The sequence below is a fragment of the Streptomyces sp. MK37H genome, assembly GCF_018035285.1.
Lineage (GTDB): Bacteria > Actinomycetota > Actinomycetes > Streptomycetales > Streptomycetaceae > Streptomyces > Streptomyces endocoffeicus.
Genome location: NZ_JAAAYH010000009.1, coordinates 1 through 56,719, shown reverse-complemented (window position 1 = coordinate 56,719; position 56,719 = coordinate 1). Strand labels below are relative to the sequence as shown.

The 56,719-nt window shown below is 70.7% G+C and carries 47 protein-coding genes and 7 pseudogenes (1 of these 54 cut by a window edge); 24 read left to right on the top strand and 30 right to left on the bottom strand.

All coding sequences use genetic code 11. The features are described from left to right. From GWI24_RS03090 to GWI24_RS03080, 3 genes are all read right to left on the bottom strand, one after another. Positions 1-357, bottom strand: the 5' portion of a protein-coding gene (locus tag GWI24_RS03090; RefSeq protein WP_210944338.1) for a hypothetical protein. The gene continues 111 nt to the left of window position 1, outside the view; 357 of the gene's 468 nt are visible here — the first part of the coding sequence; the start codon lies at positions 355-357; its stop codon lies off the left edge, out of view. 10 nt (positions 358-367) lie between these two features. After that, positions 368-2,320, bottom strand: a complete 1,953-nt coding sequence (locus GWI24_RS03085) for an alpha-L-arabinofuranosidase C-terminal domain-containing protein (RefSeq protein WP_210944337.1) — start codon at positions 2,318-2,320, stop codon at positions 368-370. Between the two features lie 116 nt (positions 2,321-2,436). Next, positions 2,437-3,882 (bottom strand): sulfatase-like hydrolase/transferase, encoded by a 1,446-nt coding sequence (locus GWI24_RS03080; RefSeq protein ID WP_210944336.1) that lies wholly within the window; start codon positions 3,880-3,882, stop codon positions 2,437-2,439. A gap of 246 nt (positions 3,883-4,128) precedes the next feature. Between GWI24_RS03080 and GWI24_RS03075 the strand changes: the two genes are divergently transcribed. The 4 genes from GWI24_RS03075 to GWI24_RS03060 all read left to right on the top strand — a co-directional run bounded on the left by GWI24_RS03075 (position 4,129) and on the right by GWI24_RS03060 (position 8,996). After that, a complete protein-coding gene (locus GWI24_RS03075; RefSeq protein WP_210944335.1) occupies positions 4,129-5,385 on the top strand; it encodes an ROK family transcriptional regulator in 1,257 nt (418 codons plus the stop codon). A 212-nt stretch (positions 5,386-5,597) separates the two neighbouring features. After that, positions 5,598-7,160, top strand: a complete 1,563-nt coding sequence (locus GWI24_RS03070; RefSeq protein ID WP_210944334.1) for an ABC transporter substrate-binding protein — start codon at positions 5,598-5,600, stop codon at positions 7,158-7,160. 10 nt (positions 7,161-7,170) lie between these two features. Further along, on the top strand, positions 7,171-8,115 hold the full coding sequence (locus GWI24_RS03065) for an ABC transporter permease (protein WP_210944333.1): 945 nt from the start codon (positions 7,171-7,173) through the stop codon (positions 8,113-8,115). 2 nt (positions 8,116-8,117) lie between these two features. Continuing rightward, positions 8,118-8,996 (top strand): ABC transporter permease, encoded by an 879-nt coding sequence (locus tag GWI24_RS03060; RefSeq protein ID WP_210944332.1) that lies wholly within the window; start codon positions 8,118-8,120, stop codon positions 8,994-8,996. Between the two features lie 74 nt (positions 8,997-9,070). Here GWI24_RS03060 and GWI24_RS03055 read toward each other — a convergent pair whose 3' ends face one another. Continuing rightward, positions 9,071-11,041: an alpha-L-arabinofuranosidase C-terminal domain-containing protein gene (locus GWI24_RS03055; protein ID WP_210944331.1), complete on the bottom strand. Its 1,971-nt coding sequence runs from the start codon at positions 11,039-11,041 to the stop codon at positions 9,071-9,073. A 332-nt stretch (positions 11,042-11,373) separates the two neighbouring features. Here GWI24_RS03055 and GWI24_RS03050 point away from each other — a divergent pair, with 332 nt between their 5' ends. The 4 genes from GWI24_RS03050 to GWI24_RS03035 all read left to right on the top strand — a co-directional run bounded on the left by GWI24_RS03050 (position 11,374) and on the right by GWI24_RS03035 (position 14,038). Further along, the gene (locus GWI24_RS03050; RefSeq protein ID WP_210944330.1) at positions 11,374-11,829 is read left to right on the top strand and encodes a MarR family winged helix-turn-helix transcriptional regulator; all 456 of its coding nucleotides are present in this window, start codon (positions 11,374-11,376) and stop codon (positions 11,827-11,829) included. Then, positions 11,826-12,680 (top strand): ABC transporter ATP-binding protein, encoded by an 855-nt coding sequence (locus tag GWI24_RS03045; RefSeq protein WP_210944329.1) that lies wholly within the window; start codon positions 11,826-11,828, stop codon positions 12,678-12,680. The genes GWI24_RS03050 and GWI24_RS03045 overlap by 4 nt, the downstream gene beginning before the upstream one ends. After that, positions 12,640-13,509, top strand: a complete 870-nt coding sequence (locus GWI24_RS03040) for an ABC transporter permease (protein ID WP_210944328.1) — start codon at positions 12,640-12,642, stop codon at positions 13,507-13,509. The genes GWI24_RS03045 and GWI24_RS03040 overlap by 41 nt, the downstream gene beginning before the upstream one ends. An 88-nt stretch (positions 13,510-13,597) precedes the next feature. Beyond that, positions 13,598-14,038 (top strand): hypothetical protein, encoded by a 441-nt coding sequence (locus tag GWI24_RS03035; protein WP_210944327.1) that lies wholly within the window; start codon positions 13,598-13,600, stop codon positions 14,036-14,038. A gap of 36 nt (positions 14,039-14,074) precedes the next feature. Here the strand turns inward: GWI24_RS03035 and GWI24_RS03030 are convergent, their stop codons facing one another. The 3 genes and pseudogenes from GWI24_RS03030 to GWI24_RS46755 all read right to left on the bottom strand — a co-directional run. Continuing rightward, entirely contained in the window at positions 14,075-15,085 is a 1,011-nt protein-coding gene (locus GWI24_RS03030; RefSeq protein ID WP_210944326.1) for a Glu/Leu/Phe/Val dehydrogenase, read from the bottom strand. An 86-nt stretch (positions 15,086-15,171) separates the two neighbouring features. Continuing rightward, a complete protein-coding gene (locus tag GWI24_RS03025) occupies positions 15,172-15,333 on the bottom strand; it encodes a hypothetical protein (RefSeq protein WP_210944325.1) in 162 nt (53 codons plus the stop codon). A 163-nt stretch (positions 15,334-15,496) separates the two neighbouring features. Then, positions 15,497-15,829, bottom strand: a pseudogene (locus tag GWI24_RS46755) (MFS transporter); the annotation flags it as partial. 643 nt (positions 15,830-16,472) lie between these two features. Between GWI24_RS46755 and GWI24_RS03020 the strand changes: the two are divergent. Further along, positions 16,473-17,003 (top strand): GNAT family N-acetyltransferase, encoded by a 531-nt coding sequence (locus GWI24_RS03020; RefSeq protein WP_210944324.1) that lies wholly within the window; start codon positions 16,473-16,475, stop codon positions 17,001-17,003. A 44-nt stretch (positions 17,004-17,047) separates the two neighbouring features. Here the strand turns inward: GWI24_RS03020 and GWI24_RS03015 are convergent, their stop codons facing one another. The 7 genes and pseudogenes from GWI24_RS03015 to GWI24_RS02980 form a co-directional block, all read right to left on the bottom strand. After that, positions 17,048-17,458, bottom strand: coding sequence for a VOC family protein (locus GWI24_RS03015; protein ID WP_247615794.1), 411 nt, complete (start codon positions 17,456-17,458; stop codon positions 17,048-17,050). A gap of 179 nt (positions 17,459-17,637) precedes the next feature. Further along, positions 17,638-18,183 carry a hypothetical protein gene (locus GWI24_RS03010; RefSeq protein WP_308343392.1) on the bottom strand — a complete coding sequence of 182 codons (546 nt, stop codon included), beginning with the start codon at positions 18,181-18,183 and terminating at the stop codon, positions 17,638-17,640. Between the two features lie 227 nt (positions 18,184-18,410). Beyond that, positions 18,411-18,734, bottom strand: a pseudogene (locus tag GWI24_RS03005) (DUF2690 domain-containing protein); the annotation flags it as partial. 75 nt (positions 18,735-18,809) lie between these two features. Further along, entirely contained in the window at positions 18,810-19,541 is a 732-nt protein-coding gene (locus GWI24_RS03000; protein ID WP_308343390.1) for a helix-turn-helix transcriptional regulator, read from the bottom strand. Between the two features lie 322 nt (positions 19,542-19,863). Beyond that, a complete protein-coding gene (locus GWI24_RS02990) occupies positions 19,864-21,393 on the bottom strand; it encodes an aldehyde dehydrogenase family protein (RefSeq protein WP_210944320.1) in 1,530 nt (509 codons plus the stop codon). A 22-nt stretch (positions 21,394-21,415) separates the two neighbouring features. Then, positions 21,416-22,813: a 2-oxoadipate dioxygenase/decarboxylase family protein gene (locus tag GWI24_RS02985; RefSeq protein WP_210944319.1), complete on the bottom strand. Its 1,398-nt coding sequence runs from the start codon at positions 22,811-22,813 to the stop codon at positions 21,416-21,418. 31 nt (positions 22,814-22,844) lie between these two features. Then, positions 22,845-23,952 (bottom strand): annotated as a pseudogene (locus GWI24_RS02980) (NAD(P)/FAD-dependent oxidoreductase). A gap of 239 nt (positions 23,953-24,191) precedes the next feature. Here GWI24_RS02980 and GWI24_RS02975 point away from each other — a divergent pair. The 3 genes and pseudogenes from GWI24_RS02975 to GWI24_RS02965 all read left to right on the top strand — a co-directional run bounded on the left by GWI24_RS02975 (position 24,192) and on the right by GWI24_RS02965 (position 25,825). After that, positions 24,192-25,181 (top strand): LysR family transcriptional regulator, encoded by a 990-nt coding sequence (locus GWI24_RS02975; RefSeq protein ID WP_210944318.1) that lies wholly within the window; start codon positions 24,192-24,194, stop codon positions 25,179-25,181. A 273-nt stretch (positions 25,182-25,454) separates the two neighbouring features. Continuing rightward, positions 25,455-25,625: pseudogene (locus GWI24_RS46750) on the top strand (amino acid permease); the annotation flags it as partial. An 11-nt stretch (positions 25,626-25,636) separates the two neighbouring features. Beyond that, entirely contained in the window at positions 25,637-25,825 is a 189-nt protein-coding gene (locus GWI24_RS02965; protein WP_247615793.1) for an amino acid permease C-terminal domain-containing protein, read from the top strand. Here the strand turns inward: GWI24_RS02965 and GWI24_RS02960 are convergent. The 4 genes from GWI24_RS02960 to GWI24_RS02945 form a co-directional block, all read right to left on the bottom strand. Continuing rightward, entirely contained in the window at positions 25,822-26,655 is an 834-nt protein-coding gene (locus tag GWI24_RS02960; RefSeq protein WP_210944317.1) for a thioesterase II family protein, read from the bottom strand. The genes GWI24_RS02965 and GWI24_RS02960 overlap by 4 nt on opposite strands. Further along, a complete protein-coding gene (locus GWI24_RS02955) occupies positions 26,652-33,926 on the bottom strand; it encodes a type I polyketide synthase (protein ID WP_210944316.1) in 7,275 nt (2,424 codons plus the stop codon). Before GWI24_RS02955 ends, GWI24_RS02960 begins: the two co-directional genes overlap by 4 nt. A gap of 195 nt (positions 33,927-34,121) precedes the next feature. Further along, a complete protein-coding gene (locus GWI24_RS02950) occupies positions 34,122-36,785 on the bottom strand; it encodes a hypothetical protein (RefSeq protein ID WP_210944315.1) in 2,664 nt (887 codons plus the stop codon). A 61-nt stretch (positions 36,786-36,846) separates the two neighbouring features. After that, complete coding sequence (locus GWI24_RS02945; protein WP_247615792.1) at positions 36,847-37,839, bottom strand: LysR family transcriptional regulator; 993 nt, start codon at positions 37,837-37,839, stop codon at positions 36,847-36,849. On the opposite strand from GWI24_RS02945, the pseudogene GWI24_RS02940 reads away from it, so the two are divergent. The 6 genes and pseudogenes from GWI24_RS02940 to GWI24_RS02920 all read left to right on the top strand — a co-directional run. After that, positions 37,763-38,110, top strand: a pseudogene (locus GWI24_RS02940) (FAD-binding oxidoreductase); the annotation flags it as partial. The gene GWI24_RS02945 and the pseudogene GWI24_RS02940 overlap by 77 nt on opposite strands. Further along, positions 38,097-39,103, top strand: a pseudogene (locus tag GWI24_RS02935) (Glu/Leu/Phe/Val dehydrogenase); the annotation flags it as partial. The pseudogenes GWI24_RS02940 and GWI24_RS02935, both read left to right, overlap by 14 nt. A gap of 69 nt (positions 39,104-39,172) precedes the next feature. Then, positions 39,173-39,328 carry a hypothetical protein gene (locus tag GWI24_RS46745; protein WP_374103263.1) on the top strand — a complete coding sequence of 52 codons (156 nt, stop codon included), beginning with the start codon at positions 39,173-39,175 and terminating at the stop codon, positions 39,326-39,328. Continuing rightward, positions 39,325-39,696, top strand: a complete 372-nt coding sequence (locus GWI24_RS02930) for a hypothetical protein (RefSeq protein WP_210944348.1) — start codon at positions 39,325-39,327, stop codon at positions 39,694-39,696. The genes GWI24_RS46745 and GWI24_RS02930 overlap by 4 nt, the downstream gene beginning before the upstream one ends. Further along, positions 39,624-39,881: pseudogene (locus GWI24_RS02925) on the top strand (aldo/keto reductase); the annotation flags it as partial. The gene GWI24_RS02930 and the pseudogene GWI24_RS02925, both read left to right, overlap by 73 nt. 101 nt (positions 39,882-39,982) lie before the next feature. Next, the gene (locus GWI24_RS02920) at positions 39,983-41,002 is read left to right on the top strand and encodes an NADPH:quinone reductase (protein WP_210944314.1); all 1,020 of its coding nucleotides are present in this window, start codon (positions 39,983-39,985) and stop codon (positions 41,000-41,002) included. Between the two features lie 78 nt (positions 41,003-41,080). Here the strand turns inward: GWI24_RS02920 and GWI24_RS02915 are convergent, their stop codons facing one another. Together GWI24_RS02915 and GWI24_RS02910 are read right to left on the bottom strand one after the other, a co-directional pair. Further along, positions 41,081-41,698 (bottom strand): TOPRIM nucleotidyl transferase/hydrolase domain-containing protein, encoded by a 618-nt coding sequence (locus GWI24_RS02915; protein ID WP_210944313.1) that lies wholly within the window; start codon positions 41,696-41,698, stop codon positions 41,081-41,083. Between the two features lie 42 nt (positions 41,699-41,740). After that, positions 41,741-43,153, bottom strand: coding sequence for a MalY/PatB family protein (locus tag GWI24_RS02910; RefSeq protein WP_247615791.1), 1,413 nt, complete (start codon positions 43,151-43,153; stop codon positions 41,741-41,743). Positions 43,154-43,316: 163 nt separating this feature from the next. Between GWI24_RS02910 and GWI24_RS02900 the strand changes: the two genes are divergently transcribed. Then, a complete protein-coding gene (locus GWI24_RS02900) occupies positions 43,317-44,483 on the top strand; it encodes a DSD1 family PLP-dependent enzyme (RefSeq protein ID WP_210944312.1) in 1,167 nt (388 codons plus the stop codon). Positions 44,484-44,519: 36 nt separating this feature from the next. On the opposite strand, the gene GWI24_RS02895 is transcribed toward GWI24_RS02900, so the two are convergent. Continuing rightward, on the bottom strand, positions 44,520-44,849 hold the full coding sequence (locus GWI24_RS02895) for an AraC family transcriptional regulator (protein WP_308343388.1): 330 nt from the start codon (positions 44,847-44,849) through the stop codon (positions 44,520-44,522). Between the two features lie 31 nt (positions 44,850-44,880). On the opposite strand from GWI24_RS02895, the gene GWI24_RS02890 reads away from it, so the two are divergent. Next, the gene (locus tag GWI24_RS02890; RefSeq protein WP_210944344.1) at positions 44,881-45,258 is read left to right on the top strand and encodes an ester cyclase; all 378 of its coding nucleotides are present in this window, start codon (positions 44,881-44,883) and stop codon (positions 45,256-45,258) included. Between the two features lie 17 nt (positions 45,259-45,275). On the opposite strand, the gene GWI24_RS02885 is transcribed toward GWI24_RS02890, so the two are convergent. The 3 genes from GWI24_RS02885 to GWI24_RS46740 form a co-directional block, all read right to left on the bottom strand. Continuing rightward, a complete protein-coding gene (locus GWI24_RS02885; RefSeq protein ID WP_210944310.1) occupies positions 45,276-45,962 on the bottom strand; it encodes a hypothetical protein in 687 nt (228 codons plus the stop codon). Positions 45,963-46,121: 159 nt separating this feature from the next. Then, entirely contained in the window at positions 46,122-46,778 is a 657-nt protein-coding gene (locus tag GWI24_RS02880; protein ID WP_210944309.1) for a hypothetical protein, read from the bottom strand. Positions 46,779-46,827: 49 nt separating this feature from the next. Next, entirely contained in the window at positions 46,828-47,256 is a 429-nt protein-coding gene (locus GWI24_RS46740; RefSeq protein ID WP_374103262.1) for a hypothetical protein, read from the bottom strand. Between the two features lie 452 nt (positions 47,257-47,708). Here GWI24_RS46740 and GWI24_RS02870 point away from each other — a divergent pair, with 452 nt between their 5' ends. Further along, positions 47,709-47,984 carry a response regulator transcription factor gene (locus tag GWI24_RS02870; RefSeq protein ID WP_210944343.1) on the top strand — a complete coding sequence of 92 codons (276 nt, stop codon included), beginning with the start codon at positions 47,709-47,711 and terminating at the stop codon, positions 47,982-47,984. Here the strand turns inward: GWI24_RS02870 and GWI24_RS02865 are convergent. Continuing rightward, a complete protein-coding gene (locus GWI24_RS02865; RefSeq protein WP_210944308.1) occupies positions 47,950-48,429 on the bottom strand; it encodes an Lrp/AsnC family transcriptional regulator in 480 nt (159 codons plus the stop codon). The two genes, GWI24_RS02870 and GWI24_RS02865, sit on opposite strands and share 35 nt — an antisense overlap. A gap of 153 nt (positions 48,430-48,582) precedes the next feature. Here GWI24_RS02865 and GWI24_RS02860 point away from each other — a divergent pair, with 153 nt between their 5' ends. Further along, entirely contained in the window at positions 48,583-50,934 is a 2,352-nt protein-coding gene (locus GWI24_RS02860; RefSeq protein ID WP_210944342.1) for a pyruvate dehydrogenase, read from the top strand. Between the two features lie 8 nt (positions 50,935-50,942). Here the strand turns inward: GWI24_RS02860 and GWI24_RS02855 are convergent, their stop codons facing one another. The 3 genes from GWI24_RS02855 to GWI24_RS02845 form a co-directional block, all read right to left on the bottom strand. Further along, a complete protein-coding gene (locus GWI24_RS02855) occupies positions 50,943-52,118 on the bottom strand; it encodes a YbfB/YjiJ family MFS transporter (RefSeq protein WP_210944341.1) in 1,176 nt (391 codons plus the stop codon). Positions 52,119-52,311: 193 nt separating this feature from the next. Further along, positions 52,312-52,614, bottom strand: a complete 303-nt coding sequence (locus GWI24_RS02850) for a muconolactone Delta-isomerase family protein (protein ID WP_210944307.1) — start codon at positions 52,612-52,614, stop codon at positions 52,312-52,314. A gap of 152 nt (positions 52,615-52,766) precedes the next feature. Further along, a complete protein-coding gene (locus tag GWI24_RS02845) occupies positions 52,767-53,147 on the bottom strand; it encodes an SgcJ/EcaC family oxidoreductase (RefSeq protein WP_210944306.1) in 381 nt (126 codons plus the stop codon). An 88-nt stretch (positions 53,148-53,235) separates the two neighbouring features. Here GWI24_RS02845 and GWI24_RS02840 point away from each other — a divergent pair, with 88 nt between their 5' ends. Further along, positions 53,236-53,853 carry a TetR/AcrR family transcriptional regulator gene (locus GWI24_RS02840; protein ID WP_210944305.1) on the top strand — a complete coding sequence of 206 codons (618 nt, stop codon included), beginning with the start codon at positions 53,236-53,238 and terminating at the stop codon, positions 53,851-53,853. 36 nt (positions 53,854-53,889) lie between these two features. Here GWI24_RS02840 and GWI24_RS02835 read toward each other — a convergent pair whose 3' ends face one another. Further along, positions 53,890-54,603: an SDR family NAD(P)-dependent oxidoreductase gene (locus tag GWI24_RS02835; protein ID WP_210944304.1), complete on the bottom strand. Its 714-nt coding sequence runs from the start codon at positions 54,601-54,603 to the stop codon at positions 53,890-53,892. A gap of 239 nt (positions 54,604-54,842) precedes the next feature. Here GWI24_RS02835 and GWI24_RS02830 point away from each other — a divergent pair, with 239 nt between their 5' ends. Continuing rightward, the gene (locus GWI24_RS02830) at positions 54,843-55,766 is read left to right on the top strand and encodes a LysR family transcriptional regulator (protein ID WP_210944303.1); all 924 of its coding nucleotides are present in this window, start codon (positions 54,843-54,845) and stop codon (positions 55,764-55,766) included. 36 nt (positions 55,767-55,802) lie between these two features. Here GWI24_RS02830 and GWI24_RS02825 read toward each other — a convergent pair. Continuing rightward, the coding region (locus tag GWI24_RS02825) for an SDR family NAD(P)-dependent oxidoreductase (RefSeq protein ID WP_210944302.1) at positions 55,803-56,719 on the bottom strand (917 nt) is incomplete at its 5' end.

Genomic DNA, 56,719 nt, shown 5'->3' with positions numbered 1-56,719 from the left:
CAGACGGAATTCGCGGGCGAGCTCTTTGTCTCCGTCCTCCAGCTCCTGGCTTCTGGTCGACACCGCGACCAGGGTGTGCTCGCCCGTCATGGTGGCGGCATCGGCCAAGAACACGACTTCGAGCCCTGGTTCGGCGGTGGCAGCGGAGAGCACGTCATCCGGACTCGCCCCGGTGAACGCACGGTTGTCGACCAGGTAGGTGCGCACCTCGAACCCGTTGTGGTCGGGCTGATTGAGCAGATCGACGACGGCCCGCCATGCTTCGTCGTCCGAATGGTCCGTGCGCACGACAAGGGCTTCGGATTCGAAATCGTGATGCGTGAAATCGATGGCCGGGAGCATGAAGGGATTGTGCATGGGAAATCCTCTAGTTACTTTCTGGCGGGAACCGCAGGAGTGTGACCGAGTGTGCTGGGAACGTCCAGTTCAGGGAGTCGCTCTGCGCCGTGGCGTGGGACTTTTTGATCGTGACGGCGTCGGGGTGTTCGTCGTTGTTGAAGTCGTCGTAGGTCCTGCCCGCCACCACGGACACCTCGACGGTGCCGGCGTGCCGAAAACCCCGTAGGTCCACCCGCGACTTGACGTCGTCGTCCGGTGAGCGGTTGACGACGAGGACGTTGAGCGTTCCATCCTTGTCGACGGTGGCGTTCGTCACCAGCGCCTCGTAGGACGAGCCCAGTGGCGTCTCCCGGGTGGAGACCTCGGCGTTGCTCTTCACTTCGCTGTCCACGACATGTCCGCCGCCGCGGAAGAAGTCGCTCAGCTGCTCGCGCACGATCGCTTCCGGAGTGCGCACGAAGCTGGGCGCGCCGCCGAAGAGTGTCCGTGACAGTCCCGGCTTCTCCCCGATCAGGCCGTTGCCGGTGGTCCAGTGGACGCCGAGGTCGGCGAACCGGGCCCACTGCGATGCCATGTAGAGCGCGTGCGACATGGCGTAGGAGTACTCGCGATATTCTTCGGCGCCCTGATTCTTCCCGAAGAAGAGGGCGCCGCACTCGGACACGGCGACGTAAGCGCCTTCCTTGCCGTGTTTCTGTACCAGTGCGGTGAGGTCGGAGACCATCTTGGCGGCGGCCGCGTCTCCGAGCATCTGGTAGTCGTGTCCGGCCCGTTTGTCCGGGAAGCGCGTGGCCTTCAGATCCCGCGAGAAGTTCGTGTAGGGGTGGATCGCCATGCCGTCGTACTTGTCGGCGTGGCCGTGCTCGTCCAGGAGCTCGGGGAAGCTCTTCCCGCCCGCGAGCTTTCCGGCCTCGATGGGCGCCCAGACAGCAAGGACCTCGATTGAGGGATCGACCGCCTTCATCTTCGTGTAGTAGTCGACGAACCCGTCGTGGGGACCGGAGTCATAGTCGGCGGTGATCTTCGACCCCTTTCGGGGGACCTCTCCGTGTCGGCCGTCGCCGAAGCGGATCCTGCCGTTGCTCGGGTCGAAGGTGTAGACGCGGTCGTCCGCCCCGGCCGAGGACAGATCGGTGACCTCGCGCCATGTGGTGTCACCTACGCGGACGATCTGGCTTTTGGGGACGGCGGGTGGGTACCAGACGGTGAAGGTCTGGTTCGGTTGGCCGTTGCTGACCGAGGCGGAGGGGCGGTGGTCGGTGGGCGTTCCGACGTGCTGGCGCTTCTGCCGCTGTGTGCCGCCGAAGGCGTACTGCCGCATGGCCTTGTCACCGTCGGTGCTCATCCAGTAGCGCTGGTTCGATCCGTGCAGTTCGTTGCCGATTTCCCAGTAGCGCACGCCGTAGGGCTCGGGGTGGCCGTTCCGCGCTCGGAGATCGCCCCACTTCGTCCCTTGTGGAGCGTTCATGTAGGCGACCCAGTCGGCGATTTCCTCCGGGGTCGAGTTGGCGAACGGCGCCATGATCTCCGGAGTGGCGCCGACCTCCCGGATGAAGGCCATGTACTCGTCCGGCCCGAACCGGCTGTCGACCGGCTCGCCCTTTTGCCCCTCCACCTGACGGGTCCGGTCCTCTTGCGGACCTATGGCTCCCTTCCAGTTGAAGAGGTTGGACGAGGTGCCGCCGGGATAGCGGATCATCCCGATCCCGGACTTCTTGATCTTTCCGACGATGCCGGGGGCCGGGCGGTTGTGCTCCGAGTCCCACATCCCGTAGGCGTCGTCGTACCACTTGGCCCCGTTCACCCCGGTCATGTACGGGCTCACCTTGAACGATCGCCGCTGGGCGTCGATGGCGATGACCGGCTCGCCACCCGAGCCGCTTGCCCCCTGCGCGTCCTCGGGGGTGCATCCGGTGCCCATGACACCGGCCGCCACCGCGGCCGCACCGTACAGGAAGTGGCGCCGACCTATCTCACTCATGTTCGCTCTCGCTCCTTACCGCGGATGTGTGACGCAACCTCCTGTGAGCTGTGGCGTCTCCGCCGATAGGAACTTAAAAGATGTTTTTGTGGGATTCTTGTGAGAGACGTGCCGGCCTAGACGGCGTCCTCGGACACGGCCTTCGGGGCGGGCTTGTGCGCGGTGATCGTGGGGCGTGGCTCACCGGAGTCCACGATGCGCCGCACCAGCCGCCGCCTCAGCTCCACCAGGACGTCCTCATAGGCCGGGTCGGCCACGAGGTTCATCAACTCGTCGGGGTCGGAGTGCAGGTCATAGAGGTAGGCGTCCTGATACCGCTCGGCGCGCGGGTCGTTCCAGGCGTCGGCGTCCGGCGCGGTCGCGGCGTACTTCCAGCGGTCCGTCCGCAGCCCTCGCCCGACTTCCGATTCGCTGATCTGGAAGAGCACTTCTTGTGGCCACTCGGCGTGCTCGGCGTCTCCGCCGTCTCCGCCGTGCCGGCCGTGCCCGCCGTCTCCGCCGTGGAGCAGCGGCAGCAGGGAACGTCCCTGCATCTCCTTTGGCACGGGTACGCCGGCCGCCCGCAACAGCGTGGGCGGCAGGTCGACATGGCTGACCAGCTCCGGCAGCCGCACACCGCCCCGCAGCCCCGGCCCGCGCAGCACGGTGGGTACGCGGAGGGAGGCATCGTGCACACTGCGCTTGTACTCGTCGTTGCGGGTCTTGAAGTGGCAGCCGTGGTCGGAGGTGAAGAGGATGACGGTCTCGTCCAGCTCCCCACGCCGCTCCAGCGCGGAGACGACACGCCCGAGCACCTCGTCCAGGCGGCGCACCATTCCGTAGTAACCGGGCAGGTGCTCCGCCCAGTTGCCGCCACCGAGGGCGGCGAGGTCGGATGGCACCCAGGGAGTGGCGTAGCGGTCGCGATAGCCCGTCGGGGCGGGGTAGTCGTCGCGGGAGTTCTGGTGGTGCGGCTCCAGGAACGACAGGAAGAGGAAGAACGGCCGGTCCCCGTCCCCGTCCCCGTCCCGGTCCCGGTCCCGGTCGATGAAGTCGATCGCGGCGGTGCCGAGCGCGTCGGCGCGGTAGCCCTCGAACCGGTGCGGGGCGCCGCTGCCGTCGTACAGCGTGGTCTCGTAGGCGTCCGAGGTGAATTCCAGCAGGTTGGCGGCGAGCCAGTGGTCGTATCCGGCCCGGTCCTCCTCCGGCACCGGCCCGGAGGTGTGGTCGCCCGCGAGATGCCACTTGCCGATGTAGCCGGTGGCGTAGCCCGCGGCCCGGAAGGAGCGGGCCAGGGACGGGGTGCCCCGGGGGAGGGAAAGACCGTTGCGGAACACGCCGGTGGTGGTCGGGTACTGCCCGGTCTGGAGGCTGGCACGGGAGGGCGCGCACACGGGCTGACAGGTGAAGGAGCGGTCCACGCTCACGCCCTCCGCGGCGAGGCGGTCGAGGACCGGGGTGAGTCCGAGGGGGTTCCCGTGCAGCCCGGTGGTGTCCCAGCGCTGTTGATCGGTGAAGAAGACGAGGACGTTCGGACGCCGCGTGGACGTGGCGGGGCCGGAGGGGGAAGCGCTGGGGGTCATGGGTGCGTGGCCCTCCTGTCGGTGGCGAGGTGGCCGACCGCTCTGCTGCGGTCGGCCGTCCTGAGTCGGCCGGGTTCACCGGATGCGCCGTACGGGTTGAGCGCCTTGCGGTTGAGCTGCTGTCTCGTTTTTATGAGAGCATTTTATTTAAGGCGTGCGCTAGACTTCCAGGCTGCGCGCGCCGAGGTCAAGATTCCGTGCTCGTCAAGATCCTCAGCGCCCAGCAGGAGAGGAGCGCCGCAGCAGATGCCGGGGGACATCGCCACATCCGCCCTGGCCCGGAGGGTCAACGCGGCCCGCATCCTGGCGAAGCTGCGGGAACGCCCCCCGGAGCGGGCGGAGATGTCCTCCGGAGACCTGGTGGACGCCACCGGCATGTCGCGGCCCACCGTGCACGCCGCCGCGCACCACCTCGTCGAGCTCGGCTGGGTCCGGGAGACCACCGATCGCGCCGACGGGCGTCTCCCCGGACGCGGTCGTCCATCGCGGGTCTTCTCCTTCGTGGCGAACGCCGGCCATGTCCTGGGCATCGACATCGGCGCGCACAGCGTCCGCGTCGCCGTGGCCGATCTGCGTGGCGTCTTCGTCGCCGAGGCGCGGATCGCGTTCGGCGACCCCTCGGTCGGCCCGGAGCAGCGCATCACACAGGTGAGGAAGCTCGCCGTCGAGGTGGCGCGGACGGCCGGTCTGCGCGAGGAGCAGGTCCTGGCGGTCTGCGTCGGCACCAGCGGTCCCGTCGACGCCGACGGTGTCGTACAGCAGCGCACCGGCATCCCCGGGTTTCTCGGGGTCGATCTGCGGGCCGCGCTGGCCCGGGACTTCTCCGCACAGGTGTGTGTGGAGAACGACTGCAATCTGGCCCTCATCGGCGAGCGCTGGCGGGGCCGCGCGGGCGCCTCCCAGGACATCGTCTGTCTGCTGGCGGGGGAGAGGCTGGGGGTGGGCATGTGCACCGGCGGCACCCTCGTACGCGGCCAGGCGAACAGCGCCCGGGACCTCGGTTTCCTGTCCCTGATGGGCGACTACTCCCGCGACGACGGCATCGCGAGGACGGTCCGCCGGCGAGGGGCGTCGCTGGTCGCCGAGGTGGCGGCTCGTGACACACCGCCGCTCCCCGGCACACCGGGCGCCGAGCTCCGTGCGCTGACCGACGGAGACCCGCGCCGCGTGAGCGCGAGCGATGTCTTCGAGGCCGTCCGCCGGGGCGACATCGGCGCCGCCGGGGCCCTGGAGGAGGGGCTGGAGGCGGCCGCCCGTGCGATCGCCACGCTGACCATGCTGCTCGCCCCCGAACTGGTGGTGATCACCGGCGCCGTCGCGGCGGCGGGAGACGTCCTGCTCCCTCCGCTGCGCCGCCGGCTGACCGAGCTCGTCCCGTGTGTGCCTCGTGTCGAAGCCTCGCCCCTGCGTGAGCAAGCCGTGGTCACCGGTGCCGTACGCCTCGCCCTCGACACGGCCGAGACGGACTTCCTCGACCCACTCGCCCCCGCTCCTACCGCCTGACTCCCTCAGGCCGGGGCACCGCGTGTCGGTGCCGGAGGCCGAGCTGCGCAAACGGGGCCGCCTGGCCGAGAAGGGTGGCAGCGCTCTGCCCGGCTCCCGAACCCGCCGGGAGGTCCGGACCCTTGACCTCTCGGAGGTTTCGGTTGCAAGGTCAGCCCAGCGCGGTTAAATAAACTACTCTGATTTAAATGGGCAACCCGGTAGGAGCCAGCGTGACCGGACAACGTGGTCAGCCAGCACGCCGCACGGTCCTCGCCGCGGGACTCTCACTCGGGGCGGGCCTGCTGAACACCGCCTGCCGCAGCGCCGTCGCGGAGCAGCAAGGATCCGGTGGCGGGCCGCGGCACGGCGGCACCCTGCACATGGTCCAGGGCACGGACATCCTGCCCGCGTTCCTGCTGTCACAGATCAACCCCAACTTCTCGGTGAGCCGCACCGTCTTCAACACACTGACCGAGCTGGACCACAGGACTCTGCGGCCCAGGCCGTCGCTCGCGAAGGACTGGCGGGTGTCGGACGGCGGACGGACCCATGTCTTCCAGCTGCGCGACGATGTGACGTTCCACTCGGGCCGCCCATTCGGCCCTGACGACGTCGTGTTCGTCCTGGACCACCTGACCAAGGACACCACCAGCTCCCAGGTCAAGGCCGTGGCCCAGCAGGTCACTTCGGCCGAGCGGACCGGCGATCACGAGGTCACCGTGGGTTTCGGCAAGGCCGTCAGCAATGTGTGGGACATGTTCGAGATGATGGTCCTGATCGACCGGGAGTCGGTGACCGATCTCGCCTCGGGACGCGAGATCATCGGCACCGGGCCGTTCACCGTCGAGTCCTACAAGCCGGGCTCGTCCATCTCGCTGAAACGCAACCGCCACTACTGGAAGCCCGGCCGTCCCTACCTCGACGGCATAGAGATCGCGATCGCCGCGCAGTCGTCGTCCGCAGTGGCCTCGCTGCGCTCCGGGCAGACACATCTGGCCCTCGATCTGTCGCCGCTCGACGCAGCCGGTATCCGCGACCGGCCGGGGTTCCGTCTCGTGCAGTCCGACGCCCACGACCTCACCTATTACATCGGGGCCAACGTGAAGGTCCCCCCGCTGGACAAGGTCGAGGTGCGGCAGGGGGTGGCCTGGGCGATCGACCGGGAACGGGTCCTCGCCCAGGCGCTGGGCGGGATCGGCCGCCCGAGCAGCCTGCCGTGGTCACCCGGGACGGCCGCCTGGGACCCCGATCGGGCAGCGGCCTACACACTGAACCCGGACAAGGCGAAACGTCTGCTGCGACAGGCCGGCGCGGCCGACGCCAAGGTTGACCTGTACTACAGCAACACCCTGGCGACGAACGCCGCGATCGCCCAGATCGTGCAGGCGAACCTGGAGGACGTCGGACTCACCTGCCGACTGCAGCCCAAGCAGGACGCCGAGTACCAGAAGATGTTCGTCAGCGGGAAGATCCCCGGCCTGTTCGTCAACGGCCACGGCTTCGGGCAGCTGACTCCGTCGACCCTCGTCAAAGGCTCCTGGCCCTTCAACGCCCAGCAGAACGCGTCCAACTTCCGCGATCCCGACTACAGCCGCCTGGCCGATGAGATCTGGACCGGCAAGGGCGACGCCCTGACTACGGCCTACCGGGACCTCAACCGGCTGTTCCTCGAGCAGCAGTTTGTCATCGACCTGATCAACAGCACTCATACGTACGCCATTCAGGCGTCGCTCAAAGGTCTGGCCTGGACCATGTACGACGGCATCGACCTCGACCATGCCTATCTGGCATGAGGAGGACCTCATGCTCCGCTACGCACTCCGGCGTGTCCCCTCGGCCCTCGCGGTGCTCGCCATCGCTTCGGTCGTGGTCTTCAGCGTGCTGCACCTGGCACCCGGTGACCCCGCCGTGCTCGCCGCGGGCCCGGACGCCTCCGCCAAGACCGTGTCCGCCGTCCGGCACCAGCTGGGGCTGGACGCATCGTTGCCCCAGCAGTACCTGACCTGGCTCGGCGGGGTGCTGACGGGCGACCTCGGCGACTCCTACGTACGCGGCGTGCCGGTCGCCACCCTGATCGGCAATGGCCTCGGCAACACCCTCGAACTCACCCTGGGCGCCATCGTCCTGGCGGTCCTGCTCGGTGGCCTGGCCGGGCTCGTCCTCGGCGTGGCCAAGGGCCGCCTCGTCCGCGGCGCGACCGCCGCGGCCACCGCGCTGGCCTTCGCGATACCGCCGTACGTCAGCGGAGTGCTCCTGGTGATGGTGTTCGCCATCACCCATCGGATCCTTCCCGCGGGCGGCCATGTATCCGTGCTCGCGGACCCGGAGATCGGGGTGCAGTACCTGATCATGCCGGCCCTCGCGCTGGCCCTCCCCGCCGCCGCCGTACTCGCCCGCTTCCTGTCGACGTCGATCCGGCGGGTCTTCGACGAGGACTACATCCGCATCGGCACCGCGAAGGGGCTGCGGCGGCGACGGATCGTGCTGTGCCACGCGCTTCCGAACGCCCTGCCACCGGTGCTGACCGTCCTGGGCATCCAGATCGGCCAGATGCTCGGCGGGGCGATCGTGGTGGAGGCCATCTTCGCCTGGCCGGGGGTGGGCCAGCTCATCATCGACTCCCTCAAGAGCAGCGACTACTTCGTCGTTCAGAATCTGCTGCTCATCACGGTCACGGTGTTCGTCGTCCTGCAGACCGTGACCGATCTGCTGCACGCGGCCGTCGACCCCCGACTCAGGATGGAGTGAGCATGACCACCACCACCGCCACCACCGAGTCACCGCCGACGGCCACCACCACCGTCGCCGTCGTCCGTGGCGGAGGCTGGTCGCGGCTGCTGCGCCGGCCGGTGCTGAGCATGGGCCTCGGGCTCGTCGTGGTGCTCGTTCTGGCCGGTGTGCTGGCCCCGCTGCTGGCACCCGCCGCGCCGACACAACAAGGACCGCTCGCCCTCGCGCATCCGTCGGCCGCGCATCCGCTCGGCACCGACGAGTACGGCCGCGACCTGTTCTCCCGGGTGCTGTACGGGCTGCGCCAGGACGTGTTCGCCACCGTCATCGCCGTCCCGATCGGTGCCCTCGCCGGGATCCTCATCGGCCTCGCGAGCGGACTGGCCCGGTGGCTCGACACCGCCATACAGAGGCTGTTCGATGTGATGCTGTCGTTCACCGCGCTCATCGCGGGCGTCACCGTCGCCATGATCATCGGCTCCGGGGGCACCGCGGTCATGGTGACCATCGCACTGGTCAACGTGCCGCTGTTCGGCCGGCTCATCCGGTCCTCGGTCGTCGGCGAACGCCGGCGCGACTATGTCGTCGCGGCCACGGCCATCGGCTCGGGCCGGGTGCGGATACTGGTGCGCCACATCCTGCCCAACGGCCTGGACCCGCTGATCGTCCAGTTCGCCCTGTCCATGTCGACCGCCGTCTTCATCGAGGGAGGCATGAGTTACGTCGGCCTCGGCATCCGGCCACCGGCCCCCTCCCTGGGCTCGCTCCTGCAGGGAAGCATGAACTTCCTCGCGCAGAACCCCTGGTACGCGATCGGCCCGATGGCCGCCGTCACCCTGCTGGTGCTGGGATTCCAGCTCGTGGCCGATGGCCTCACCGCGGGCCTGCTGCGCCGCTGAACCGAAGCCGCCTCGGCGGGGTCCGGCCCCCTCTGCCGGAGGCGGGTCCCGCCTCCGGCAGAGGAGGCGGACGGCTAGTGGGACATGGGCGGTGGGAAGCGCAGGAGCGTGACCGAGTGTGCCGCGAAGGTCCAGTTCAGGGAGTCGCCCTTCGCCGTGGCGTGGGACTTCTTGATCGTGACGGCGTCGGGGTGTTCGTCGTTGTTGAAGTCGTCGTAGGTCCTGCCCGCCACCACGGACACGTCGACCGTACCGGCATGCCGGAAACTCCCCAGATCGACGCGGGACTTGAGGTCCTTGTCCGGTGAGCGGTTGACGACGAGGACGCTGAGGGCTCCGTCCTTGTCGACGGCGGCGGTGGTGACCAGCGCTTCGTAGGAGGAGCCCAGCGGTGTCTCGCGGGTGGAGACCTCGGCGTTGCTCTTCACTTCGCTGTCCACGACATGTCCGCCACCGTGGAAGAAGTCGCTCAGCTGCTCGCGCACGATCGCGTCGGGGGTGCGCACGAAGCTGGGCGCGCCGCCGAAGAGTGTCCGTGACAGTCCCGGCTTCTCCCCGATCAGATCGTTGCTTGCGGTCCAGCGGACGCCGAGATCGGCGAACCGGGCCCACTGCGATGCCATGTAGAGCGCGTGGGACATGGCGAAGGAGTACTGGGGATAGGCGTCGGAGTCACGTTCTCCTCCGAAGAAGAGGGCGCCGCACTCGGACACCGCGACATAAGCCTTGTCCTTGCCGTGTTCGCGTATCTGCGCGGTGAGGTCGGAGACCATCTTGGCGGCGGCCGCGTCCCCGAGCATCTGGTAGTCGTGTCCGGCCCGCTTGTCCGGGAAGCTGGTGGCTTTCAGGTCCCGTGGGAAGTTGGTGTACGGATGGATGGCCATGCCGTCGTACTTGTCGGCGTGGCCGTGCTCGGCAAGAAGTTCGGGGAAGCTCTTTCCGCCCGCGAGTTTCCCGGCCTCGATGGGCGCCCAGACGGCGAGCACATCGATTGAGGGATCGACCGCCTTCATCTTGGTGTAGTAGTCGACGAATCCGGCGTGGGGGCCGGAGTCGTAGTCGGCGGTGATCTTCAAGCCCTTCTGGGGAATCGTCCCGTGCCGGCCGTCGCCGAAGTGGATCGTGCCACTGCGCGGCTCGAAGGTGTAGACGCGGTCGTCCGCCCCGGCCGAGGACAGATCGGCGACCTCGCGCCATGTGGTGTCACCTACGCGGACGATCTGGCTTTTGGGGACGGCGGGTGGGTACCAGACGGTGAAGGTCTGGTTCGGTTGGCCGTTGCTGACCGAGGCGGAGGGGCGGTGGTCGGTGGGCGTTCCGACGTGCTGGCGCTTCTGCCGCTGTGTGCCGCCGAAGGCGTACTGCCGCATGGCCTTGTCACCGTCGGTGCTCATCCAGTAGCGCTGGTTCGATCCGTGCAGTTCGTTGCCGATTTCCCAGTAGCGCACGCCGTAGGGCTCGGGGTGGCCGTTCCGCGCTCGGAGATCGCCCCACTTCGTCCCTTGTGGAGCGTTCATGTAGGCGACCCAGTCGGCGATTTCCTCCGGGGTCGAGTTGGCGAACGGCGCCATGATCTCCGGAGTGGCGCCGACCTCCCGGATGAAGGCCATGTACTCGTCCGGCCCGAACCGGCTGTCGACCGGCTCGCCCTTTTGCCCCTCCACCTGACGGGTCCGGTCCTCTTGCGGACCTATGGCTCCCTTCCAGTTGAAGAGGTTGGACGAGGTGCCGCCGGGATAGCGGATCATCCCGATCCCGGACTTCTTGATCTTTCCGACGATGCCGGGGGCCGGGCGGTTGTGCTCCGAGTCCCACATCCCGTAGGCGTCGTCGTACCACTTGGCCCCGTTCACCCCGGTCATGTACGGGCTCACCTTGAACGATCGCCGCTGGGCGTCGATGGCGATGACCGGCTCGCCACCCGAGCCGCTTGCCCCCTGCGCGTCCTCGGGGGTGCATCCGGTGCCCATGACACCGGCCGCCACCGCGGCCGCGCCGTACAGGAAGTGGCGTCGGCCTATCCCGTGCCGACGTGTCTCGCTCATGTCGTTCCTTCGAGAGTCTTCGCTTCTGCGGATCGCGTGCTCGCTGACCGGTGCCCATGTCGAGCAGGCCCACATGGTGTGCCTTCCGCATCACCCAGGGTTAAATCAACCACACTTATTAAATGATGTGCGCGCCAGCATCACAGGCGGACGCGGGGGGAGTCAAGGAGTAACTGCCGTGCGCCGATGCCGAGTCGATCCGCGAGCGCCAAGGCGCCGGGCGGGACCTGGCCGTCCGCGCTCGTCACCGATGACCGGGCAGCCGGACGTCGTCGTACGCACCCCTGCCGCACCCTGGGCAATTACCTCTCACTGAGAGGTAAAGTGGAGACATGGCCACAGAGGAGTTCCCCGACTCGTTCGCCGACGTACTGGGCGGCGTCCAGCGGCTGATCCGGCGGCGGCTGCGGGCCGGGATGACGGAGCCGCGGCTGCGCGGTGCCCAGGTGGAGCTGTTGCGGCTGGTCATGGCCCATCCCGGGATCCGGGTATCGGCCGCGGCCAAGGAGCTCTATCTCGCGGGCAACTCGGTCTCGACCCTGGTCAACCACCTGGTGAAGGCGGGTTATCTGCACCGCGAGACCGACCCCGAGGACCGGCGTTCCGCCCGGCTGACGGCCACCCCCGCCGCCGAGGCCCGGCTGCGGGAGTGGCAGGCACGGCGCGGCGCGCTGGTCCGCGAGCAGGTGGCGAAGCTGACCGAGAGCGAGCGGGCGGCGCTGGCCGCGGCCGTTCCGGCGCTGCGCAAACTGGCCGAGAACCTTCATGAGGAGGTGGAAGGGATATGACCGACGCCCCGGAGAGCACCGCTCCCGTCGCGCTCGCCTGCGAGGGCCTGCGATACGCGTTCGGGGAGACCAAGGCGGTCGACGACCTGGAGCTCACGGTCCGGGCGGGTGAGGTCTTCGGCCTGCTCGGACCCAATGGAGCGGGCAAGACCACCGCGATCCGCTGCATCACCACCCTGCTGCCGGTCCCCGCCGGCATGGTGCGGGTGTTCGGGCACGACGCGGCGAAGGAGCGGATGGCGGTCCGCCGGCTGCTGGGCTACGTACCGCAGCAGCTGTCCGCCGACGCCGGGCTCACCGGGCGGGAGAACGTGGAGCTGTTCGCCCGCGTCTTCGACGTCACCCGGCGGGAGCGGTCCGAGCGCGTGGCGCGGGTGCTGGCGGCGGTCGATCTCACCGCGGCGGCCGACCGGCTTGCCAAGACGTACTCCGGCGGCATGATCCGCCGCCTCGAACTGGCCCAGGCGCTGGTCAGCGCGCCCCGGCTGCTGATGCTGGACGAGCCGACGATCGGCCTGGACCCGATCGCCAGGACCAGCGTGTGGGAGCACATCAACGCGATACGGGCGGCCACCGGGATGACCGTGCTGGTCACCACGCACTATATGGACGAGGCCGACCAGTACTGCGACCGGGTCGCGCTGATGCACCGCGGCCGGATCCACGCCCTCGGAACGCCCCACGAACTCCGCTCCGAGCTGGCCGAACGCCGCCGAACGGAGGGCGAGGCCGATCCCAAGCCGACCCTGGAGGACGTCTTCCGCGACGTCGCCGGCAGCGGCCTCGACGAGCAGGGAGGAGATTTCCGCGATGTCCGAAGCACCCGTCGCACCGCGTCCCGGGTCGGCTGACGCCGCCGGGCTCGCGCCGGACGGCCGCCCCGATCCGCTGCTGACCCCGCCGCGCGCCCGCACCGGCTGGCGGATGCTGCCCGCGCGGGTCGTCGCGATGTGCGTGGTCGAGCTCCAGAAGCTGCGGCACGACCGCACCGAGCTGTACACCCGGGCCGTTCAGCCCGCCCTATGGCTGCTGATCTTCGGCGAGACCTTCACCCGACTCAAGGCCATACCGACCGGCGGCACGCCGTACATCGACTATCTCGCGCCCGGCATCATCGCCCAGTCCGCGATGTTCATCGCCATCTTCTACGGGATCCAGATCATCTGGGAGCGGGACGCCGGGATCCTCACCAAACTGCTGGTCACCCCGACCCCGCGAGCCGCCCTCATCACCGGTAAGGCATTCGCCTCCGGAGTGAAGGCGCTGATCCAGGCGGTCGTGGTGATCGCCATCGCGGCGCTGCTCGGGGTGGCGCTGACCTGGAACCCGCTGCGGCTCCTCGGGGTGGCCGTCGTGGTGATCCTGGGCTCGGCCTTCTTCTCCTGTCTGTCCATGACCATCGCGGGGATCGTACTGACCCGCGACCGGCTCATGGGCATCGGGCAGGCCATCACCATGCCGCTGTTCTTCGGCTCCAACGCGCTGTATCCGGTGGCGCTCATGCCCGGCTGGCTCCAGGCCGTCAGCAAGGCCAATCCACTGAGCTACCAGGTCGACGCGTTGCGCGGACTGCTGCTGGGCACCCCGCACCATCTCGCACTCGACTACGCCGTCCTGGTGCTGGCCGCGGCGGCCGGTATCACGGCGGCCTCCTCGCTGCTGGGACGGCTGGCCCGCTGACCCGCTCGGTGTGCGGAGCGCGCCACACCGTACTGTCGCCGGGGCAGCGGCCATCAGCGATGCCCCACGAGTACGAGAGGAACACGCGGTGCGGTACGAGGACGGCTCCCCTTACGCCTACACCCCCGGCATCGGGGTGCCCCAGGGCGTCCAGGCGGTCAATGTCGGATGGCTGGAGCGGCAGGAGGAGTTTCCCCGCGGTGAGGTGCCGATGGAATTCGTCCACGCGCTCGCGGTCCTCTGCCGGGACAACTCCACCAATCGCATGCGGGGTTGGCAGAGCTGCACCCTCCCGCACCCGGAAGGGAAGCCGCCCTATCCCGTCGTGGTGAACGTCGACGGCACCGAGGTCACCCTCGGCAGCGCCGAGATCAGGCTCCTGGCCCGCGACGGCCGATGGCTCATCGCCCCCAATCTCGTCTTCCACTACGTCACGGGCCACGGCTACCTCCCGCCACAGGAGTTCATCGAGGCGGTGACGGCAAGGCGGGCCATCCCGGAACCGCCCTCCGGAATGCCGCGCTTCTAGCCATCGGCGGCCGTCGCGCCTCGTCCGCACGGCGCGTCACGGACGCAGCCGTGCCCGGGCGAGTTCGGTGGCGGCGTCCGCGGTGGGTACGCCGGTGCGCCGTGAGCGGTCGATCACCTCGGCCACGCGGACACCGACTTGGCGGACGCGTGCCTCGGCGTGTGCGCTGTCGTGGCCGAGGAGCTGCTCCTCCAGGAAGATCAGGCCGCCGGCGTTCACGCAGAAATCGGGTGCGTAGAGGATTCCGCGCGCCTGAAGCATGGCGGCGTGAGCGGGCGTGGCCAGGACGTTGTTGGCGCCGCCGGCGATGATGCGGCAGTCCAGCCGCGGCAGCGTCTCGTCGGTCACGACGCTGCCCAGCCCGCAGGGCGCCAGCACATCGCATGCGACGGTCGGCGCCACTTCCGGTGCGACGACCCGAGCGCCGTGCCGCGCCGCGACGGCGTACGCCCGGCGGGGGTCGGTGTCCGCCACGATCAACTCCGCGGCCTCCGCGGCCAGCAGATCGGCCAGGGCCGATCCCACGTTGCCCACTCCCTGGACGCATACCCGCACCCCGGCCAGGCCGCCGTCACCACCGGAGGCGCGCAGACAGGCACGGATTCCCTCCAGGACCCCCAGCGCCGTCAGGGGAGAGGGATCCCCGGCCGCGCACACCGGCGAGGTCTCCCGTCCGATCACTCGGATGTCGGCCTGCGTGGTGCCGATGTCGTTGACCGGGATGAACCGCCCCTCGAAGGCCGCGAGGGCACGGCCGTGCGCCCGCAGCAGCCCCTCGTTCTTGTGGCGCGCCGGGTCGCCGATCATGATGCTCCAGCCCCCGCCCAGCCTCAGCCCGGCGGCCGCGGCCTTGAGCGTCATGGCCTCGGCCAGGCGCAGGCCGTCCACCACGGCGGCGTCTTCGTCGGGGTACGCATGCATCCGTACCCCGCCCAGGGCCGGTCCGAGCGTCGTGTCGTGGACCACGACGACCGACCGGAGCCCGGTCTCCTCATCGCGGCAGAGCGCGACCTGTTCGAAGCCATCGGCATGGATCGGTGTCATCATGCCCGGCATTCTCACCGGCGGCACCGACAAGCGTCCGATGTCCCGGCTCCACCCGGACGTCCCGGCCGACACGCGCCCGTCGGCGTCTACCCACGGCCGTCGGGCTCGGTGACGCCGGGGTGGTTGATGCGTCGCCGCATCGCGGGGAGGTGGTTGGCGAGCAGGGTGATGCCGTGCGTGTTGACCATGGCGAGAGCTGCCATCGGGATCCAGGCGGCGGCCGGTCCATGGGCGAGAAGTGTGGTCATGAGGGCGGGTGTGACGACGTCGCCGATGCTGAAGGCCGTGTGGGAGAGCGAGTTGTATCGGCCCCGACTCGCTGCCGTGGCACCGCGCCGAGTACGGCGTTGACCGCGAGGACGGTGCCGGGTTGACGGCGACGGTCGCGGTGTATCCGTTCGTCCCGCCGATCGCGACAGCGAGACTCGCGCCGAGAGCGCCGACACCGAGTCCCGCATGGCGCAGCGAGGTGATCAGGGCGAACCAGGACTCCTGGCGCTTCCCCTCGGCGACGTCATGTACCAGCGCCGGATAGGCCACCCAGAACGCCGAGTTGCCGATCCGCACGACGACCGCGGCGATGAGCAGATGACCGAAGGAGTCCACCAAGAGGTAGTTGAAGAACCCGACCGCCCGGGTGAGGTTGGAGACCACCACCGTGCTCCGCGCGCCGAACCGACCGCCGAACATCCCAGCACCCGGTGTCGCCGGAATGCGCACCAACTCCGCGATGGACAAGGCCAGTCCGACCCCTGCCGAGGGTCAGGTCGGTCGTGGCGGTGAAGCAGAGGATGGAGAACGGCAGGAAGAGGCCGGTGCCCAGGGCATCGATGGACAGCGCGGAAAACAGGCGCCCGCGCCTCGTAGTCCTCGCACACCGCGAGGTCCAGTGCCCCGGGGCGTATCCGCAGTGCGTACCCTCCCGCCTCCGACAGCAGTACACCGGGCCCCAGCGCTCGGCGAAGACGGAAGGCGTGGGTGCGTAAGCCGGCGATCGCCTGAGGTGGCGGGGCGTCTCCCCATACCCCGTCGACCAGCTCGCTCGCGGTGGCGGTGCGTCCCCGCAGCAGGAGCGCACACAGCACGGCGCGCTCCAGCGGCCTGAGGACCGGGAGCGCCTGCTCACCACGCCAGATGCGAACGGGCCCCAGTACGGCGAACCGCGATGCCGAGCCCGCGCCACCGGATGCCGATGGGCCGCGGTGCCGCCGATTTCGTTCTGCCAGATCCTCGAAAACACCGTAGTCCCGGGCTGAACCACTCGCAGCACACAACCAGCCGAAAGTCTGATGCAAAACTCCCGCTCACCCGGGGAATTTCGCAATCCGCTTGAACGCCTATTCGATCGACCGGCGGTTCCGTGCATTTTTCTGCCTAGACTTCCGCCGTGAACGACACCACTTACACCATACGGATCAGACCGGGCAATCCGGCCGACGCGCCAGCGGTGCTGGACTTGCTCGACGCCGCGGTGGTCTGGATGAACGATCGCGGCAACACCGAGCAGTGGGGCACGATGCCGTACTCGCGGCGGCCCGGCGGAGTGGCGCGGGTCGAGCGGTACCTGACCGAGAACGCCCCATTCATCGCGGAGTTGGACGGGGCACCTGTCGGAGCCCTGGTGCTGGACTCCGGGCCCAGCTCGCAGATGCCGATCGCCCCGGCCGGCGAACCCGAGCGATACGTCCGGCTGCTGGTCTCCGACCGACGACATGCCGGCCGGGGCATCGGAGCGGCGCTGCTGGCCCATGCCGCGGAGGAGACCCGGCGGGCCGGGGTGGCGCTGCTGCGGGTCGATTGCTGGGCGGGTGGCGGGGGTGAACTCGTCGCGTTCTACGAGCGCAATGGTTTCACTCCCACCGAGCCCTTCCTCTCCGGGGCGTGGCCGGGGCAGGTGTTGGCGCGGCGGGTCGGCTGACGGGTGCGGGGCGCCGGCCCCATACGGTCGGCGCCCCGGCGCCGTTACTCGCCGTCCGCTTCGGCGGCCGGGCGGGGGCCGCCGAAGCCGTGGGCGGAGAGGTCGAACCAGTTGCCCTCCGGGTCGATGGCCCGGTACTCGGCGAACGGGCGGTTGGTGAAGCGCTCGGCGGGCTCATCGGCGCCCGAAGCGACCAGAGCGGCGGATATCTCGGACGTGTCGGCGACATGGAAACCGAAGTGGTTCATGCCCAACGGGGTATCGCCGTTGAGTTGATGCTTGATGAGGGCGAGGGTGAGATACCCGTCGGAGAGGAAGCAACTGCCATCGGGATCCCGGTGGAAGAGCTCCATCTCGAAGATTCCGCTGTAGAACTCGGCCAGCTTCTCGGGGTCACGGGCGACAATGGCCAGATGCCGCAGTTTGGGCCTGTCCGGGGTGGACGCGTCAGACATGGGCAATTCCTCCAGCGGTCGGAAACCGGCGGGTGGCCGGTCGGGGGTGGGAATCATGGTGTGGAATGCGGTGATCCGCCGAGGCGCCCAGGTGTCATCGGCGCCCAGGTGTCATCGGCTCCCGCGCGGAAGAGCTCAGAGTCCTTGGATCCGCTCGTCGTCAGTCGCGGTCATCGGCCTCACACCCCGACCACGTTCCTGGTCCGTAGCCGCAGCGGGAGTTCGGTGCACGGGAGGTGAGGGCTCTCGGGTGGGGGCGGCGCCCAGGCGGCGAGGGCGTGGTACATGACGTCGCCGCGACGTTCCAGGTAGCAGATGAGGTTGACGGGCCAACCGGTGTTGCCGAAGACGTGCTGATCCATCGGGGTCGGGCGCTCGCTGAGGATGAGCTGTCGCTCCTCCGGTGGGCCGATGCGATGCCAGTCGGGGTGCATATGCACGGACCCCAGGATCTCCAGACCGTCGGCTTCGGCCTCGCGCGAGGCTCTCAGCAGGTCGTGGGAGTCGATCCACCAGCCACGTGTCTCATTCTCGTACGCCGGGCCGAAGAGCGGCACGATCGACTCGGTGAACTCACGGCGCGCGGCTGGGTCGGTGGTACGGGCATTGCGGCCGAACGCGACGCGCTCGACGGTCAATGTCGCCTGATCCGCCGAACCCACGAGGAGAGCGAAGCACGGCAGCGGTGCTTCGGAGGTGATGTGCTGGTACTCACCGACGGCCACCTCGAGAAACTCATCGAGCGCCTGATCCTCTACCAGGACCGTACAACATTCACCTAAGTGCGACGCGCGCATGTCAAACCACCTATGGGGTGTGGGTGCCGAATGCGGTGGGGGAGCGGAGCCGTCGTACTGTACCCCGGGATTCTTTTGGACTCAAACGGCATGGACTCAAACGGCATCCATGGCTTCGGGCCCTGGCCGGGCCCTGCGCGCATGGGCCCGCCTGGTCAGCGGGTGAAGCACTCCCGGGTGCTGTGGAGCCTCGGTTCGAAACAGACCCGCAGCTTGGTGGGGTCCGTGCCGTCGACCATGGGTGTGAAGACGTAGTCCTCTGCGTCGTACGTGTCGGTGACCTCGGCCCGCTGCGGCCTGCCCCCGTCAGCCGATACCTCGATGACTTTTCCGATGTGCGAGTGCCAGATCCGCGCCCATGCGGTGGAGCACGCCGCGCTGTATCTGAACTCCAGCCGGGCGCCGGTGGCGGTGCGGAGTGGCGGGCCGAGTGCTCGCACCCGTGCGGGTGTGCCGCAGCCCATCAGGCCCGGGTCCTTGCCGGCACAGCCCTGGGCATGGCAGGCGGGGGACGGTGGGGCGGTGGACGAGGGTTCGTGCGCCGCGGAGTCCTTCTATCCCGTGTTCGCCAGGACTGTCACCCACGCCGCTGCGACGGCGGCCCCGACCAGACACGCGGCCACGCCGACAGCGGCCCATCCGCGCAACCCGGTACGCCTGCCGTGTCGTTGATCCGGCTCGGCTGGACGCGGCGACCGGCCATGGTCGCTCATGACATCGGACTCCGGTTGCGCCGTCGCCTGTGCGGTCGCGGGGCGGGGCGTGCTGCCCGCCCGGCCGCTCCACTCCCCATCGGCCAGCTCCCACAGCGCCAGCAGACGTCCGGGCGGTTCACCGGCCATCGTGCGCAGCGCTTCGACGGCTTGGCGCGGGTTGAGTTGCTTGCCGTTGAGGTAGCGCTCCCAGGAGGACTTGCTGTAGGTGGTGCGCTCGGCCAGGGCCGCCATGCTCAGGCCCGTACGCGCCCTGAGCTCGCGCAGCGCCACGGCCAGGCGTGTGCATGCGGATGCGGTGGCGGGCGGGGCGGTGTCCTTCATCGTCGCAGCACCTGCCAGGTGTGCGGGCCGACGATGCCGTCGGGTGGCAGCCACGGCCGCGCAGACGCCGATCAGCACCCGAGGGCGTACGCCCCTTCGCTCCGGTGCCTCCGTCGGCATGGGCCGGTCGTCCGACACCGCCGTTCTCTCCCGCCACGCGGCCTCGGCCACCTCGTGGAGCACCAGCAGGCGGGTCGGCTCGACGCCGCCCACCCGGGCCAGTTCCTCCACCGCCTGCCGTGGCGGCACCCTCTTGGTTCTCCATACCCTGCCCCACCGCACGCCCCTCGGTCGGCGTGCGTCCCGGACCCCGGCCCATCACGTCCCGGCGGTGCGTCCTCGCGGGGGATATCCGCGCAGGTCAGCGCGTGGGACGTCCCCCGAGCTCGTCAATGCGCCGCGGACCCTGGCAGGCGGCAGGGGTGGGTCGGCAGTCTCGGTACCGCGAGTCGGGCGGCGCGGTCCACCCCGCGCCGCCCTCACCACCCGCCACACCACACCACGACGGCGGTCCGTCCTTCACGGGGGGAGGACGGACCGCCGTCCGCGCACGAGTGGGAGAAGTGCCTGATCAGAGGAAGCTGACGCCCTGGGCGAGGGAGAGCTCGCTGGAGTAGTTGATGGTGTTGGTGGCCGAGCGCATATACGCCTTCCAGGCGTCGGAGCCGGACTCCCGGCCGCCGCCGGTGTCCTTCTCGCCGCCGAAGGCACCGCCGATCTCGGCCCCGGAGGTGCCGATGTTGACGTTGGCGATACCGCAGTCGGAGCCCGCGGCGGACAGGAAGATCTCGGCTTCCCGCTGGTCGCGGGTGAAGATGCTGGACGACAGGCCCTGGGGGACCTCGTTGTGCAGCGCGATCGCCTCCTCGAGGGTGTCGTACGTGAGGACGTACAGGATCGGTGCGAAGGTCTCCTCCCGTACGACGTCCGTCTGTGCGTCGACGCGGACGAGGACCGGCTCGACGTAGGCGGCCGCGGGGGCGGCCTCGGCCAGGCGCCGGTTGCCGCCCGCCAGGATCTTGCCGCCCTGGGCCTGGACGCGGGTGAGGGCGCTGTTCATGGTGTCGAGGGCGGCGGCGGAGATGAGCGGGCCGACCAGCGTGGTTTCCTCGAACGGATCGCCGATGGGGAGCTTGCCGTAGGCGGCGGTCAGCCGCTCGACGAGGGTGTCGGCGAGGTCGCGGTGGACGATGAGGCGGCGCAGTGTCGTACAGCGCTGGCCCGCGGTGCCGGCCGCGGCGAAGACGATGCCCTGGATGGCGAGGTCGAGATCGGCGGACGGGGCGACGATCGCCGCGTTGTTGCCGCCGAGTTCCAGCAGGCTGCGGCCGAAGCGGGCGGCGACACGGGGGCCGACCTCGCGGCCCATGCGGGTGGAGCCGGTGGCGCTGACGAGCGCGACGCGCGGATCGTCGACGAGCTTCTCACCGACCGCACGGTCACCGAGCAGGAGACGGTGTACGTCGCGGGGCGCGCCGACCTCGTCGGCGGCCCGGCCGAGCAGGTGGTCGCAGGCCAGCGAGATCAGCGGGGTGAGCTCCGAGGGCTTCCAGATCACGGTGTCGCCGCAGACGAGGGCGACGGCGGTGTTCCACGACCACACGGCTGCGGGGAAGTTGAAGGCGGAGATGACGCCGACCACGCCGAGCGGGTGCCAGGTCTCGGCGAGACGGTGGCCGGGGCGTTCGGAGGCGATCGTGCGGCCGTACAGCTGCCGGGACAGGCCGACCGCGAAGTCGCAGATGTCGATCATCTCCTGGATCTCGCCGAGCGCCTCGGAGCGGATCTTGCCCGCCTCGACGGTGACGAGGTCGGCCAGGTCGCTCTTGTGTTCGCGCAGCAACTCACCGAGGCGGCGCACGAGTTCACCACGGCGCGGCGCGGGCGTGGTCCGCCAGGTGAGGAAGGCCGTACGGGACGCCGCGATGGCGTCTTCGGTGTCGGCGTCGGTGGCGGCCGTGAGCCCGAAGAGGCTCTCGCCGGTGAGCGGTGTGCGGGCGGAGAAGTCGCCGCCCTCGGTCACGTCGACGCCGATGTTGTCGAGGGCGGTACGGGCGCGGGCGCGCAGGTCGTCCGTGGTGGGCAGTGCGGTGCTGGTCATGGCGGTCCTCCGGGGTGAGGGGTCAGCTGAGGGCGTCGGTGAGGCCCAGCTCACGGGCGACGTGTGCGAGGGAGGCGTTCTGCTGCCGCGCGTAGAGGGCGAACGGGTCCAGGACGTCGCGGCCGATGGCGCCGGAGAGCCAGTCCGCGTCGTACGCCGTGCCCTGCTGGTCGCTGTGGCGGGTGCCGTCGCCACTGAGGTTGGACTGGAAGATCCCGGCGGCGGAGCGGGGCAGGAAGTCCTCGTAGACGATGGGCTCGGCCCGTACCCAGCCCCGCCGCAGCAGTTCGCCGATGTTCGTGGGTGGCCGGGTGTCGTCGCGGGGCCGGTCGGGGTGGAGGCGGTAGGTGAAGTAGGCCAGCCCCTTGGCGGCGAGCTCCTGTTCGCTGCCGGGCAGATGTCGCTCCCACACGCCGCGCGCGATCTCACCGCGGGATGCCGAGGGGTTCCGGGACATCTGCTCGTCCACGTGGCCGAGGAGTTCGTCGTAGAGGGCCCGGCCCTCGCGGGTGAGGGCGATACCGCGGGCCTCGACCTCACCGAAGCGGACCCTCAGGGCGCCGCTGATGACGCTGCCGTCCGGGGTACGCATCGCGCGGGGTTCGGCCAGGGCCCGGAAGGAGGTCTGCCGCAGCAGCACATCGGGGCCCTTCCAGGCCGGCGGGCCCTGGATGGTGTCGATCATCTCGATGCCGCGATCGGTCATGCGCCGGTACAGCTCGTCGATGTCGAGGACGCGTGGGGTGAGGTGGTTGATGTGGGTGCTGCGCACACCGCCGATGTCCGCGGCCACGGCGGAGATCCGCTCCAGGGTCTCGTACCAGCTCTTGTCGACCGGGTCGGCGGACAGCTCGAACGCCCGCACGGCGAGGTGCAGGAACCGCTCGGCCTCCTCCTGGGGCAGCTCCCGCTCGGCGGTGGCGCGGTCGGCCAGCGCGAGCAGCTCGGGGGGAAAGAGCTCGCGGTCCGCGAGGAAGGCTTCCAGGCGCGAGCGCAGCTCGGCGTCGAAGAAGCGGGGGTCGGCCGGGGTGAGCATGGAGGTGAACACCCGGAAGGGATTGCGCGCCAGTTCCTCGCCGTCCACCGGCCGGAAGGCGGTGGAGACGACGGGGACGGCGCTGGCCGCGGCCTCCCGCAGGTCGTAGAAGCCCACCGGGTGCATGCCGAGGGCGCCGAAGATCCGGGCCACTTGCCCCAACTCCCGTGGCGTGCCGACACGGATGGCCCCGTGCCGCTCGGCGGTCACCCGGCTGATGGACCCGAGACGTGTCGCATCGGCTCCCCGTGCGCGCAGGACGTCCTCGTTGACCTCGCGTGAGACGTCCACGAGCGTGGTGTAGGCGGGGACCTCCTGCCCGTACATCTCCGACAGCCGCGCCGCGAACGCGGCCCTCAGCTGCCACTGACTGAGCGTTGACATGGTTCGGGGCCTTTCGATCGGGGTTCTCGGTTCACACCACGTGTGCTTCGGGGCGTATCTCGGCGCCGCGGCGGAACCGGTCGGCGCTGAGCGGGGAGATGTCGGTGAACGGCTCCCGCTCCAGGTACAGATCGCGCACGACCTCGCCGACCGCGGGCGCCTGGAGGAAACCGTGGCCGGAAAACCCGGCCGCGTAGAGGAAGTTGGGCAGCTCGCCGGAGCGGCCGATCAGTGCGTTGTGGTCCGGTGTGACCTCGTACAGACCGGCCCATCCGCCGGCGGTCTCCATGCCGGCCAGGGCCGGGGCGCGGTGGCGGGCGACGGTGCGGAACAGCTCCAGCCACTCCGGGGTCCAGGTGGTGTTCGAAGCCGTCCTCCTGGTCGGGGTCGGCCAGCCCGAGCAGCAGACCGTCGTCGCTGTTGTGGAAGTAGGCGGTCGAGGAGAAGTCGATGGTGAACGGGATGCGCGGGGCGGGCGGTGTGATCGGCGCGGTGAACGCCAGCTGCCGCTTCACCGGCCGGACCGGGAGGTTGACGCCCACCATCTCCCCGATCCGCGCCGACCAGGCCCCCGCCGCGCAGATCACGGTGGAGCACGCGATGCGGCCGTGGCTGGTGTGCACACCGACGACCCGGTCCCGGGCCGTGTCGAGGCCGGACACCACGGTGTGGGTGGCGATGGTGACACCGGCCCGGGCCGCCGCCCGGGCGTACCCCTGGACGACCAGCCCGGGGCGGGCGTGCCCGTCGGCGGGGGAGTACGCGGCGGCCACGAGGCCATCGGTGCTGAGATAGGGACACAGACGCTGGGCCTCTTCGGGGGGGATCATGCGGCTCGGCACGCCCAGACTGTTCTGGAGCTGAACCCCGGCCTCGAAGTCACTCGCCTGCTGTGCGCTGTCGAGCAGGAAGAGGTAGCCGACGGTGTCGAGCCGGATGTCGGCGCCGGGCCGGTGGCGGAACTCCTGGTAGGCGCGCAGGCTGCGGCTGCCCAGCTCGATATTGAGCGGATCGGAGAACTGGGCGCGTACGCCACCGATCGGCTTGCCCGAACTGCCGCAGCCGAGGTCGCCGCGCTCGACGACGACGATGTTCGTCACCCCGGCCTCGGCGAGGTGAAACGCGGTGCTCGCACCCATCACGCCGCCACCGACGATCACGACATCGGCGGAGGCGGGAACGGTGCGGAAGGCGGAGGAGGACAACAGACCACTCCCTTCCAGAGGCCACCTCACCGGACGAGGACGGGTCCATGCCCGGGGGCGGCAGGGCTGTCAGGACAGAGCGATGCCGATCAGCGATCTCTTCGTCATCGTGCAGCACACCAAACGTTGACGTCTATCAACGGTCCATGCTTCTGATCTTTTAGGATCCCTATGTGGACTGGACGAGTGCACAGCTGCGTTCGCTGGTGGAACTGACCAGACGCGGCACCATCACCGCGGTCGCGGAGGCCCTGGGATACACCCCCGGCGGGGTATCGCAGCAGATCACCGCGCTGGAGAAGGCCACCGGCAGGCAACTGCTGCGGCGGGTGGGACGCCGGGTGGAACTCACCGACGCCGGGGCGACCCTGGCCCTGCACGCCGAGCGCATCCTCACCACGGAGGCCGAGGCCGTCGAAGCGCTGGAGCGCACCCGGAACGAGATCTCCGGAACGCTGCGGGTCGGACTCTTCGCCACGGCCGCCGCCGAGATCCTGCCACCCGCTCTGCGGCAGGTGCGCGAGACGCACCCCGGCGTGACCGTGCGCAGCCGGGACATGGACGTGGACGAGGTGTACGACGCGGTGGCCGGCGGAAGCGTGGACCTGGCGCTGGGGCTGGACTACCCGGACGTGCCCATCCCGCGAGATCCGTCCCTGCGGGTGCGGGAGCTGTCCCGGGAGCGCTTCTCGCTCGCGGTTCCCACCGGGACCATGGCCGGCCGGTCCGGTAAATCCGGGCGGTCTGGTCAGTCCGGCAGGTCCGGCCGGCAGAAGGTCTCGCTCGCCGACACCGGGGACCTGGGATGGATCCTGCCGTCAGCCGGCAGTTACTACGGCCGCGCCGTGCTCACCGCCTGCCGCCGCGCCGGTTTCGAACCGCAGGTGCTGCACGAAGTGACGGACACGGCCGCCACCCTGGCCCTGGTCGAGGCCGGTGTCGGGGTCAGCGTGGTGACGGATCTGATGCTCCGGCTGCGCCCGTCCTCCCTCGATGTCCTGGAGCTGCACGAGACGATGGAACGCCACATCGTGGTGGTGTGCCGCTCCTTCGCCGAGCACCGGCCGACGGTGGCCGCGCTGGTGGATGTCCTGCGCACCTCGGCGGGCCGGCGGCCACCCGGGGGCCGGCAGCAAAGCGGGAACACGCTCCTCACCCGCTGACGAGGCCACGAACGGGCCCAGGTTTTCTTGGTCTCAGGAGCGCAAGTTGCCGCGCTGCTGAGTCTTTCGGGCGCGGCAGACCCTGGGTGATGGTTTCAGGCCAGTGGTGACCCACACCACGTCGGTGGCCCGTCGTGCCGCCGTTTGTCTGCCATGGAGCCAGCCATGTCCCCAACCACACCCCCAAGCCCGGGCTTCCCGCCCTCCTGGGAAGAGGCCCCCCAGGGGATCTTCCGGCGCACACTCCCCTCCGAACAGCCCGCGGGCGAGCGCATGGTGCGCACCCTCGGGCTCACCCAGCTGACGATGATCGGCGTCGGCGCGATCATCGGGGCCGGCATCTTCAGCCTGGCAGCGGCCGTCGCCAGGGACGTCGCCGGTCCCGCCGTACTGATCTCGTTCCTGGTCGCCGGAGCCGCGTCGCTGTGCGCGGCCTTCGCGTATCCGGCTGGCTGATGTCGTTCCTGCAGTGGGAGACCTGGGTGCGGCTGGGGGCGTGGCTCGTTGCCGGGCTGGTCATCTACGGCGCCTACGGCTATCGGCGCACCCGCCAGGTGATGCCCGGAGGGTCCGTGGACCTCGACACCCTGGACGACCTGGCCGACACCGATGAGCCGGAGCAGCCGCACACCCTCGGGGCCTAGCCAGGGTCTGTCGTCAAAGGAGGCGCCGACCGCGGCGGGGCCGGATCGGGGGCCGGACTCCGGTACGCGGCCAGCAGATCGTCCGTCAGCCGACCGACCACCTCCGCCACTTGGGTGCGCAGATAGTGGTGGCCACCGGGAAAGCGGTGGACCCGGGCGTCGGCCGTCGTGCAGGCGCCCCACTCGTGCAGCGTCTCGGGGTCGACCATCGGGTCGTCGAGTCCGCCGAAGACGCTCAGCCGCGCGCGCAGCGGTGGCCATGCCTGGCGCGTATGGTGCAGCAGCGCCACCGCGTCCGCGAGGAACGGGGTGTAGACGGTCCGGGCGAGCGCGTCGTCGGCCGGTGCCTCCCAGCCCATGATCTCGGTGATGGCGGCGATCCCGGAGCCGAGGTTGCGCGCGATGTGGTCGTCGAGTCCGTCGCGGCCCGGTGGCGGAACGGCGGACAGCGCGAGCAGGTCCGGCTCGGTGCGCAAGGCCGACCGGAGCCGGTGGGTGGCTTCGAAGGCGAGCAGCGCTCCGAAGCTGTGGCCGAAGACGGCGTAGAAGCCGTCGGCGGGTGGCCGGTGCCGCAGGTCCGCGGCGATGGCTTCCGCGATGCCGGTGGCGGCCCAGCCGATGTCGGTGATCGACGGTTCCCCGGTGCGGGTGCCGCGGCCGGGCAGGTCGACGGCGACCAGGTCGAAGAGTTCGGAGAACGTGGCGACCCAGGGCAGGAAGAACTCCGATCCGGTGCCGGACGGCGGCACGCAGTAGAGCCGGATCCGCGCGGTCTGCCGGTCGGTGAGCCGATTGAGTTCCGGGGTGGGGAACGGTGCTTGCGGTGTCATGCGCCCCGCCTGACCCGCCCGAGCAGGCGCGGGGCGAGCTGCCGGACACCGGCCGCGGTGGCCAGTTCCATCGTCGGGACGACGCAGTCCAGCCTGCGTTGCAGTACGGAGCTCAGCTCGGCCGCCATCAGCGATTCCAGGCCGAGCTGGTCGAGCCGGGTGTCGGGGTCGATGCGCTCCGGAGAGGTGTGCAATACCGCGGCCAGCGCCGAGACCAGCACCTCGGTGACGACGGCCAGCGCCTCCGGCTCGTCCGCCAAGCGCACCAGCTCCGGTATGTTCCGGTCGGCGTCATGGGGATCGGCGTCCGGGTCGGGCAGGATCTCGGCGAAGCGCGGTGCGGCGACGGCGGGGAGGAGCTTCGCGGTCTGCGCCCAGTCCGTGTTCCCCACCATGACGACGTCCGCATCGGGATCGGTGATCAGCTCGCCGAGAACCCGGGTGGCGGTGGTGGAGTCGAGTTCCCCGAACCCGGCCTGCCGCATGGTGTCGACCATGCCGGCCCGGTCGGCGTAGCCGGTGTCGGAGATGGCGCACCACTGCACGGCCAGTCCGGGCAGCCCCGCGGCCCGGCGCTGCCGGATGATCGCCTCGCCCGCCAGGTTGCCCGCGGCGTAAGTGCTCTGCCGGAGGTTGCCCGCGAGCGCGGAGATGGAACTGTAGAAGACGAAGAAGTCGAGTGGCCGGTCGCGGGTGAGCCGGTCCAGGTGTGCCGTCCCGTCGAGTTTCGGGCTCACCACCGCGCGGGTCCGCTCGTCGTCGAGCTCCACCGCGGTGGCGTCGTCGAGGACGTCGTCGAGCACCATGGCGGCGTTGATGACTCCGCGCAGCGGATGGCCGGTGGCGTCGATCGCGGCCACCAGTTCCCGAGTGGCCGCGGGGTCGGTGATGTCGGTGGCGTAGGCGGTGGCCCGCGCCCCCTCGTCGGTGATGCGGGCGAGCACCGTACGGGCCTCCGGGTGGGCGGCGCCGCTGCGGGAGGCCAGCGCGAGGTGGCGTGCCCCGCGGCGGGCCAGCCAGAGGGCGGTGGCGGCGCCGAACCCGCCCAGACCGCCGGTGACGAGGTACGTCGCCTCCGGGTCCAGGACCACGGGCGGTCGTGGTACGCGTACGGGGACCGGTTCCGCGGGGTCGAGCGTGATGACGAGTTTGCCGATGTGGCGGGAGTCCCGCAGCAGCGCCATGGCGTCGGCGATCTGGTCCGCCGGGTAGGTGAGGTGCGGCAGGGGCCGGTACGTCCCGGACGCGACGCGCGCGGCCAGTTCGTCGATCATCTGTCCGGCCACCGGGCTGTCGCCCTGGAGCAGACTGGTGAGGTCGACTCCGAAGAAGGAGAGGTCATGGGAGAACGGCCGCAGGGCGAGCGCGTTGTCGGCGAGGATGTCGCGCTTCCCGAGTTCCACGAACCGGCCGTGCGGGCGCAGCAGTTCCATGCCGCGGCCCAGCGCCTCCCCGGCCACCGAGTTGAGGACGACGTCCACCCCGCGGCCCTCGGTGATGTCGAGGACCTCGTCGGCGAAGCCGAGGCTTCGCGAGTCCAGTACGTGTTCATAGCCGAGCAGGCGCAGCAGCTGGCGTTTGGCGGGGGTGCCGGCGGTGGCGATGACGGTGACGCCGACGTGTTCGGCGTAGCGCAGCGCGGCCAGTCCCACTCCGCCGGCGGCTCCGTGCACGAGGATCGTCTCGCCGTGGCGGAGCCGGGCCAGGTAGTCGAGACCGTAGTGCACGGTGGCGAAGACCGTCGGGATGGTGGCCGCCTCGGTGAACGGCATCTGCTCGGGGATGGGGATGGTGAGCCGGGCCGGGCAGCGCACATGCGAGGCGAGGCTTCCGGACTGGGCGACCAACACCCGATCGCCCACGGCCCGGTCGGTCACATCGGCGCCGACGTGGGTCACCACTCCGGCGCATTCGAGGCCCAGCAGCGGGGTTCCGGCCTCCGGTGTCTCGGCCATGGGCGGTACCAGTCCCCGGGAGACCATGATGTCGGCGTAGTTGAGCGCCGCCGCCCGCACCTCGATGACCACTTCTCCCGGTGCGGGTTCGGGCGCGGCCACCGCCGTCCAGGCCGGTCCGTCGTCTGCCACGGCCAGGGCGAAGGGGCGGACGGTGTGGGTGGCGGGGCGGCGCTCGGTGATCCGTGGTACGAAGCGTCCGCCCGCGGTGAGCACGGCCTCGTCCTCGTCGGTTCCGGCGAGCAGCTCCGCGCGGATGTCCGTCGCGGTCGCGCCGGGGGCCACCGCGATCCTGCGGATCCTCAGCAGGGGGTTCTCGCTGGTCAGGGTGCGTGCTTGGGCCCAGGCGGCGGCCGGGGCGGGGCGTTCGGGGACGGCGGTGTGCTCGCCGGGCGTCAGCACCCAGGCGCGTACCTCGCGGCTCTCGGGCAGCGCCTGGCAGGCGGTGACCATCGCCCTGAGGATTGCCGCCTGGCGGACGACCAGGCCGACGGGGCCATCCGTGTCCCCGGCGGTTTCGTCACCGAGCATGACCAGGATTCCGGTGCTCTGGTCGGTGTCGTTCAGTGCGGTGCCCCATCGCGCGGCGTTGTCGGGGGCGTCGATGCGGCGTACCGAGCGGCCCGGACCGCGCAGTCGTGCCACCACGGATTGGGCCAGGTCGTCGAGGCCGTCCGTGGCCACCAGGAAGTGGCCGGGCGCGGTGGCCGCGGGCTGCGGCACGGGCTGTTCGCGCATCCCCCGGTCGGCGAGGAGCACCGAGCAGATGGGCTCCTCGCCGAGCTGGGCCACATCGGTGAACCCGGCGGAGCGCAGCACTTCGGGCCACCGTTCGCGGGCGAGCAGCGTGTCCTCGCGCAGCTCCGTGTCGGTGAAGCCGGCCGCCGAGGGGAGCAGCCCGTAGCAGGGGGCGAAGAGGTCGTTGTCGTGGAATTCCACGGCGAGCAATCGGCCACCGCTGTCCAGGAGTTCGGTGACATGGCCGAGGGCCCGGCGCACATCGGTGGTGGCGTGCAGGACGTTGGCTGCGATGACCAGGTCGAAGGAGGCGGCGGCGAAGCCCTGTTCGGCGGGGTTCCGGTCCAGATCCAGCGTCCGGTAGTCGAGGAACCGGTGGCAGGCGAACCGGTGGCGGGCTCGCGGGAAGAACGCGCTGGAGATGTCCGTATATGTGTACGTGGTGCGGTCGGCGGGCAGCCGGGGCAGCAGCCAGGCGGTGGTGGACCCGGTGCCCGCGCCTACCTCCAGGACCCGCAGCGGCCGGTCCGTCGGCCAGGCGTCCACCAGCCCGGTGAGCAGCTCCCCGGCCATCCGGTTCAGGTAGTGGTGCACCACGGAGGTGGTGTAGTGCAGCTCGGCGAGGCGCTCGGTGTCCGAGAAGAGCAATTGCACCGGATCGACGTCCCCGGTGAGCACGCCGGCCAGTTGCGGGCCGCATCGCGCGTACAGGAGCAGTTCCGGGGCCATGGCGGGGAAGTCGCGCAGCAACTCGGTGAGGAGGCGGTCCGGTTCCGGGGTGCGGTCGGGCACGCCTTCTCGTTCGGCGAGTGCCCGCAGGTTCTCGTACAGCCTGCGGTCGGCCGGCCGCGCGCCCTTCGCCTCCAGTTCGGCGAGTGCGGCCGTCACGAAGTGGCCGGTCAGGTGTTTGATCCGGTGTACGAAGGCGGGGCTGTCGTGGCGTCGGGCTGCCTCGTTCAGCGCCGCCACTTCGGTGGCCCGCATGGCGGCGAGCGCGGTGGCCGTCGGCAGTCCGGGCGGGCCGGTGGTCCCGGGCAGCGGTGCGGCGCGGAGGGTGCTGACGATGCGGTCGATGCCGCTCGCCGCTCCCTTGTTGCGGCGTACGTGGACTCCGCGTAGTTCCATGGCGACGGTGCCGTCCGGATCGGCGACGGTGATGTCCACCACCGCCTCGCGCAGCGTCAGGCGGCGTGTCCGGATCAGTGCCACGCCTCGGTCGGCGGGGGTCCGCCAGAAGCGGACCCGTTCCAGTTCGGCGGGCAGGAACTGGTGGACCTGCCCGTTCTCGGCGTGGGGAAGCAGCGCCGCGATGGATTGCAGCGTGGCGTCGATCAGGGCTGGGTGGGCGTGGAACCCCTGCGCCCCGGAGGGGTTGGCGTAGTCGGCGAGCACCGTGTCGTCGGCCACGGTGAGCCGTTGGACGCCGCGGAACGCCTCCCCGTACGCCAGCTCGACCTGCCGCATCCGTGCATAGTGCCGTTCCCCGGAAATCTCGGTGCGGGCGGCTGTGCGGAGGGCCGCCAGATCCAGGGGCGCGGGAGGCCCACTGTGCAGGCGGCGCACCCGCGCCTTCGCGTGTTCCTGCCAGTCCTCGTCGCCCCGGCGGGAGGCCACGCGGAGTACTTCACCGGCGAGGCGGGTCTGCACGGTGGTGTCCATGCCGGGGTCGTCCCACGGCAGGACCAGCGCCTTGCCGATGTCGAGGCCGGTGACCTCCACGGCCCCCTCGTGGCGGGTCCGGCCTGCCGCGAGCGCCATCTCCAGGTACGCGGCACCCGGCATCACGACCGACCCGCTGACCCGGTGGTCGCCGATCCAGCCGTGCCGGGACGGTTCGACCGGGGTCTGCCAGGTGGGTTCCACGGTCGGCAACCGGTCGCCGAGCAGTTGGTGTCCCGACTCCTGTCCGCCGCCACCCGGTCCCGCCGTCCACCAATCCGGGGCGCCGTTGAGGTGGTGTTCGCGCTGCCATGGGTAGGCGGGCAGTGGCACCACCCGGCCGCGTACCGGGAACCAGGTGTCCCAGTCGACCTCGGCCCCGGCGGCGAGCACGGCAGCGCAGGCGGTTCGCACCGCGGTGGCGCCTGCCGCCTCGCGGGACAGGGTGCCGACGGTGGTCACCGGCCGGTCCGCGGCGGCGCACTGCCTGCGCAGATAGCCCAGCAGCACCGGATGGGGGCCGATCTCCACGATGGTGCCGCAGCCGTGTTCGTCCGCCAGCGTGGTGATGGCGGGGCCGAACAGCACCGGCTCCCGGATGTTGCGCCACCAGTATCCGGCGCCCAGCTCGGTGCCCGGCAGTGTCCCGCCGGTGACGGTGGAGACGAACGCCGCGGTCCCGGCTCGTGGCGCAAGCCCGGTCAGCGATGTGTGGAGCCGGTCCCGGATCGGCTCCATCGAGCGGCTGTGGAAGGCGTAATCCAGGTTCAGCTCTCGGAAGAAGACACCGCGGCGGAGCAACTCGTCGCCGAGCGCGGAGAGTTCTTCGGCGGGTCCGGAGAGGGTCACATCGGTGGGGCTGTTCACTCCGGCCAGCTCCAGGCCCCGGCCTTCGATCAGCGTGGCGGCCTCGTCGGCGGGGAGCCCCACCGCCGCCATCCGGCCGCCACCGGCGGTGTCCGCCTGCGCGAGGCCGCGTTCGGCGATGACGCGGCAGGCCGTCGCCAGGTCCAGCGCCCCGCAGGCGTATGCCGCGGCCACTTCGCCCACCGAATGTCCCGCCACCGCGGCGGGCCGGATGCCACGCTCCCGCAGCAGCGCGGTCAGCCCGATCTGCACCGCGAACAGCAGCGGCTGGGCGATCTCGGTCCGGTGCAGTTCCGGCTGCGCGGACCTCAGTTCCGCCAGCACCGACCAGCCCAGATGTCCGGCCAGTGCGGTGTCCGCCTCGGTTACGGCGTCGCGGAACGCCGGTGCGGCGTCGAGGAGTTCGGCGCCCATGCCCGCCCACTGGGCGCCGTTGCCGGAGTACACGAACGCCACCGGCCCCGGGGTCGCGCCGATTGAGGCTGCCCCGCCCCCGGGGGTGCCCTCGGCGATCGTCTCCAGCAGTGCGGCGGCCTGTTCGGCGCTGTCCGCTACGACGGCGGCCCGTTCGCGGTGGTGTCCGCGCCGCAGGCAGCTGGTGTGGGCGATGTCGTAGAACGAGTCGGTGGCATCCCGGAGCCGGGCCGCGGTGCGGGCGACGGCCTCGGCGAGCGCCTCCGGGGTGGCCGCCGAGACCACCACCGGCAGGGACGTCACCTCCGGCGGCGCGGTCGCGCAGGGTACGGGCGGCGGGCCGAGGACGGCGTGGGCGTTGGCCCCGCCGAAGCCGAACGAGTTGATCGCCAGTGCCCCCGGGGCCAGGGGCCGCGGCGCGGTCACCGGCTCCAGGCCCAGCCCGGAGAAGTCGATGGCGGGGTTGAGCGGTTCGGCGTGCAGCGACGCCGGAATCACCCCGTGGCGCAGCATCAGCACGCATTTGAGCAGACCGGCCATGCCCGCCCCGGACTCCAGATGGCCGAGGTTCGACTTCACCGAGCCGATGGGCAGCGGAGTGCCCCGGTCCGCGCCGAGCGCATCGCCCAGCGCCCGGCATTCGATCGGGTCGCCCGCCTGCGTACCGGTGCCGTGCGCCTCCACATAGGACACGTCCTCGGGTCGCACCCCGGCGCGGCGGTGCACCTGGCGCATCAGCCGCTCCTGGGCCTCCGCGCTGGGCAGCGACAGTCCGGGGGTGCGCCCGTCCGCGCCCACTCCGGTGCCGAGGACCACGGCGTGCACGGTGTCCCCGTCCGCCTTGGCGTCGGCGAGGCGTTTGAGCACCACCACCGCGCCGCCCTCGGCGCGCACGTAGCCGTCGGCGTCCGCGGAGAAGGAGCGGCAACGGCCGCTGCGGGAGAGCATGGACGCCTTGGAGAACCCGATGAAATCCCCCGGGCTCAGCAGCAGGTTGATCCCGCACGCGAGCGCCACTCCGCCGTCCCCGGCGCGCAGTTGGGCACATGCCTGGTGCAGGGCGACCAGGGAGGAGGAACAGGCGGTGTCCACCGCCATGGACGGCCCCCGCAGATCGAACAGGTGCGAGATCCGGTTGGCGGTGTTGCACAGCGCCGCCCCCGCCATCGTGTACGCCGTGATCGCCTCCGGGCGGGCGTACTGGAGCTGGCCGTAATTGGCGTTGCTCACCCCCACATGGACCCCGGAGTCCGACCCCGCGAGGGTCCCCGGATCGATACCGGCGTCGTCGAGGGCCTCCCTGGCCAACTCCAGCAGCAGCCGCTGCTGCGGGTCCATCCGGCTCGCCTCGCGGGGCGACAGCCCGAAGAACGCGGCGTCGAATCCGGTGATGTCCGCCAGGAATCCGCCCGCGTTCGTGTACGCCTTTCCGGGGCGTCGTGGATCGGGGTCCACGAACCGGCGTGCGTCGAACCGGTCCGCGGGTATCTCACCGACCAGATCGCGGCCGGCCTCGAGCGCGGCCCACAGCCCCTCGGGCGCCGTGATGCCACCGGGCAGTCGGCAGCTGAGCCCGACGATGGCGATGTCGCCGGGCTGCTCTTCGCGGGAGAACGGGGCGGTCGGTGTGGAGATCATTCGATGTGCCATCAATCCTGACCTTACCAACGAGATCAACGAGAGTTCCTGGTCAATGGCTTGTGACGGGGAACTCTTCCCTGGCTTCTCGCGGTCGCGTCGCGGGCCGTTCCGGCGCCAGTCGAAGATCGCGACGGCCTCGATCGCGGGCGCCTCGGGACACCTACCGCTGGTCGCCGAGGCCGGGGGAGGGACTCATCCCGGCCGGCCGGGGTTCTGCGGCACCACACACCGGTCGTCCGCGGCCGGGGCCCCCTTCGGCCAGGCCAGGGCCTCGAAGCTCAGCTTGCTGCGCATCGGGTCGAGCCGGACGATGGCCAGCGCCTTGTTGTACGGGTTGCCGGCGTTCGTCAGACAGATCCAGCCGCCCGCTCCCTGGACCCGGAACGCGGAGTTCAGATTCTCGTAGTCCTCCTTGATCCGCTCCTTCGACGGGACGGGCGTCCGAGTGGTGGCCGCCGCCTTCGTCAGGGCCTTCGCGGCGGTCAGGATCACATCGTGGGTCTCGATGGCCCGTCCGTCGTCGAACCGCACCGTGCCCAGCTTTCCCGCATGGGCCCTGGCCGCGGCGCGCAACTGCGCCATGGCCCGCTGCGGTTCGACCAGATGGCGCGGCAGGTCTCCGGGGGCCGCCCCCCGCTTGCCCGCGCGCTTCTTCCAGCGCCCGACCTCCACATCCCAGGCGTCGGGGTGTGCCGGTGCCGCGTACAGGACGTTGATGGTGGGGGTGCCGGCGCCCGGGTCGCCCCGCAGCAGGGCGCGTTCCGTGTCGTCGAGGCGTTCGTCGAGGGTGGTCGCGTCGGAGCCGGAGATGACCGTGTACGACTTCTTCCGGGCGCAGTAGGTGCGGGCCAGCTTCTTCACGAACAGCTCCAGATGGAACGCCCGGCCCGCGAAGTAGACGACGCGCGCCTTGGATTCGCAGAGATTCATGGCGAAGGTCTCGAACTCGTTCGGGGTGACCCCCGCGACCTCCGGCCCCTCCGAGGTGAACGTCATGTCCTGGGCCCCGGCGCCGCCGCCCCGGGCCTCGGTGAACGCGTCCCGCAGCGACTTGTCGTAGCTGTCGCCCGGCCGGGTGTCGGCCACCAGTGCCGTCTGCGCGCGGGCCAGCCCCGGATCGTGGCGCAGCAGCGCGGCGGCCTGGTCCTTGCTGGTGGACACTACCCGGGCCAGGCCCGGATAGCGGTAGGGGCCCGGACCGTCGGCGTTGGCGAAGGACTGGGAGGTGACCAGCCCGGCCACGACGGGGATCTTCAGCTGGTTGGTCAGATGGCTCATGGCCTCCTGGGTGGAGTCCAGGCTCAGGTTGAAACCCACGACCATCCGCAGCTCGGGCTCCTGGTCGACCAGCCGGTCCACCGTGTACCGCCACGCCCGGTAGTCCCGGCCCGGGTTGGCCGGGACCAGCCGGATGGGCGGGGCCGCGTCCGAGCCGTTCGCCTGGAGCTGTCCCAGATAGGCGCCCTGCACCTCGCTGAGGATCTGCCGGCGCACCGCCGGGTTGTCCGACTCCATCGGAATCATCAGCGCCACGGTCGCATGCGCCGTGTGCGCGATCCGCTCGTTCTCCGCCTCGATTCCGGCGAAGACCTCGCGCATGCCCCGCAGACCGGGCATGAAGACACCGGTCCCGTCCGAGACGCCGACACAGTCCGCGCCCCGCATCAGCAACCGCTCGCCACAGCCGTCCGCACGATCCCACGGGGCCCAGTTCAGCAGCCCGGCGAGCACCGCGGACACCACCGCCACGGTGCCGGCGGACAACATCGCCGGGCCCCATCGGCCCGCCCCGAGCGCGGGAAGCGGAGCCGGTGGCGGGGAGGCGAGGCGCACCTGGAGCACCCGGCTCGGCAGCGGTACGTCCTGACTGCGCCGCCACCGCTCCACCGCCTCGTCCCGGGCACGGAACCGGTCGGGCACCGCGGCGGCGATCTCCTCGGCCGCCACGGGGGGTTGTCCGCCCCGTGGCGGAGGCGCGGCGCCTGGGGCGGAGGTGGCGATGACGACGGGATGGACCCGCAGCCCGCGCGCCCCGTCGTCATAGGCGTCCAGCAGCCGATCCCTGATCTGCCGCCGCGCGGCGGACCGGTCGACGTCCGGCAGCAGGATGACCGGGCGCCGCGCCCGGTTGAGGCGGCGGAAGAATCCGTAATGCGCGTCGATGTCCGCGAGCAGCGCCTCGACGAGCAGCAACTGCTTGTCCGCCACGGGTTTCCGCTGCCGGCCGCGCAGCTCCCGGAAGACCTCCAGCTGGGTGACGACCCGGCCCCGGAACCACTTCCTGCGGTACCAGCGCACCGTACGGCGGTGGGGCAATCGGCACACGTCGGCCACCTTCACCACCACCCCGACCAGACCGCCCAGCTGCTGGGCCATCTGCTCGTCCCGGGCCAGCGCCTCGGCCCGCTCCTTCATCTCCTGCAGGGTGTAGCGGCGTTCCTCGGCGATCGCCTGCTTGACCATCCGTGCGATCTTGGTGTTCTGCTTGGCCGGCATCTGGCCGTCGTCCGGCCGCCACACGTACAGCGCCGCGAAGGCCGCCGCGAAGCGGGGGAAGGCGATGGGCAGCCGGTAGGCCGGGCGGCCGTCGTATCCGCAGCCCTGGGCGATGGCCAGCAGCTCGGTGACGACCTGCTGCTCCGGTGTCTCCTCCGCCGGCAGCTCATCCGGACAGTTGACCGGCAGAACGCCGCGGTGCCGCTCGTGGAAGAGGCGGGGCCAGCCGCGGACGGCCGCCTCCTCACCTTCGAGCTGAAGGACCAGCGCCCCGCTCGAACGGTGGAACCCCAACCGCCCGAAGCGCAGCCGGTCCCTGATCGTCAGCTGCGCCAGGGCCGCGTCCAATGCCTGTTCCATGTCTGCCCCCGTCCTCGGAAGGGGCGAGGGTAGGGCAGGGGCTCGGGAGGGGTCCCGGGCCTCAGGGGGTATCGGCGCGGGGCCTGTCGCCAAAGGAAGCAGGGCGGCCCCTTCGACGACAGCCCTGGTCCGGCTGTTCGTCCCGCGTGGCACGCACATACGGCTCGTCCGCCGGCACCGCGCCGCGCAGTGAGCGGATCATCGTGCCCAGCAGCGGGTTGCTGTTCTCGTGCCGGTGCAGGGCCATGACGCGGCGGAACGCCGAGCGCTGCGCCAGTCGAGTCGCCTCCACCGAGTCGCCGGGCGCGTGACCGAGCCCCGGCACGATGGCCACGCCAAGACCCGCGGACACCAGCTCCCGTACGACGTCGTAGTTGTTGCTGCGAAAGGCGACCGCGGCCTCGAAACCGGCCGCCGCGCACAGCCGGGCGAGCGAGAGCGCACCGGCCGTGCCTTCCCTGCTGGTGATCCAGCGGGCCTGCGAGAGCCCGGCCAGGCGCGAGCTCAGACCACTGCCGCGGGCCCTGAGCAGAACGAGGTCCTCGCGCACGAGCTGATGGCAGGCCAGGCCGTCCGACCACTGCCGGGGGCTCAGGCCGTACTCGTACACCAGCGCCACATCCAGATCACCGGCGTTCAGCGCGGCGACGAGCTCCTCCGGCTCGCCCTCCTCGAGCTGGACCTGCGCCCGCGGGTGGGCCGACGTCAGGGCCGACAGCGCCGGTGGCACGAGCCGGACACTGGCGGTGGGAAAACTTCCCAGCCTCAGCCGAGCCGTGGCCCCGGTGGCGAGCTGGTGCACCTGATGGCCGAGGTCGTCCATGGCCGCCAGCACCGGGACGCTGAGGTCGACCAGCCGGTGAGCCGCCGCGGTCGCCCGGACGCCGTGCGCCTCCCGCTCGAACAGCACCAGCCCCGTCTCCTTCTCCAGGGCCGAGACCTGCTGGGAGATCGCCGAGGCGGTGTACCCGAGCTCGCGGGCCGCCGTGCCGATCACCTCGCGCGGCGCGGGCACCAGCACCTCGGGCCAGGCCATCGGCTCCGGCGTGGTCATGGACTTCTCCCGCTATTTCAACCGCCTCCTCGCCCTGGACCCCGACGCGGGCACGGCCACGGTGCAGCCCGGCATCGTCCTGGACGAGCTGCAACGGACCGCCGCCGAACACGGCCTGCTCTTCGGCCCGGACCCCTCCACCCACAGCCGCTGCACCCTCGGCGGAATGATCGGCAACAACGCCTGCGGCTCACACTCCGTCGCCTGGGGGCGCACCGCGGAGAACGTACTGGAACTCGAAGTGGTCACCTATCGCGGCACCGTGCTGCGGCGTCGGTGAAGTCGCCCGGCTGGCCCGCGTCATGACATGGAAGTGGGCCGGCGTCGACCTGTTCTACGGCGGCGCGAAAGCGGGAATCGTCGCCGACCCGGCCTCCCCCGACAAGGAAGCGATCCTGCGCGCCTTCGCCCGCGCCCTGTCCAACGAGGTGCCCCGCGAATACGTCATGGGCCTCGACATGGGCCTGACGGAGAACGACGCGGCCATCATCCAGGACGAGCTCGGCGACCGCGGCGCCGCCGTCGGCACCCCGGGCCACCTCGGGGGAGTGGCCTACGACGAGCTCGGCGTCACCGGCTACGGAGTGGCCGAGGCCGCCGACGCGGCCGCCCAGCACCTCCGGCTGCCGCTCAGCGGCGCCCGGGTCGCCATCCAGGGGTTCGGAGCCGTCGGCCACGCCGCCGCCGTGCGGTTCGCCGAACTCGGCGCCACCGTCGTCGCCGTCTCCACCGCCAAGGGAGCCCTCCACGACCCCGCCGGACTGGACGTGTCAGCGCTGCGGACCGCGCGGGAAGAGCACGGCGACGACTTCGTCACCCGCCACCACCAGGGCATCGCCGTACCACCCGGCCAGGAACTCGCCGTCGACTGCGACATCCTCGTCCCGGGGCCCTGCAGGACGTCATCGACGAGACAACCGCCCATCAGATCAAGGCCAGACTGATCGTGGAAGGCGCCAATCTGCCCACCTCGCCGCGGGCACAGTCCATCCTCGCTGAACGTGGCATCTCCCTGCTGCCCGACTTCGTGGCCAACGCCGGTGGCGTCGTCGCCGCCGCCTTCGCCATGGACGCCCGCTACTCCGGATTCCGGCCCGAGACCTCCACCATCTTCGAGACGATCTCCAAGCGGCTGCGCACCAACGCCGTCACCGTTCTCGAAGAGGCCCAGCGCCGTGCCACGACTCCGCATATCGCCGGGCGAGGCCTCGCCGAGGAGCGCGTCCGCGCCGCCATGCGCAGCAAGGGCCGCATCGGTCCCTGATCCTTCTGTTACCCGCCAGGCAGGTGACGGCGGCAGGGGCGGGCAGGCTGGTTTCGATCAGGCCGTTGGATCCGCCAGGCCGAGCTGCTGGACGATCCTGGCCCCATGGACACTCGGGGATGGGAGCGGGTCCGCCGTCTGCGAGAGGCGATCTACATCCTGGTGCGTCCTGGCCTTCTGGGGAGGATGCCGGTGCCGAGTTCAGGGACGCCCTCGCCGAGGTGAACGACGCGGCCCGTCTGCCGCTGCCCAGGCATCAGCTCGACGCGTCGGGGCGGCTGACGCGGGCGGGCGGTGTGGACGAGGTTCTCGGCGCGGTGGCCCGCGACGCCGTGGATCTGCTGAGCTCGGCCCAGCCCGGCAAGACCAGGGAGTGCGCGAACCCCGACTGCACCCGTCTCTTCGTGGACGTGTCCCGCGCCGTGCGCTGCTTCGGCCGCAACGGCCTGGAGCGGACCTCGATCGCCGGCCTCTCGGCCGAGTCCGGCCTCTCGGCCGAGTCGACGATCTGGTCGCCCTCGGGCGGAGCCCGGGGCCGCCCAAGGTCACCGAGGAACCGACCGTTCTGGCCGCGGCCGAGTCCCTGGGCGTGACGCCGTCCCAGGTCGGCCTCGCCTGGCTGCTGCACCACGCCCCGAACGTGCTGCTCATCCCCGGCACCGCCGACGCCGCCCACCTCGAGGCCAACATGGCGGTCAGCGAGATCACCTTCGATGCCGCGACCCTCGCCACCCTCGATGCCATCAAGTCCCGCTCCAACGAGGTCCCCATCGGCTGACCGGACCAGCGCGACTAGGGTCGCGACCATACGCCGGACAGCTTGACGGAACGCCAGGCCGCGCCGGTAAACCCCGCTCCACCAGGCTCTGAGGACGGATCATGAAGGCCATCATCTACCGCGACAACGGCGATCCCGACGTTCTTCAGCTCGTCGACCGCGACCTGCCCGCGCCCGGCCCCGGCGAGGTTCGCGTCCGGATTGCCGTGTCCGGGATCAACCCGACCGACTGGAAGGCCCGCTCCGGCGCCTCCGGCCCCAAGCACTTCCCCGAGGTCACCCCGCACCTCGATGGCGCCGGCACGATCGACGCCGTCGGTGAGGGGGTCGACCAGAGCCGGGCCGGTCAGCGGGTCTGGCTGTTCCTGGCCGCCGCCGGGCGGCCCACCGGTACCGCCGCCGAGTTCACCGTCGTACCCGCCGAGCGGGCCGTGCCGCTGCCCGACGAGACCGGTTTCGACGTCGGCGCCTCCCTCGGCGTCCCCGCGCTCACCGCGCACCGTGCGCTCACCGTCGCCGAAGACGGGCCGCGCCGTCTGCGGCCCGGGGCGCTCGACGGCAAGGTGGTGCTCGCCGCGGGCGGGGCCGGGGCGGTCGGGCACGCGGTGATCCAGCTCGCCCGATGGGCCGGCGCCACCGTGATCAGCACGATCAGCGGCCCGGAGAAGGCCCGGCTGGCCACCGCCGCCGGGGCCCACCACGTGATCAACTATCGCGAGGGCGACCCGGCCGCCGAGATCCGCGAGATCGCCCCGGACGGCGTCGACATCGTCGCCGAGGTGGCGCTGGGCGCGAACCTCGCACTGGACCTGGCCGTGCTGCGGACCCGCGGCACGATCTCGACCTACGGCAACGACGGTGGCAAGCCGGTCGAACTGGACGTGATGCGGAACATGGTGCTGAACACACGCTTCCAGTTCGTGGTGCTCTACACGGTCGGTTCAGAGCCGCTCGCCGCGGCCGTTGAGGACGTCGCCGCCGCGGTCCGCGACGGCGCGCTGCCGGTCGGTGAGGAACACGGCCTGCCACTGGTCCGCTTTCCGCTCGACCGGACCGCCGCCGCGCACCGAGCGGTGGAGAGCGGCGCGGTCGGCAAGGTCCTGGTGGACGTCACGCCGTGACGTCCGGTCGGCCGCGGTGCGAATGTCCGGGCAGAACGCCATGGCCTGAGTTCACCATCGCTCACTGAGCCTCCGGGGTCAGAGGCTGGTGAGCAGGGCGTCGAGTGGCGCGGGTACGCGGTCGTTGTCGAGCGACTCGACGAGGACGCGGCCGTAGTGGATCTTGCGTCCCTTCTTCGTGCCGAGGAAGCGCCGCAACTGCTGCTGTGAGGTGCGGCCCTGCTGTGCGGGCTGGCGCAGGAAGGTCTGCAGGGCGCGCAGGTCGCCCTCCGCCCGGACAAGCTCCGCCACCCGTGTCACGCCCAGCGCGCGGATGAGCTCGTCCTCCAGATCCGCCGCGCAGACGAAGAACTCCTGCCGCGCCGCGCCGGCCCGCTCCAGACCGCGGGTGTAGAAGCGACGCTCCGCCTCGTCGCACAGTCCGGTGAGGCGGAGGCCCAGGCCGGGTGGCCCGAGGAGGTGGGCGAAGCGTCCCACGCTCATGGCACCGCCCATCGGCAGGACGCAGACACCTTCGGCCGCCAGGTCCCGGCCGCGGCGCGCGGCCAGCGAGCTGACCGCCGCGGCGTCGCTCGGCCCTTCGAGCAGGACGACCGCCCGGACGGGCAGCCGCGTGGCCAGCTCGCGCGCGGGGCCGCCGGGGCCACCGGCCGCCCACGCGATGACCGCTTCCCGGAACGCCCCCATGTCAGCCATGAGATGAGTCTCCGGCCCTTCCGGCCGCCACGCCAGGGAATTTCACCCACCCGGATTCAGCCCCGGTCGCAGTGCTCGGACGAGTCCCGCCAGGATGTCCTCGAGGACGGCATGGGACGTGGCGAAGTTCAGCCGCAGAAAGCCGTCGGCGTCCGGGCCGAACGGGCTGCCCCCGTCGAACAGGACATCGCCCTCCCCCAGCACTCTCTCCACGGGTGGTTCGCCGAGCCCCAGGTCGCGCTGCCAGGCGTCGCCCTCTCGCCATGCGGCCTCGGTGGCGACGACGCTGAGCGGCGATACGGCGCCGTACAGGTCGGGTGGTTGTGCGTCGCGCAGTGCGAGCAGCCGGTCCGGGCCGTAGTGGGTGACCGCGCAGCGAATGGCCGCGAGGTTGAACGCCTTGGTGCCGGAGGTGAGGGTGACGGTGCGGCCGGCGGCATCCGGGGACAGGCTCGCGAACGGTATGTGACGATGCGGCTCATAGACCAGTTCGGCGTGGATCTCGTCGCTGATGACCAGCAGATCGTGCCGACGGGCGATGGCTGCGATCTCCTCCAGCTCCGCACGGGGCAGCACGCGGCCTGTCGGGTTGTGCGGGTTGACCAGCACCAGCACCAGCGCCTTACAGCCCGACCCTGCCACCGCGGTGTCGAGAGCGGCCAGATCCATGCACCAGCCGTCGGCGGAGTCGTGCATGGGGATGGGCACGGCACGCCGGTTCATCGTCGCCAACGTGGCAAGGAACGGAGGGTAGTTGGGCGTCTGTACGGCCACCGCGTCACCCGCGCTCGTGGCGAGGTGCAGGATGAGCTGCAGGCACTGGATCAGGTCGGTCTGCTCACGTACGCGGTCCGCGGGCGCCGCCCATGCGTAGCGGTCCATCATCCGCCGTGCGAAGGCGCGCCGGAGCGGACCGCCGTCCGGCCAGTCCGGATAGCCGAGATCGCGGCGGTCGACGGCCTCCCGCAGTGCGGCGACCACCACCGGAGGGGTGGGGAAGTCCATGTCCGCCACCCATGCGGGAAGCACCCGCGGTCCCGGGCGATGCCATTTTTCTTCGAGTACGTGCAGTTGGACGCCTTGGACGCTCAGCGGACGGTCCGGCCCCTCGAACCCGGCGGGCGGCGTGTTGCGCGGGAGCGCCGTCGGCGTCACCGATTCGAGGTCGGTCGCCAGCCGCTCGAAAAGTGCGTCGGCCTTCCGCCGCAGCTCGTGCGCGCTTCCCGTGGCGGCGAACTCCGCGGCGCGGTCACGGTCGACCTCCCGCCCGGCGACGATGTGCCCGATCCAGTAGTCGGCGACCCCAACGCAGTGGTACGCGATCACGTAGCCGGAGTTGGCGCCCGGAAGCGGTGGGCGGACGTTTCCCACGTCATCGCCCAGGTCTTCCAACGCGCCGGGCATGCCGTCGAAGGCGCGGCGCAAGAAGTACAGGTATTCGTTCTGGTCCCGCAAGGTGGGGTCCTCGTCGATGGGGGAGCCGGGATGGGATCTGCGTCCGTCACCGGCTTATGCAGGCCGCATGGATCTAGCGGTACTGTCTAGAAGTAGAATTTCAGTCGATTGACATGAGCGCGGGACGCGGCCCGGCCCTACTCGAGAAGATGGACGTCACTCCATGACCACCACGCCCTCCACCACTGCCGGGACGCTGGCCGACCCCGACACCCCGTTCGCGGTGGTCGACGTACACAAGGCGCTGCGGAACATCGACCGACTCGCCGCCAAGGCCGACCGCCTCGGCGTCACCCTGCGGCCGCACGTCAAGACGGCCAAGAGCCTCGATGTCGCCGCCCTCATGCACGGCACAGCCCCGAACCCCGTCACCGTCTCCACGCTCGCCGAAGCCGAGGCGTTCGCCGACGGCGGCTACACCGACATCACCTACGCCGTCGGCATCGATCCGCACAAACTGCCCCGTGTGCTCGGCCTGTTGCGCCGCGGCGTCACCCTCCGCGTCCTGCTGGACAGCGCCGAGCAGGCCGCCTTCGTCGCGGAAGCCTCCCGCCGGGCCGGTATCGGCGTTCCCGCGCAGATCGAGATCGACTGCGATGGCCACCGCGGCGGCCTCAAGACCGACGACCCCGCACTCCTCGACATCGGTCGCACCCTGCACGACGCCGGGTGCCTGGACGGTGTGCTGACCCACGCGGGCGAGTCCTACTTCGCCTACTCAGCGGACGAGCAGCGGCTGGCGGCGAAGAACGAACGCGACACCGCCGTCGCCGCCGCCGAGCGGCTGCGCGCCGCCGGGCTGCCCGTCGCGACCGTCAGCGTCGGCTCGACGCCCACCGCGCACGCCGCCGAGGACCTCACCGGCGTCACCGAACTGCGCGCCGGCAACTACGTGTTCTTCGACCTGGTGATGGCCGGTCTCGGGGTGTGCCGGATCGACGACCTCGCGCTGTCGGTCGTCGTCACCGTCATCGGACACCGCCCCGAGTACGGCTGGATCGTCACCGACGGCGGCTGGATGGCGATGTCCCGCGACCGTGGCACGGCGGCCCAGCCCCAGGACCAGGGATACGGCCTGGTCACCGACCTGGCGGGGCGCCCGATCCCCGGCCTGGTCATGAGCGCCGCGAGCCAGGAGCACGGCACCCTCACCGCCCGCGACGGCGCCACCCTGCCCGACCTGCCCATCGGCACCCGTCTGCGCATCCTGCCGAACCACGCCTGCGCCACCGCCGCACAGCACCGTGGCTACCACGTCATCGACGGCAGCCGGACAGCGACGGACGCACCCGCCGTCCAAGCCGTCTGGAACCGCGTCAGCGGCTGGTGACCGGTCACGACCGCCCTCAGCTGCTTCAACGCGGCGTCAGTGGGCGAGCTTCTCGCCACGCAGCCGGTGCCGGTAGCGCAGCGGTGACTCTCCCACCTCCCGTTTGAACGCGGAGCTGAAAGCGCTCACGGATGTGTACCCGAGGGCGGATGCCAGCGACCCGATGGGATCGTCGCCGTCGCGCAGGGCGCGCTGCGCCGGCAGCATCCACCAGCGGTTGAGATAGGTGAGCTGCGGCATGCCCGCGACGGTGCGGAAGTGCGTGGCGAAGGACGTCCGTGACATCGCCGACGCACTCGACCACCCGGCCTGACGGCTCGACCGGCGGTGCCGTACCGCACCGCGCCCACGAAACCGAGAGAGCACATCCCATGGCTGAACCCGCTCTTGAGGACCGCTGTCGCGGGTACCTCACCTGCCTGAACGAGCGGCGCTTCAACGACCTTCCCGACTTCGTGCACGACCCCGTGGTGCACAACGACCGGACACCATCGCCGGGTTCCAGGATCTGCTGCGCCGCGACGCAACGGAGATCCCCGACCTGCACTACGCGATCGATCGGCTCCTGGTCCAGGGCGAGGAGGTGGCGTGCCGCATCCGGTTCGACTGCACCCCCGCGGCGGGCTTCCGTGGCCTACCGCCCACCGGCCGGCCGATCTCGTTCGTCGAGCACGGCTTCTACCGCTACCAGGACGGCAGGATCGCGGAGATCTGGTCGCTGATCGACATGGAAGCGATCCGCGAACAGCTCACCGGCAGCAGTCCCGACGCGTAGGCCCGGCCCCGCCGCGTTCACACTTCGGGGTCGATCTTCGAGGAGAGGAAGAACAGACCGAAGGCGATCACCAGGAACAACGCCGCCAACTCGCTGTCCCGCAGATACAGGACGACGGCCACGACGAAGGAGGCGAGCCCGAGCAGGCCGGTGATACGGCCGAGGATCCGCCGGGGGCGGGCGGACGGCCCGGAGAGGTGGTCGAGGTCCGGGTCCTTGGCGTTCTGCCAATGCGGAAAGGGCCCCGGCCGGTAGCGCCAGCCGTCCTCCCTCAGGTGCTGAACCGCCGGGTGGCTACGGGCGTGGCGCAGCGGGCGGGGCGCGAGGCGGCGCCAGGGCAGCCACGCCTGGCGGGTGGCGATCCACACCAGTGCGGGAAGGCAGGCCACCACGGCCCAGATCACCGAGTGGACCTTTCCGGCCGATGTGCTCGGCAGGATCCCGAGGAGCGTGTCCAACTGACCGCCGGCGGCGTAGGCGATCGGCGCGGCGATGGAAACCGCCAGCATGGACTGCGCGATCATGTGGCCGACATGGCACCGCTCGCACCGTGGCACACGGACGCTGATGCTCTGCCACTTGGTTCGGACGCCCAGATACCAGGTCGGGCTGGACTCGACGTCCCTGTGCAGCCCGACGATGCGATCGTGCCGGGTGGCGGTGGTTTCGCCCGCGCAGAACCAGCACTGTCGCAGTCGCGTCATGAGCGTCTCCTAAAACCGACATGCGTTCGGCGGCACATGAACCTACTCCAGGCGCCGCAGGCGGATCGTCTCGTCCAGATCGCCACTCTCCCCGTCGAGGCCCTCATCGTGTCGGCGGCCGGTGGTGGATGCCGCGGCCACGGCATCCACCACCCCTGATCAGCCGAGCTGCTTCTCGATCTTCGAGAGCTGGAGGGCGGGCCACTTCTCCACCATCGCGTCCTCGTCCGCCTCGCTCACCTGGTTGCTCCCGTCCCAGACGATGGCCTCCACGACGACCGTCTCGATGCGGATCGCCAGGACCGTGACGCCCGGCGCCTCGAAGGACACAGCCGCGTCCCCCAGATCGGACGAGTGCTCCTTGGCACCCCGGATCTTGTGGATCTCTTCGCGGTTGTCGGCCACCAGCCCGTCCCAGGCCGACTCCGCGGCGTCCTGGTCGTCGTAGGCGAGGACATCGGACTTGACCCGGAAGAACACGTTCTCCGACCGCTCGAGCACCACCATCCCCGCCCCATGCAGGTGGCGGCACGCCCAGCCGTCGCCCTCCTTGCGCCATTTCCGGCACTGCTTGTCCAGGTCGGTGCCGGCCAGCACGGATCTCCCCTCCTTGTTGCCGGCCGGCACCGACAGGGCACCGGTGAGCCCGTCGTACGGGACGAACCCGGGCAGGTCCCGCCTGGTCGGCAGTGCCGCGTCCATGTCCGCGGCGTCCAGCGTGGGGGCGGGCCACAGCAGATACGCGCCGAGCCCGGCCACCGCCAGCACCGCGGCCACCACCCCGACCAGCGCGCCGCGGCGCGTCATTCGAACCATGGCCGTCACCGTAAGGACGTGCGTCGGGACCGGTCCCCATCCCCACGCGTTAGGCGGCCGATCCCGAATCAATTCGAGTTGTTCGAGCCCGGAATCCCCGACGCGGATCGTCCGTACCACCCGCGGCCCACGGATTGACCTGCGGCGGCTGCCGCAGCTGACGCGCCCATCCGCGCGCAACGGATGGCACGGCGGAGCCGATCGTCTCCCGCACGCGCACGCGCACACCGCCATGGCCCCGGCCATGGCGGTGCCGCCGTGTACCCGTCCCCGGCAGATGCACCGCGTCGGCGCCGAGCGCGCCCGGCTCCACCAGCTCCTCCACCGCGACCGTTACGCTGCCCGCCATCGCGGCCGACGGGTCGAAGTTGCGGGCCGACTTGCTGAAGACCGCATAGGCAATGCCAAGTATTCGCCCGGGGCCGTGGTCCCCGACATCCCGCAGATGAGTGATATCGGTCGAGATCCCCCAGGCCACGCCGCCGGCGCCGGTCGCACGAACACGGTATTTCCACGCCGATGCCCGTCATAGCACGCAGACTCCGTTGACGGAGATCACCGAGTGCCGAAGCTTTCTTCCATAAACAGAGCAGCGGCGGGACCGAGGACCCTGCGCGGCCTGACCGCGCGGGACGACAGCCAGCGGATCATCCGGGCGGTCCGCGCCCATGTGGACGGCCTGCTCCACAGCGACCCCCGTGGACTGGAGTCCGCGATCAGCGCCTACCGGAGCGGCGGCAGACCGCCGGTCCTGGCCGCGGCCTGCGAGGACCTCGGCGAACTCCTGGCCACGTCGGCCGATACGGCCCCGGCGATCCCGTACCTCGAAGAAGCGGGTGAGCCGGCGTCGGCCTCAGGAGCCCTGCGCGAGGCACGAGCGGATCAGACGGCGCCTTCGGCAGCTCGGCGTGCGCACCGGCTCCCCACGGCATCACACCACCGGCCCCCCCCCGGGGCTGGGGGAACCTGACCGAATCCGAGCGGAAACTGGTCCCGCTCGTGGTGGACGGTCTCACCAACCGGGCCATCGCCGACCGGCTCTACGTGTCCATTCACACCGTCAACACCCACATGAAGCACATCTTCACCAAGCTCGGCATCAACACGCGCGTCGAACTGACCCGGCTGGCACTCGAACGGGGCGGTATCACCGACGGGGCCGACCGAACACTCACTCCGCCGCGGCACGGCGCAGCAGCGGGGTGAGGCGGTGCGGCACCAGCTCGCGCATGGCCAGGGCCGTCGCCGTGCGTTCGATGCCGGGAACGGCGAGGATCTGTCCCGCGATCCGGTACAGATCCTCCGCGTCCGCGGCGACCACCCGTACGAGCAGATCCGTCTCGCCGCTGAGGCCGAAGACCTCCACGACCTCGGCGATGCCCGCCAGTGCCTCGGACACCTCGGCCAGCCGGCGCTGATCGACCCGCGCGGTGACGAACGCGGTGAGCGGATGGCCCAGCGCGTTCGGGGTGATCCGGCGTTCGAAGGAACCCAGCGCGCCGCCCTGTTCCATTCTGGCCACCCGCGCCTGGACGGTGTTGCGGGACAACCCCAGCTGCTCGGCCAGGGCCACGACGGTGGCCCGTGGCTGGGCGGCGAGGGCGAGCAGGATCCGCGCGTCGGTGGCGTCCACGCCTCGCTCACTGTTCATAGTGCTCAATCGACGTCCCTCATTCGACCCGGTGCATGAGCAGAATGCTCAACGAAAGAGAAGCATCTTGTGCAGCTGAGGAGCTATCTGTCTACTGGCGGAGCACAAAATCAGTTTTCCACGGCGTGGTGCGGATAGCGGAGGCGGTCGGTGATGGTCCTGGACCCGGAGCTGAGAGCGATCGGCGGCAACGGCTCGGGCCGTGCCCGGGAGGAGGAGCTCGCCGTGCTGGAGGCGGTCGGGCAGCGGGTGCTGTGGCTGTCCACCGCGATCATCGACCATGCCAACCGGGGGCGGCCGAACCCCTCGGGGCTGAAGGTCGGCGGTCACCAGGCGTCCAGCGCCTCGATGTCCTCGATCATGACGGCGCTGTGGTTCCACGCGCTGACCGCTGAGGACCGGGTGTCGGTCAAACCCCATGCCTCACCCGTGCTGCACGCCATCAACTACCTGCTGGGCGGGCTGGACGAGTCCTACCTGACCACCCTGCGCGCCTTCGGCGGCCTCCAGAGCTACCCCAGCCGGGCCAAGGACCCCGACCCGGTCGACTACTCCACGGGCTCGGTCGGCATCGGCGCCACCGCCCCCTTGTGGGGCGCCCTCGCCCGGCGCTATGTGGAGGGCCACTTCGGCGGGGCCGGGAGGGGACGGCAGTACTCCCTGCTGGGCGACGCGGAGCTGGACGAGGGCGCGATCTGGGAGGCGATCCAGGACCCGATGGTGCCCAGCCTGGGCGAGGCGGTGTGGGTCGTCGACCTGAACCGGCAGTCCCTGGACCGGGTCGTCCCCGGCATCGCCGCGGACCGGCTGCAGGGCATGTTCGCCGCCGCCGGCTGGCAGGTCATCACCCTCAAGTACGGGCACGCGCTGCGGGAGTTGTTCGCGCGGCCGGGCGGCGAGGCCCTGCACGCCCGTATCGACGCCATGGACAACCCCGAGTACCAGCGCCTGCTGCGCTGCTCCGCCGACGAGTTGCGCGAGCGCCTGCCCGGCACCGGCTCCACCGCCGGACCGATCGCGGACCTGATCGCCCCGCTGGACGACGCCTCCCTGCTGGCGGCGCTGCGCAACCTGGGAGGGCACGACATCGGCGCGCTGATGGACGCGTTCGACAGCGTCGACGACACTCGTCCGACCGTCATCTTCGCGTACACGGTGAAGGGCTACGGGCTGCCCACCGAGGGCCACCCGCAGAACCACTCCTCCCTGCTGACCGCCGACCAGATGAGGACCCTGGCCGACCGCCTGGGAACGGACCCCGGCCGGCCGTGGGCTGCCTTCGCCGGCGGATCGCCGGAAGCGGCCCGGTGCGCCGCGGTCGCCAGGCGGCTGCGCCGCCCCGGACACGCCTCACGGCAGGCCCCCGCGGTCCCCGCCGACCTCGCCCGCCCGGCACCGACCGGCTCCGGCAACACCCAGCAGGCCCTCGGACGCGTCCTGCTGGACCTCACCCGGCGGGCGCCGGAGGCGGCCGCCCGGATCGTCACCGTCAGCCCGGACGTCAGCTCCACCACCAACCTCGGCGGCTGGCTCAACAAGGTCGGTGTGTGGTCCCCGGCCGAGCGCCCCAACTGGTTCGCCGATGACGCCGAGACGATCCTGCACTGGCGGGAGCGGCCCACGGGCCAGCATGTGGAGCTGGGCATCGCGGAGACCAACCTGGTCGGCCTGCTCGGCGAGCTGGGTGCCACCTGGAGCCGCTGGGGTCAGCCGCTGCTGCCCATCGGCGTCGTCTACGACCCCTTTGTCAACCGGGCCCTGGAGCCGTGGTCGTTCGGCATCTACGCGGGCGGCCAGTCGATCCTGGTCGGCACGCCGTCCGGCGTCACACTCGCCCCGGAGGGCGGCGCCCACCAGTCGATCACCACGCCCTCGCTGGGCATCGAACAGCCCGGATGTGTCACCTACGAACCCGCGTTCGCGATCGACACCGAATGGTGTCTGCTCGACGCACTCGGCAACCTCGGTCGGCCGGACGGGAGTTCGGCCTATCTGCGGCTGTCCACCCGGCCCGTCGACCAGTCCGCGGCCGACGTGCCCGGCGACCCGGCAGCCCGCGAGCGCCGCCGCCGGCAGGTGACCGCGGGAGCGTACCGGCTGCGCCGGCACGAGAAGCCCGTGGTGACCCTCGCCGCGATGGGCGCCCTGATCCCCGAAGCCCTGGCCGCCGCCGACCGGCTGGCCGCCCTCGGCCATGGCGCCGACGTTGTCTGTGTGACCAGCCCGGACCTGCTCTTCCGCGCGCTTCAGGCCCGCCGCGGCCTGTCGCAGGACCCGAGCTGGATCCTCGACCAGGTCTTCCCCGCCGACCGGGCCACACCGCTCGTCACCGTGCTGGACGGCCATCCGCACACGCTGGCCTTCCTGAGCACGATCCAGAACACGCCCGTCACCACCCTCGGTGTGACGCGGTTCGGCCAGAGCGGTTCGATCGAGGACGTCTACCGCTACCACGGCATCGACACGGACAGCATCGTCACCGCCGCGCTGGACCTCGTCGACTGAGGCGGAGGTCAGTCCGCCCGGGCCTCGGCGGTGCCGAGGCCCGTGGACTGCCGGTCCGCGCGGACAACCGGGTGGCCGAGCGCGGGCATGTGGTGGGGGAACCCGATCCGGAGGAGGGCGGCCGCTACGGCGGACGCCAGGACGACGGCGGACGCGAGGATCAGGGCCTGGTGGTACCCGTGGCGCAGTAGCGGGGTGGCGACCAGCGGGCCGAGGATCTGGCCCACCGAGTATCCGGCCGTCAGCAGCGCGACCGCGCGGGGGAAGCGCAGATGCGTGCCGGTCGCGAGCGCGAGGGTGCTGACGCCGATGAACGTGGCGCCGAAGAGCACCGCGGAGATCAGCGCGGCGGCGATGCCACCGATCAGCGCGGGCAGGGCGATGCCGACGGCCTGGACGCCCAGCGCGGCCAGCAGGAGGCTGGGGCGGGACCGGCGCCGGCCCAGCCCCGCCCACAGTGCGGAGGACGGAATGGCCGCGAGGCCCACCAGCACCCAGGCACCGCTGCCGATCCAGCCGGGGGAACTCTGGTCGATCGCGGCCACCAGGAAGGTGCCGGCGATGATGTAGCCGACGCCCTCCAGCGTGTACGAGACGAAGAGCGCGGTGAACCAGCGATGGGTGCGCGGGCCGCTCGCCCGCCGTTCCGCTCCGGGCCCGGGGGCGGCGGGCGCCGATGGGGGTGCGGGTTCCGGCCGCAGGAACCATGCGGGGAGGGCGAGCAGCGCGCTCAGCCCGGCGGAGGCCCACCACGCGGCCTGCCAGTCGGCGATGGTGCGCAGGGCGAGGACGAGCGATCCGGACAGGGCGATACCGGCCCCGACTCCGCCGAAGGCCCACCCGGGCAGGTGGGCGGGATGGTCGCGCAGATGGCTGAGCAGCGAGCTGACGGCGATGACGAAGATCACCGCACTGACCACGCCCGCGCACAGCCGGAGCAGCAGCCATACAGCGGTGGCGTGGGTCAGTGGCATCGCGGCCAGGGACACCGCCAGCGCCACCAGACAGCTCCGCAGCACGGCGGGGGAGCGCATCAGACGCGGCAGAAAGGTCCCGGCGAGCGCGCCGATCAGATAGCCGACGTAGTTGGCGGTGGCGAGATTCGCACCCGTCGCGGCGGACAGCCCGGCCTGAGCGTGCATCAGGGGAAGAATCGGGGTGTAGACGAAACGGCCGACACCCATGCCCGCCCCCAGCGCGGCGGCTGCCTGCGCGACATGGGCCCAGGGTGAGTGGCGGACGCCCCGGGAGCCCGTGACGTGGGGGCGCGGAGGTGCTGCGGTCACGATGCGGTCCTTGACGGTCTGACGGTACGGAAGCCTGGTGGCGCCATGCACGCCACCGCGCGGCCGCGGTGGCGTGCTGTCCGCGGTGCCCTTACGTGGTGTTGCCGGTGGTGCCCGGGTCGTTGGGGTGAGCTTGCAGAGGGATGACCAGCAGGGTCATCCACGGGCGCAGCGGCAGAGTGCCGAGCACCTTCTCGTGCAGCTCGGTCTCGTCCGCGGCGCGCCACACGCCGACGCTGCGCAGCTCGCCCACCGGCCGCCACAGCCGGACCAGATGGCCGCTGGTGGCCAGCTCCTTGGCCCGGACGGCCTCGGCGGCACGACGCCCGTCCACCTCGGACGGGTCGGTGCCCTCGGGCACCGTGGTGGTGAGCTCCACCAGGAATTCCTTCATCACCATTTCCTCTCGTGAACTCCACGGGGCGCGCCACCGGGAATCCCAGGGCCTCAGACTGCGCCCGCCACCAGGGCGGATGCCAGGACCTGCTTCCTCCCTCCTGGGAGGCTCAGCCTCTTAGGACCGTCGGTGGTGGACCGTCGCCGACGTCAGTGGTCGGTGGCGATCCGGGAGACGTGGTACTGGCGGATCCGCCACCTGCCGCCCTCACGCTGGAGGACCAGCGACAGATGCACCGGGGCCTCCCAGCCCGTCGGATCCCGGAAGGTGACGTCGGCGAAGCCACCGGCCACGCGCTCGCCGATCCGGTAGCCGCGGACGTCCCCGAGGTGGGCGCGGCGGTAGTCCGGAACTGCCTCGTAGTAGTCGCGCACCGCGTCCCGGCCGGAGACCGTCTCCGGGCCGAACCCCTGGAAGAGGGCGTCGGGCGTGAAAAGGTCGGCCATGGCGTCCGTCTGGTGGCCGTCGAAAGCGGCCTGCCAGCGCCTCAGCACCTCGTGCATCGGGTCATTCATCGCGTCAGTACTCATAGCGTCGGCTCCAATGGGGGGAGAAGAGCGGGGAGGGGCTAGCCGACCGGTCTAGTAAAAAGTAGTCGATCGGTCGTATGCTGCCGATATGGGACGGTCCAGTGATGCCAGGGAAAAGATCCTCAGCGCGGCGCGGTCGCTCATCGAGCTGCGCGGCTACTCGGCCCTGGGAGTGGCCGAGATCTGCAAGACGGCCGGGGTGCCCAAGGGCAGTTTCTACTACTTCTTCGAGTCCAAGGAAGCCCTGGCGCTGGCCGTGATCGACGAGCACTGGACCGCCCAGCGGCGGGACTGGACCCGCGTCCTGAACAGCGACGCGCGGCCGTTGGAACGACTGCGGCAGCTGTTCGAGGAGACGGAGGCCGCCCAACGGGTCGGCCAGCAGAGCTGCGGGACCGTTTCAGGCTGCATGTTCGGGAATCTCACCCTGGAGATGAGCAATCGGACCGAAGTCGTCCGCAAGCGCCTGCAGGAGATCTTCGAGAGCCAGGTCGAGATGGTCGACTCGGTCATCACCGAGGCCGTCAAGCATGACGAGGTCACCGTCACCGACACCCGTGAAGCCGCCCGGTCCGTGGTCGCGCAGCTCGAGGGCCAGGTCTTGTTCGCCAAGCTCTACAACAACACGTCCCGGCTCGGCGCGGTGTGGCCCAACTGCCTGGCGCTGCTGGGAGCTCGCACACCGCAGGCACCGGTCAACGCCTGAGGTGGCGGTACCGGCGCCCGGGCTTGCAACAGGCGGTCAGTGGCCGGCGCTCTGGCCGCCGTCGACGTGGAGGATCTCGCCGGTGACGAAGGGCGCGTTCTCCAGGTAGGTGACCGCGTCGACGATGTCGCTGATCTCGCCCATCCGGCCGACCGGGTGGAGGCCTGCGAGCGTGTCGTGGTACTCCGCCGGGTGCATCGGCGTCTTGATGATGCCGAGCGATACGGCGTTGCTGCGTATGCCCCGGGTGGCGTATTCGATGGCCAGGGACTTGGTGGCCGACTGCAGTCCGCCCTTGGTCAGGGAGGCCAGCACGGAGGCGACCGCGGAATTGGCGTGGTCGACCAGGCTGGTCGTGATCTGGACCAGGTGCCCGCCGCCCTGGCGCAGCATCTGCTCGGTGGCGAGCTGGGTGATGCGGAAGAAGCCGCTGAGGTTGACGCCGGTGACCGCGTCGTAGTCCGCCTGGGTGTACTCGGTGAACGGCTTGGCGATGAAGATCCCGGCGTTGTTGACCAGGGTGTCGATGCGGCCGAAGCGCTCGATGGCGGCGCCGGCCACGCGCTCGGCGGTGGCGGCGTCGGCGATGTCGCCCTGGACGGTGAGGACCTCGGGGTCTGATGACGGGGCGATCCCGCGCGAGGTGGCGACAACGGCGTAGCCGAGCTTGCGGTACGCCTGGACCAGGCCCGCGCCGATGCCCTGGGACGCGCCGGTGATGATGGCGACCTTCTGGCCGGGAGTGCTCATGGTGACTGTCTCCAAGGGGAGTTGGTTGTCCGGGCCGGCGCTGATCACCGGCCCCTCAAACAACATAGACGACCGGTCGACAACCATCCAGTACGGCGCGAGCGCCCCGCCGCCACCCTCACCGCTGTGACCTGCGGTAGGAGGAAGCGCCTACCAGCTGGGAGGAAGCCGGTCACAGGGGCGCCCCGCCGGAGCCCGTCACCCGAGGCACCGGAGCCAAGGAAGACATCGCAGGTAGCATGGCGAGCGTGGAGCTGCGCCAGTTGCGGTATTTCGTCGCTGTGGCCGAGGAGCTGAACTTCGGCCGGGCCGCCGAGCGGCTCCTTATCGCCGGTCCCTCCCTGTCCCAGCAGATCAAGTCGCTGGAACGGGACCTCGGTGTCCGGCTCTTCGACCGCGACCGCCGTTCGGTGGCCCTCACTCCGGCCGGAGCGGCCCTGCTCCCGCACACCCGGGACCTGCTCGACCGTGCCGACGATCTCCGCAACCGCGCCACGAGGATCACGGGCTCGGAACCGGTCCGGCTCGGATATGTGAATTGGCTGCCCGCGGACCTGACCGCCCGCGCCTCATCCGTGGCGCGCCTGCACATCGACGCATGGGTGGCGCCCTCCCATGCCCAGGCCGCCCGCGTCGCGGACGGCAGTCTCGACCTCGCGGTGTGCTGGATTCGTACGGACGACCTGGAGAAGCGCGGACTCAGCGCCCGGCTGATCGGCGCGGACCGGCTCTACGCCGTCTCGGCCGGGCAGGACACCGGCGCGGTCCGCGCCCAGGACACCGTCGTGCTGCTGGACGACGACGCCACCACATGGCTGTCCTGGAACGACTATGCGGAGCGGTTGGCCGCCGACACCGGCGCCACCGCCGTGCGCATCACGGACGGCGGTATCACCGGTCCCGTGTTCTTCGACCAGGTGCGCCGGCGCGGGCGGCCCATCCTCAACTCGCCCAAGGGCCAGACCACTCCACTCCCACCCGACCTGGTCGCACGTCCCGTGGTCGAGCCGAAGATCTATTGGACCTGGTCCCTCGTCTGGCGCCGGGAAGAACTCCGCCCGGCCGTACTGAGCGCCGTGGACGCCCTGACGGAAGGCGTCGGCGACTTCGGCTTCCCCGCGCCGGACGCGTGGCTTCCTGACGGGGATCCGTACAAGCGGTAGTTCTCGCCTCGTCGGATCCCGTGGGGCATGCCGTGGTCAGGCGGTGGTTGCGAGCATGTCGAGCGAGATCTGCCACAGGCGGGCCGCGTGGCGAGTGTCCAGTGCGTGGGTGGCCACTCCGCGCCGGACACCGGGCTGATGGGGTCCGGCCTCGTTGCAGTCCTCGAAGTACCGGCCGGTCACGCCCTCGGCCAGCGGGGAGGCGGCGAGCAGCACGGAGGTCGCGGCCCCCTGCTCGATGTTCTTCCAGGACACGTCGGTGCTGGTGGGGTCGAACGAGGCGGGGCTGTGGGAGATGTCCCCGATGTGGCGGCCGAGCCGGGTGCTCGTGATGCGGCCGGGGTTGAGGGCGTTGACGGCGATCAGATCGGATGCCCAGCGGCGGCTCGCCTCGACGGCGAACAGGACGTTGGCGGTCTTGGACTGGCTGTAGGCCGCCCATGGGTCGTAGGGGTGCCGCTCGAAGTTGATGTCGTCGAAGAGCACATCGCCGTTGACATGGCCGACCGAGCTGACCGCGATCACACGTGCGCCACGGGCTGCCGCCAGGGCGCCGTGCAGACCAGTGGCGAGGGCGAAGTGGCCGAGGTGGTTGGTGGCGAACTGCATCTCCCAGCCCTCCTTGGTCCGCTGAAGTGGCGAGGCCATCACGCCGGCGTTGAGGATCAGGATGTGCAGCGGCCCGCGCCAGGCATCGACAAAGGCGCGCACCGAGCTCTGATCGGCGAGGTCGAGCATGGTGGCGTGCACTGTTCCCGGGCCGCTTGCCGGGGCGATGTCCCCGGCGGCCCGCGCGCCCGCGGCCAGGTCGCGGACGCCGATGGTGACCTCGGCGCCGGCGGCGGCCAGGACGCGTGCGGTTTCGCGCCCGATGCCGGAGGCCGCTCCGGTGACGAGGGCGCGTTTGCCGGTGAGGTCGACGCCGTCCAGAACCTCGGCGGCGGTCGTCCGGG

Bases quoted from the DNA above. Each gene is read 5' to 3' on its own strand.
- GWI24_RS02955 (WP_210944316.1), bottom strand. From the start codon at position 33,926: ATGATCTCCACACCGACCGCCCCGTTCTCCCGCGAAGAGCAGCCCGGC.
- GWI24_RS02855 (WP_210944341.1), bottom strand. From the start codon at position 52,118: ATGGGTGTCGGCCGTTTCGTCTACACCCCGATTCTTCCCCTGATGCAC.
- GWI24_RS02990 (WP_210944320.1), bottom strand. From the start codon at position 21,393: ATGACCAGCACCGCACTGCCCACCACGGACGACCTGCGCGCCCGCGCC.
- GWI24_RS03015 (WP_247615794.1), bottom strand. From the start codon at position 17,458: ATGTCTGACGCGTCCACCCCGGACAGGCCCAAACTGCGGCATCTGGCC.
- GWI24_RS02885 (WP_210944310.1), bottom strand. From the start codon at position 45,962: ATGACGCGACTGCGACAGTGCTGGTTCTGCGCGGGCGAAACCACCGCC.
- GWI24_RS02915 (WP_210944313.1), bottom strand. From the start codon at position 41,698: ATGGCTGACATGGGGGCGTTCCGGGAAGCGGTCATCGCGTGGGCGGCC.
- GWI24_RS02880 (WP_210944309.1), bottom strand. From the start codon at position 46,778: ATGGTTCGAATGACGCGCCGCGGCGCGCTGGTCGGGGTGGTGGCCGCG.
- GWI24_RS02860 (WP_210944342.1), top strand. From the start codon at position 48,583: ATGGTCCTGGACCCGGAGCTGAGAGCGATCGGCGGCAACGGCTCGGGC.
- GWI24_RS03030 (WP_210944326.1), bottom strand. From the start codon at position 15,085: ATGATGACACCGATCCATGCCGATGGCTTCGAACAGGTCGCGCTCTGC.
- GWI24_RS03045 (WP_210944329.1), top strand. From the start codon at position 11,826: ATGACCGACGCCCCGGAGAGCACCGCTCCCGTCGCGCTCGCCTGCGAG.
- GWI24_RS03050 (WP_210944330.1), top strand. From the start codon at position 11,374: ATGGCCACAGAGGAGTTCCCCGACTCGTTCGCCGACGTACTGGGCGGC.
- GWI24_RS02945 (WP_247615792.1), bottom strand. From the start codon at position 37,839: ATGACCACGCCGGAGCCGATGGCCTGGCCCGAGGTGCTGGTGCCCGCG.
- GWI24_RS02865 (WP_210944308.1), bottom strand. From the start codon at position 48,429: ATGAACAGTGAGCGAGGCGTGGACGCCACCGACGCGCGGATCCTGCTC.
- GWI24_RS03025 (WP_210944325.1), bottom strand. From the start codon at position 15,333: ATGACCACACTTCTCGCCCATGGACCGGCCGCCGCCTGGATCCCGATG.
- GWI24_RS03075 (WP_210944335.1), top strand. From the start codon at position 4,129: ATGCCGGGGGACATCGCCACATCCGCCCTGGCCCGGAGGGTCAACGCG.
- GWI24_RS02835 (WP_210944304.1), bottom strand. From the start codon at position 54,603: ATGAGCACTCCCGGCCAGAAGGTCGCCATCATCACCGGCGCGTCCCAG.
- GWI24_RS02950 (WP_210944315.1), bottom strand. From the start codon at position 36,785: ATGGAACAGGCATTGGACGCGGCCCTGGCGCAGCTGACGATCAGGGAC.
- GWI24_RS02850 (WP_210944307.1), bottom strand. From the start codon at position 52,614: ATGAAGGAATTCCTGGTGGAGCTCACCACCACGGTGCCCGAGGGCACC.
- GWI24_RS03060 (WP_210944332.1), top strand. From the start codon at position 8,118: ATGACCACCACCACCGCCACCACCGAGTCACCGCCGACGGCCACCACC.
- GWI24_RS02920 (WP_210944314.1), top strand. From the start codon at position 39,983: ATGAAGGCCATCATCTACCGCGACAACGGCGATCCCGACGTTCTTCAG.
- GWI24_RS02960 (WP_210944317.1), bottom strand. From the start codon at position 26,655: ATGACACCGCAAGCACCGTTCCCCACCCCGGAACTCAATCGGCTCACC.
- GWI24_RS02985 (WP_210944319.1), bottom strand. From the start codon at position 22,813: ATGTCAACGCTCAGTCAGTGGCAGCTGAGGGCCGCGTTCGCGGCGCGG.
- GWI24_RS03040 (WP_210944328.1), top strand. From the start codon at position 12,640: ATGTCCGAAGCACCCGTCGCACCGCGTCCCGGGTCGGCTGACGCCGCC.
- GWI24_RS02965 (WP_247615793.1), top strand. From the start codon at position 25,637: ATGTCGTTCCTGCAGTGGGAGACCTGGGTGCGGCTGGGGGCGTGGCTC.
- GWI24_RS02840 (WP_210944305.1), top strand. From the start codon at position 53,236: ATGGGACGGTCCAGTGATGCCAGGGAAAAGATCCTCAGCGCGGCGCGG.
- GWI24_RS03085 (WP_210944337.1), bottom strand. From the start codon at position 2,320: ATGAGTGAGATAGGTCGGCGCCACTTCCTGTACGGTGCGGCCGCGGTG.
- GWI24_RS03065 (WP_210944333.1), top strand. From the start codon at position 7,171: ATGCTCCGCTACGCACTCCGGCGTGTCCCCTCGGCCCTCGCGGTGCTC.
- GWI24_RS02845 (WP_210944306.1), bottom strand. From the start codon at position 53,147: ATGAGTACTGACGCGATGAATGACCCGATGCACGAGGTGCTGAGGCGC.
- GWI24_RS02900 (WP_210944312.1), top strand. From the start codon at position 43,317: ATGACCACCACGCCCTCCACCACTGCCGGGACGCTGGCCGACCCCGAC.
- GWI24_RS03080 (WP_210944336.1), bottom strand. From the start codon at position 3,882: ATGACCCCCAGCGCTTCCCCCTCCGGCCCCGCCACGTCCACGCGGCGT.
- GWI24_RS02830 (WP_210944303.1), top strand. From the start codon at position 54,843: ATGGCGAGCGTGGAGCTGCGCCAGTTGCGGTATTTCGTCGCTGTGGCC.
- GWI24_RS03055 (WP_210944331.1), bottom strand. From the start codon at position 11,041: ATGAGCGAGACACGTCGGCACGGGATAGGCCGACGCCACTTCCTGTAC.